Source organism: Actinomycetota bacterium, from assembly GCA_030776625.1.
Lineage (GTDB): Bacteria > Actinomycetota > CADDZG01 > CADDZG01 > WHSQ01 > MB1-2.
Window position 1 is genome coordinate 56049 of record JALYHL010000001.1, and the last position, 57043, is coordinate 113091.

59 protein-coding genes and 1 tRNA gene (2 of these 60 only partly in view) are annotated in these 57043 nt (G+C 65.6%); 12 read left to right on the forward strand and 48 right to left on the reverse strand.

Annotated elements, in window-relative coordinates; all coding sequences use genetic code 11:
- Positions 1-15, reverse strand: the start of a protein-coding gene (locus tag M3N53_00300; protein MDP9066773.1) for a flavodoxin family protein. Its footprint begins 723 nt before the window's first position; 15 of the gene's 738 nt are visible here — the first part of the coding sequence; its start codon is at positions 13-15; the stop codon falls past the left edge of the window.
- 72 nt (positions 16-87) lie between these two features.
- Positions 88-555: a hypothetical protein gene (locus M3N53_00305; protein ID MDP9066774.1), complete on the reverse strand. Its 468-nt coding sequence runs from the start codon at positions 553-555 to the stop codon at positions 88-90.
- 343 nt (positions 556-898) lie between these two features.
- Between M3N53_00305 and M3N53_00310 the strand changes: the two genes are divergently transcribed.
- Complete coding sequence (locus M3N53_00310) at positions 899-2491, forward strand: hypothetical protein (protein ID MDP9066775.1); 1593 nt, start codon at positions 899-901, stop codon at positions 2489-2491.
- Positions 2492-2835: 344 nt separating this feature from the next.
- Here M3N53_00310 and M3N53_00315 read toward each other — a convergent pair whose 3' ends face one another.
- Positions 2836-4869: a hypothetical protein gene (locus M3N53_00315; GenBank protein ID MDP9066776.1), complete on the reverse strand. Its 2034-nt coding sequence runs from the start codon at positions 4867-4869 to the stop codon at positions 2836-2838.
- Positions 4870-5127: 258 nt separating this feature from the next.
- Between M3N53_00315 and M3N53_00320 the strand changes: the two genes are divergently transcribed.
- A complete protein-coding gene (locus tag M3N53_00320; GenBank protein MDP9066777.1) occupies positions 5128-5706 on the forward strand; it encodes an HD domain-containing protein in 579 nt (192 codons plus the stop codon).
- 168 nt (positions 5707-5874) lie between these two features.
- On the opposite strand, the gene M3N53_00325 is transcribed toward M3N53_00320, so the two are convergent.
- Positions 5875-6291, reverse strand: a complete 417-nt coding sequence (locus M3N53_00325; protein MDP9066778.1) for an SCP2 sterol-binding domain-containing protein — start codon at positions 6289-6291, stop codon at positions 5875-5877.
- A 575-nt stretch (positions 6292-6866) separates the two neighbouring features.
- Between M3N53_00325 and M3N53_00330 the strand changes: the two genes are divergently transcribed.
- A complete protein-coding gene (locus tag M3N53_00330; GenBank protein ID MDP9066779.1) occupies positions 6867-7577 on the forward strand; it encodes an HAD family hydrolase in 711 nt (236 codons plus the stop codon).
- 59 nt (positions 7578-7636) lie between these two features.
- Here M3N53_00330 and M3N53_00335 read toward each other — a convergent pair whose 3' ends face one another.
- Positions 7637-7810, reverse strand: coding sequence for a single-stranded DNA-binding protein (locus tag M3N53_00335; protein ID MDP9066780.1), 174 nt, complete (start codon positions 7808-7810; stop codon positions 7637-7639).
- A gap of 211 nt (positions 7811-8021) precedes the next feature.
- Here M3N53_00335 and M3N53_00340 point away from each other — a divergent pair, with 211 nt between their 5' ends.
- Complete coding sequence (locus M3N53_00340; protein MDP9066781.1) at positions 8022-9206, forward strand: hypothetical protein; 1185 nt, start codon at positions 8022-8024, stop codon at positions 9204-9206.
- A gap of 346 nt (positions 9207-9552) precedes the next feature.
- Here M3N53_00340 and M3N53_00345 read toward each other — a convergent pair whose 3' ends face one another.
- From M3N53_00345 to M3N53_00370, 6 genes are all read right to left on the reverse strand, one after another.
- Positions 9553-10776 (reverse strand): hypothetical protein, encoded by a 1224-nt coding sequence (locus M3N53_00345; protein ID MDP9066782.1) that lies wholly within the window; start codon positions 10774-10776, stop codon positions 9553-9555.
- Positions 10777-11208: 432 nt separating this feature from the next.
- Entirely contained in the window at positions 11209-11553 is a 345-nt protein-coding gene (locus tag M3N53_00350) for a hypothetical protein (protein ID MDP9066783.1), read from the reverse strand.
- Positions 11540-12223: a hypothetical protein gene (locus tag M3N53_00355; protein MDP9066784.1), complete on the reverse strand. Its 684-nt coding sequence runs from the start codon at positions 12221-12223 to the stop codon at positions 11540-11542. The genes M3N53_00350 and M3N53_00355 overlap by 14 nt, the downstream gene beginning before the upstream one ends.
- A 19-nt stretch (positions 12224-12242) precedes the next feature.
- Positions 12243-12584 carry a hypothetical protein gene (locus tag M3N53_00360; GenBank protein ID MDP9066785.1) on the reverse strand — a complete coding sequence of 114 codons (342 nt, stop codon included), beginning with the start codon at positions 12582-12584 and terminating at the stop codon, positions 12243-12245.
- Positions 12585-12637: 53 nt separating this feature from the next.
- Positions 12638-12976, reverse strand: a complete 339-nt coding sequence (locus M3N53_00365; GenBank protein MDP9066786.1) for a hypothetical protein — start codon at positions 12974-12976, stop codon at positions 12638-12640.
- A complete protein-coding gene (locus M3N53_00370) occupies positions 12969-13298 on the reverse strand; it encodes a hypothetical protein (GenBank protein MDP9066787.1) in 330 nt (109 codons plus the stop codon). The genes M3N53_00365 and M3N53_00370 overlap by 8 nt, the downstream gene beginning before the upstream one ends.
- 288 nt (positions 13299-13586) lie before the next feature.
- Between M3N53_00370 and M3N53_00375 the strand changes: the two genes are divergently transcribed.
- Entirely contained in the window at positions 13587-14594 is a 1008-nt protein-coding gene (locus M3N53_00375) for an ATP-binding protein (protein MDP9066788.1), read from the forward strand.
- Positions 14591-15643 carry a hypothetical protein gene (locus M3N53_00380; protein MDP9066789.1) on the forward strand — a complete coding sequence of 351 codons (1053 nt, stop codon included), beginning with the start codon at positions 14591-14593 and terminating at the stop codon, positions 15641-15643. Before M3N53_00375 ends, M3N53_00380 begins: the two co-directional genes overlap by 4 nt.
- Positions 15644-16164: 521 nt before the next feature.
- On the opposite strand, the gene M3N53_00385 is transcribed toward M3N53_00380, so the two are convergent.
- The 3 genes from M3N53_00385 to M3N53_00395 all read right to left on the reverse strand — a co-directional run bounded on the left by M3N53_00385 (position 16165) and on the right by M3N53_00395 (position 17528).
- Positions 16165-16239: transfer RNA gene (locus M3N53_00385), tRNA-Gly, on the reverse strand.
- Positions 16240-16276: 37 nt separating this feature from the next.
- Positions 16277-17062: a hypothetical protein gene (locus M3N53_00390; GenBank protein ID MDP9066790.1), complete on the reverse strand. Its 786-nt coding sequence runs from the start codon at positions 17060-17062 to the stop codon at positions 16277-16279.
- Positions 17052-17528, reverse strand: a complete 477-nt coding sequence (locus M3N53_00395) for a hypothetical protein (protein MDP9066791.1) — start codon at positions 17526-17528, stop codon at positions 17052-17054. The genes M3N53_00390 and M3N53_00395 overlap by 11 nt, the downstream gene beginning before the upstream one ends.
- Positions 17529-17603: 75 nt before the next feature.
- On the opposite strand from M3N53_00395, the gene M3N53_00400 reads away from it, so the two are divergent.
- Positions 17604-18086 carry a hypothetical protein gene (locus M3N53_00400; GenBank protein MDP9066792.1) on the forward strand — a complete coding sequence of 161 codons (483 nt, stop codon included), beginning with the start codon at positions 17604-17606 and terminating at the stop codon, positions 18084-18086.
- Here M3N53_00400 and M3N53_00405 read toward each other — a convergent pair.
- The 7 genes from M3N53_00405 to M3N53_00435 form a co-directional block, all read right to left on the reverse strand.
- A complete protein-coding gene (locus M3N53_00405; GenBank protein ID MDP9066793.1) occupies positions 18053-18850 on the reverse strand; it encodes a hypothetical protein in 798 nt (265 codons plus the stop codon). The genes M3N53_00400 and M3N53_00405 overlap by 34 nt on opposite strands.
- The gene (locus tag M3N53_00410) at positions 18847-19164 is read right to left on the reverse strand and encodes a hypothetical protein (protein ID MDP9066794.1); all 318 of its coding nucleotides are present in this window, start codon (positions 19162-19164) and stop codon (positions 18847-18849) included. Before M3N53_00410 ends, M3N53_00405 begins: the two co-directional genes overlap by 4 nt.
- Before the next feature lie 32 nt (positions 19165-19196).
- Positions 19197-19628 (reverse strand): dUTP diphosphatase, encoded by a 432-nt coding sequence (gene dut, locus M3N53_00415; GenBank protein ID MDP9066795.1) that lies wholly within the window; start codon positions 19626-19628, stop codon positions 19197-19199.
- Positions 19625-20101: a transcriptional regulator NrdR gene (gene nrdR / locus M3N53_00420; GenBank protein ID MDP9066796.1), complete on the reverse strand. Its 477-nt coding sequence runs from the start codon at positions 20099-20101 to the stop codon at positions 19625-19627. Before nrdR ends, dut begins: the two co-directional genes overlap by 4 nt.
- Before the next feature lie 20 nt (positions 20102-20121).
- Complete coding sequence (locus M3N53_00425; GenBank protein ID MDP9066797.1) at positions 20122-20883, reverse strand: hypothetical protein; 762 nt, start codon at positions 20881-20883, stop codon at positions 20122-20124.
- 228 nt (positions 20884-21111) lie between these two features.
- Complete coding sequence (locus M3N53_00430; GenBank protein MDP9066798.1) at positions 21112-23877, reverse strand: vitamin B12-dependent ribonucleotide reductase; 2766 nt, start codon at positions 23875-23877, stop codon at positions 21112-21114.
- A gap of 206 nt (positions 23878-24083) precedes the next feature.
- Entirely contained in the window at positions 24084-24458 is a 375-nt protein-coding gene (locus M3N53_00435; protein MDP9066799.1) for a LysM peptidoglycan-binding domain-containing protein, read from the reverse strand.
- A gap of 222 nt (positions 24459-24680) precedes the next feature.
- On the opposite strand from M3N53_00435, the gene lexA reads away from it, so the two are divergent.
- Positions 24681-25319 (forward strand): transcriptional repressor LexA, encoded by a 639-nt coding sequence (lexA, locus tag M3N53_00440; GenBank protein ID MDP9066800.1) that lies wholly within the window; start codon positions 24681-24683, stop codon positions 25317-25319.
- Positions 25320-25342: 23 nt separating this feature from the next.
- On the opposite strand, the gene M3N53_00445 is transcribed toward lexA, so the two are convergent.
- From M3N53_00445 to hflX, 3 genes are read right to left on the reverse strand one after another with little or no spacing between them, the layout of a single operon-like run.
- Positions 25343-25921, reverse strand: coding sequence for a 2'-5' RNA ligase family protein (locus M3N53_00445; protein ID MDP9066801.1), 579 nt, complete (start codon positions 25919-25921; stop codon positions 25343-25345).
- Positions 25918-26427, reverse strand: a complete 510-nt coding sequence (locus M3N53_00450; protein ID MDP9066802.1) for a GNAT family N-acetyltransferase — start codon at positions 26425-26427, stop codon at positions 25918-25920. Before M3N53_00450 ends, M3N53_00445 begins: the two co-directional genes overlap by 4 nt.
- 11 nt (positions 26428-26438) lie before the next feature.
- Positions 26439-27653 carry a GTPase HflX gene (gene hflX / locus M3N53_00455; GenBank protein MDP9066803.1) on the reverse strand — a complete coding sequence of 405 codons (1215 nt, stop codon included), beginning with the start codon at positions 27651-27653 and terminating at the stop codon, positions 26439-26441.
- Between hflX and M3N53_00460 the strand changes: the two genes are divergently transcribed.
- Positions 27565-27756 (forward strand): hypothetical protein, encoded by a 192-nt coding sequence (locus M3N53_00460; protein ID MDP9066804.1) that lies wholly within the window; start codon positions 27565-27567, stop codon positions 27754-27756. The two genes, hflX and M3N53_00460, sit on opposite strands and share 89 nt — an antisense overlap.
- Here M3N53_00460 and M3N53_00465 read toward each other — a convergent pair.
- The 5 genes from M3N53_00465 to miaB are packed head-to-tail and all read right to left on the reverse strand — an operon-like array spanning position 27749 to position 32849.
- On the reverse strand, positions 27749-28909 hold the full coding sequence (locus tag M3N53_00465) for an LL-diaminopimelate aminotransferase (GenBank protein ID MDP9066805.1): 1161 nt from the start codon (positions 28907-28909) through the stop codon (positions 27749-27751). The genes M3N53_00460 and M3N53_00465 overlap by 8 nt on opposite strands.
- On the reverse strand, positions 28906-29760 hold the full coding sequence (gene dapF, locus M3N53_00470; GenBank protein ID MDP9066806.1) for a diaminopimelate epimerase: 855 nt from the start codon (positions 29758-29760) through the stop codon (positions 28906-28908). Before dapF ends, M3N53_00465 begins: the two co-directional genes overlap by 4 nt.
- A 5-nt stretch (positions 29761-29765) precedes the next feature.
- Positions 29766-30725: a tRNA (adenosine(37)-N6)-dimethylallyltransferase MiaA gene (gene miaA / locus M3N53_00475; GenBank protein MDP9066807.1), complete on the reverse strand. Its 960-nt coding sequence runs from the start codon at positions 30723-30725 to the stop codon at positions 29766-29768.
- Complete coding sequence (locus tag M3N53_00480; protein ID MDP9066808.1) at positions 30674-31408, reverse strand: hypothetical protein; 735 nt, start codon at positions 31406-31408, stop codon at positions 30674-30676. Before M3N53_00480 ends, miaA begins: the two co-directional genes overlap by 52 nt.
- Before the next feature lie 43 nt (positions 31409-31451).
- Positions 31452-32849 (reverse strand): tRNA (N6-isopentenyl adenosine(37)-C2)-methylthiotransferase MiaB, encoded by a 1398-nt coding sequence (gene miaB / locus M3N53_00485; GenBank protein MDP9066809.1) that lies wholly within the window; start codon positions 32847-32849, stop codon positions 31452-31454.
- Positions 32850-32968: 119 nt separating this feature from the next.
- Here miaB and M3N53_00490 point away from each other — a divergent pair, with 119 nt between their 5' ends.
- Positions 32969-33541 (forward strand): hypothetical protein, encoded by a 573-nt coding sequence (locus M3N53_00490; GenBank protein MDP9066810.1) that lies wholly within the window; start codon positions 32969-32971, stop codon positions 33539-33541.
- 77 nt (positions 33542-33618) lie between these two features.
- Here M3N53_00490 and M3N53_00495 read toward each other — a convergent pair whose 3' ends face one another.
- Both M3N53_00495 and M3N53_00500 read right to left on the reverse strand, forming a co-directional pair.
- Entirely contained in the window at positions 33619-35223 is a 1605-nt protein-coding gene (locus M3N53_00495; GenBank protein MDP9066811.1) for a DUF2339 domain-containing protein, read from the reverse strand.
- Complete coding sequence (locus M3N53_00500; protein MDP9066812.1) at positions 35220-36818, reverse strand: acyltransferase family protein; 1599 nt, start codon at positions 36816-36818, stop codon at positions 35220-35222. Before M3N53_00500 ends, M3N53_00495 begins: the two co-directional genes overlap by 4 nt.
- 164 nt (positions 36819-36982) lie before the next feature.
- On the opposite strand from M3N53_00500, the gene M3N53_00505 reads away from it, so the two are divergent.
- Both M3N53_00505 and M3N53_00510 read left to right on the forward strand, forming a co-directional pair.
- On the forward strand, positions 36983-38230 hold the full coding sequence (locus M3N53_00505; GenBank protein MDP9066813.1) for a hypothetical protein: 1248 nt from the start codon (positions 36983-36985) through the stop codon (positions 38228-38230).
- Positions 38227-38892 (forward strand): response regulator transcription factor, encoded by a 666-nt coding sequence (locus tag M3N53_00510; protein MDP9066814.1) that lies wholly within the window; start codon positions 38227-38229, stop codon positions 38890-38892. The genes M3N53_00505 and M3N53_00510 overlap by 4 nt, the downstream gene beginning before the upstream one ends.
- 60 nt (positions 38893-38952) lie before the next feature.
- Here M3N53_00510 and rny read toward each other — a convergent pair whose 3' ends face one another.
- The 17 genes from rny to M3N53_00595 all read right to left on the reverse strand — a co-directional run.
- Positions 38953-40485: a ribonuclease Y gene (rny, locus tag M3N53_00515; GenBank protein ID MDP9066815.1), complete on the reverse strand. Its 1533-nt coding sequence runs from the start codon at positions 40483-40485 to the stop codon at positions 38953-38955.
- A gap of 307 nt (positions 40486-40792) precedes the next feature.
- Positions 40793-41305, reverse strand: a complete 513-nt coding sequence (locus M3N53_00520; GenBank protein ID MDP9066816.1) for a recombination regulator RecX — start codon at positions 41303-41305, stop codon at positions 40793-40795.
- 5 nt (positions 41306-41310) lie between these two features.
- Complete coding sequence (recA, locus tag M3N53_00525; GenBank protein ID MDP9066817.1) at positions 41311-42366, reverse strand: recombinase RecA; 1056 nt, start codon at positions 42364-42366, stop codon at positions 41311-41313.
- Between the two features lie 202 nt (positions 42367-42568).
- On the reverse strand, positions 42569-43114 hold the full coding sequence (locus M3N53_00530) for a GNAT family N-acetyltransferase (GenBank protein ID MDP9066818.1): 546 nt from the start codon (positions 43112-43114) through the stop codon (positions 42569-42571).
- Positions 43115-43210: 96 nt separating this feature from the next.
- Positions 43211-44206: a hypothetical protein gene (locus M3N53_00535; GenBank protein ID MDP9066819.1), complete on the reverse strand. Its 996-nt coding sequence runs from the start codon at positions 44204-44206 to the stop codon at positions 43211-43213.
- Positions 44207-44328: 122 nt separating this feature from the next.
- Complete coding sequence (gene thpR / locus M3N53_00540; protein ID MDP9066820.1) at positions 44329-44898, reverse strand: RNA 2',3'-cyclic phosphodiesterase; 570 nt, start codon at positions 44896-44898, stop codon at positions 44329-44331.
- On the reverse strand, positions 44895-46127 hold the full coding sequence (locus M3N53_00545; GenBank protein MDP9066821.1) for a competence/damage-inducible protein A: 1233 nt from the start codon (positions 46125-46127) through the stop codon (positions 44895-44897). The genes thpR and M3N53_00545 overlap by 4 nt, the downstream gene beginning before the upstream one ends.
- Positions 46117-46650 (reverse strand): CDP-diacylglycerol--glycerol-3-phosphate 3-phosphatidyltransferase, encoded by a 534-nt coding sequence (pgsA, locus tag M3N53_00550; protein MDP9066822.1) that lies wholly within the window; start codon positions 46648-46650, stop codon positions 46117-46119. The genes M3N53_00545 and pgsA overlap by 11 nt, the downstream gene beginning before the upstream one ends.
- Before the next feature lie 10 nt (positions 46651-46660).
- A complete protein-coding gene (rimO, locus tag M3N53_00555) occupies positions 46661-48028 on the reverse strand; it encodes a 30S ribosomal protein S12 methylthiotransferase RimO (GenBank protein ID MDP9066823.1) in 1368 nt (455 codons plus the stop codon).
- Between the two features lie 10 nt (positions 48029-48038).
- Positions 48039-48800: a DUF4115 domain-containing protein gene (locus M3N53_00560; GenBank protein MDP9066824.1), complete on the reverse strand. Its 762-nt coding sequence runs from the start codon at positions 48798-48800 to the stop codon at positions 48039-48041.
- 75 nt (positions 48801-48875) lie between these two features.
- Positions 48876-51161 (reverse strand): DNA translocase FtsK, encoded by a 2286-nt coding sequence (locus M3N53_00565; GenBank protein ID MDP9066825.1) that lies wholly within the window; start codon positions 51159-51161, stop codon positions 48876-48878.
- Positions 51162-51260: 99 nt separating this feature from the next.
- Positions 51261-52823, reverse strand: coding sequence for a sulfatase-like hydrolase/transferase (locus tag M3N53_00570; GenBank protein MDP9066826.1), 1563 nt, complete (start codon positions 52821-52823; stop codon positions 51261-51263).
- A 38-nt stretch (positions 52824-52861) separates the two neighbouring features.
- Positions 52862-54526: a ribonuclease J gene (locus M3N53_00575; protein MDP9066827.1), complete on the reverse strand. Its 1665-nt coding sequence runs from the start codon at positions 54524-54526 to the stop codon at positions 52862-52864.
- A complete protein-coding gene (gene dapA, locus M3N53_00580; protein ID MDP9066828.1) occupies positions 54523-55428 on the reverse strand; it encodes a 4-hydroxy-tetrahydrodipicolinate synthase in 906 nt (301 codons plus the stop codon). The genes M3N53_00575 and dapA overlap by 4 nt, the downstream gene beginning before the upstream one ends.
- 111 nt (positions 55429-55539) lie before the next feature.
- Complete coding sequence (locus M3N53_00585; protein MDP9066829.1) at positions 55540-56025, reverse strand: hypothetical protein; 486 nt, start codon at positions 56023-56025, stop codon at positions 55540-55542.
- Positions 56022-56759, reverse strand: coding sequence for a 4-hydroxy-tetrahydrodipicolinate reductase (dapB, locus tag M3N53_00590; GenBank protein MDP9066830.1), 738 nt, complete (start codon positions 56757-56759; stop codon positions 56022-56024). Before dapB ends, M3N53_00585 begins: the two co-directional genes overlap by 4 nt.
- Before the next feature lie 6 nt (positions 56760-56765).
- A protein-coding gene (locus tag M3N53_00595) for an insulinase family protein (GenBank protein ID MDP9066831.1) crosses the window boundary here: on the reverse strand, positions 56766-57043 show its final stretch. The gene runs 1102 nt beyond the window's last position; only the last 278 of its 1380 coding nucleotides appear in the window; the start codon falls outside the window, past its right edge — the gene reads right to left on this strand; its stop codon occupies positions 56766-56768.

Consider the following 57043-nt stretch of genomic DNA (forward strand, 5'->3'; position numbering starts at 1 on the left):
CTCATCATTGGTCATGACTCATGGCCTCCTGTCCTGCCCGCGGAGGCGGCCTCCGCGTGAGACTCCCTTCCTAAGCGACGCGGCCGTTTATCTTTCGGGCGCCTGGCGGGGGTGAACATGCGAGCGGCGTGCTCTCTTCTCAGCCATCTCTTTCCCGGCAACGAGATGCTCGCGTACGAGCCTGTTGAAGATCGGTCGCACGATCAGAACCGTTCGAAGCCATCCCGTGAGTCCTCGAGCGCCCGCGATACGACCGGCATATCTCATCAGCGTGACATCCGCCGCCCGCGCCTCGAAGACGATCTCCTCCTCGACCTGATCCAGCGGCCCCTCCACCCACCGATAGCCGATCCTCACCGGCGGCTCCAGCGACACAGCTTCGATCGTCTTGATCTGTTTGCCGCGCCAGTGGGTCTCGAACTCAACGAGCTTGCCCTCAGGGCTGTCACCGATCTTTTTGCCGGCGCTAGAAACCACCTCGAACACGAGTTCCCTCGGAGCCGCAACCATGACCTCTTGCGACTTGAGTCCTACGCCACGGAACGATCGCTTCACGGGCGGGGGGCTTTGTCGTCAGGTCGGCTCGGCGTGGACGAGATCATGTCTCTAGTTTCAGACACCGGAACCCTCTCGGTCGCCACCCGGATGAGGTGTCATCCCGTCTAGGGGAAAGAGCTCAACCGCCCAGGAGCGAGTTGGTTCGCGCTGAGTTGAAGAAATGCCCCCCGTGATCAGGGGGTTTCGCGGCTGGGTATCAGGTGTTCTTCACGCAAGGCCTCAACTTCGTGCCGGCTGTAGGTCGAATCGGGCATTCGTAGTGCGCGCTTTCTGACAGACGCATCGTCCGGCGCTCGTCAGCATCTACCTGTCCGGCTTGGGCGATAAGAGGAGATCTGTCATGAAAGCGACATCCCTGGGGCGCATCGTTACGATCGGCGCGATCGCGTTCTGCCTGATGAGTGCCGGCACCCCCGCGGCAACCGCGGGCAACGACCTGCCCGGAACCGACGTGCTGGGGACGAACGTCAAACGGCTGATGAAGCCGAACCCGCAGGAGCCCGTCCTGCCCGACGATCCCTTCGTCGCGCTGAGCGATGCCGTGGACGACTTCTCGCGCGTCCTGGGCGTGCGCCAGGACCCTGCCGCGAAGGCGCCGATCGACGTGTTGCCGCGCGACGTGGCCGGGCGGCTGGCGATCCTGACCAGGAAGGCGCATCGCTGTCACAGGAAGAGCCAAGGCCTGGTGGCAGAACTCGGGGGCATAGAAGGCCTCGGTCAAGCCACCCTCGAGGATGGTTCGGGTCCCGATCCGACCCTCCTGACGACGAGCTCGATGCGCGACTGCGCCGCCGATCTGCAAGATGCCGCCGTCGAGACCGCGACGTTCCTCACATCTCTTCTTCCGGGGCAGCTTCAGGAACTCGATCTGTGGCCTGTCCTGCGCGTGTCGGGGACCGATTCGGCGAACCTCTATGAGCAGGACTACGCGCTGATCGTCGATGTCGCCGGGGACGACTTCTACGCCAACAATGCCGGGGGCAACCTGATGGACGTCCGGCGCGCGCCGGTCGGCTGGATGGGCACTGCCGAGGGAGCAGATGGCGGCACGATCTCTTCGGGCCCCGCGGTCGGCTGTCAATGGATCCCGGACCTCGCAGCGAGGAACTGCGTCGTCTCCTCCTCTCTGCTCATCGATGTCTCCGGCAACGACACCTACGGGTTCAAAGAGAGTCCGGACCCGTTCGTCGACGGAACGTGCACGACCGATCCGGTGGTGCGGCGTATCGTTACGCAGGGAGCGGGGCTTGCGGGGGTCGGCGCGTTGATTGAGCTTTCGGGCGACGATACGTACACGGCAAAAACCGTCAGCCAAGGCTCCGGTCATGTGGGCGGGGTCGGGGTTCTGCTCGATGCATCGGGCGACGACCGCTACGAGGCCATCCGCAACAGCCAGGGGTTCGCTCTGATAACGGGCGTAGGCGTGCTGAACGACGCCGGCGGCAACGACGGCTACTTCTGGTACGTCCCCGCTCCTTCGAGCACCACGGCGGATGCGTCGAACGAAGAGGATGGGTCCGGCGGAGTAAGAGACGACCGCGGCAAGTGCGACAGCCTGCCGCGCATGCTGCAGGGAACGGCGCTTATAGCCGGGATCGGCATCTTCATGGACGCTGCGGGTGCGGACATCTACGACGCCCCGAGCCCCGCGATCCAGATGTTCATACGCGCTGACGAGGACAAAGATGGTGAAGCCGAGAATCGGCCGGTCGCGCTGAACCACGGCTCGCTCGGCTTCGGCTCGGGCGGTGGACTCGGGTTCTTCTTCGACAGCGCTGGCATGGATGGCTATCCCGACTGGGGGGACGCGGCGAACGACGGTGTCGTGCAACGGGCGAACGACCTCGTTCTGAACCTCGGAGACGAACAGCCTTACGTTGATGAGAACTCGCCGTCAACGGGGCAGTTCCGCGACGAGAACTCCCCGAGCTAGCTACGGGAAGCGGCCGGCGGCGGCGCATCCGAAACCAACCTTTCCCTCCCATACAAGGAGCGGAACAGGAGCGGAGAGAGGAGTTCGAACCAGGGAGCGCGGCTACGCTCCCGGCATGCAAACGCAGCTCGGCGAGGACGACTACATCAAGGCGAACGGCGATGTACGAAGCTGCGCGCTCGCCCACCGGCCCCGGCGCGTCGCCGAAGCCGCAAAAGTCAGCAGCACGAGAGAGAGAGGGAGGAGCCGTTTTGCTCCTCCCTCTCTCTGCCTGTCGTCACTCGGGCTTAGACGCCGCCCATCTCGTAGCTAGAGGATCGGGGTTTACTCCGCCCCCGTTCCCTTTACCGCATGGATCCGATCGGCTTCGTCTGCCCCGCCGGCGAGTGGGTTTGGATGTTCCCACCGTCGAGGGTGCCGCACCCGTACAGCGCACCGCTGCAGACCGGCGGGAGGGATACGACGCGGATCTCGAAGTAGTCGATCCCCTGGCCTTGCTGGCCGCCACCGCCGGGCTCCCCGCGGTCCTGAGCGATGAACTTCGCCTGGACGTTCTCCAGAACGGTCCCGTCGCCCAGCTTGAGGTCGCCCGTACCCTCGCCGACGAAGGTATCGAACTCGCTCCCCGGGTTCTCGGAATCGACGAGCGGATCGTTCCGGCAGAAGGCTCGGGTCAACACTTCGAGGTCGTACCTCACGAGCTGACCGTTCCCCTCACCGTCTTGGTCAGTGACATGCCAGCGGGCGGTCAGGTTGTAGCTGCCCGTCGGCTTGTCGCCGATGTCGCACGGCGAGTGGAGCGTGAAGTGCAACGTGTCGCCCGGCTCGACCTCGTCCTCGGGTGGGTATCTCTTGTCGAGCTCGGTGTACCACCCTCCGGCGGTGATGAAGCCGTCAGCCTCATCGTCGTCGTTGGGGTCGTAGGTGCCGTCGTCACCGACACAGCCGGAATCCCCAGCGTCAGTCGAGCCGTCCGGCTCGTTGTCTACGCCGTCGGAGCACTCGGGGTTGTCGTTGTCCTCTTCGTTGTCATCGTTGCGGTTCTCACAACCCGGGTCGTCCGGCCAGTCCGCGCGATCGTCACCGTCGTCGTCGTCGCCGTTCGAGCACTCAGGCGCCTCGTCACCGCCGTCTGCTTCGTTGTCGTCCCACGGCGACTCACAGCCGGGGTCGTTGTTGTAGTCGATGACGCCGTCCCCATCATTGTCGACCTCGTCCGAGCATTCTGGCGCGTCACCATCCCCAGGAGATCCGTTGTCGCCGTTGTCCCTCTCATCGTCGTCGTCTGGGTTTTGGCAGCCGGGGTCGTTCGGGTAGTCGCTCCGGCCGTCGCCGTCGTTGTCGACGCCGTCACGGCACTCGGGCACGTCACCGCCGCCGTCGTCGTCGGCCTCATCGTCGTCGTTGGGGTTGTCGCACCCGGGGTCGGCCGGATGGTCGATCTTGCCGTCGCCGTCGTTGTCGACGCCGTCACGGCACTCGGGAGCCTCGCCACCGCCGCCCCCGTCGTCGGTCTCGTTGTCGTCGTTGGGGTTGTCGCACCCGGGGTCGGCCGGGTGGTCGATCTTGCCGTCGCCGTCGTTGTCGATGCCGTCACTGCACTCGGGCAGCTCGCCACCACCACCGCCGCCGCCGGGCGTCGTGTCCTGACACGGATCGCCGTGGAAGTCGACGATCGCCTCCGCGATGATCACGTCACCAGCCGGTGTCTCGAGGTGCAGAGCACGCCGCGTCAGCTTGTTCGGCTCCGGGGTCTCCTCGTTCAGGGTCAGCTTGACCCCTCCCTGGTCGACCACAACCCTGTTCGTGTCGTGGATGCCCAGGGGGGCGTTCGGAACTACCTCGGTGCCGCCAACCCTGGCGGAGACGACCCTCGAGCTGCTCGTCATCTGCTCATTGGGGCAGGTCACCGCGGCCTGGGACGTCAGCACGTCGACATCGAGCGTCCCGATCACGGGGACGTTCTGGAGGCGAACCTGGGCTACCCCACTGGCCGCTTCGGCACGACGCGCAGCAGGTTCACCATCCGGTTGCGTCTTTGTCTCGGCAAAGAGCACGCGCAGGGTTCCTAGGTTCCCGACCGGGATCTGGAACGCCTCGCCGTTGAAGGGGGCTTCGTTTGGCAGGAGTGGGACGACCTGGTTAAGTCCCCCCGTCTCCGTCCTACACGCCGCGCCCGCGTCGTTCTCCTCGTTCGCGACGATCAACTCTTGGTTCAGCGGTTCCACCGGGAAGTCCTCGGTACGGAGAACGCTTGCACGACAGGTAAAGCTGTCGTCGGGTGGAGGCGGTTCCGTCTGTGCAGACGCAGGTAGTGCCGGGAGCAGCCCGGCTACCAGTGCCGCCACCCCTAGGAAGATCGATAACCTCTTTGTCATACGACTCCTTTCCGACCAACTCCCAGCGGCGCGCCGGCGTATTCCAGCGCCCGGTCGAGCTACTTCTCTACTTACGACTCGGACTCCTCCTGGGACCGTGACTTTTCGCGTTGGGTGTATTTACCAGTGTCTAACTGACGTCGCTCGACGCGCGGCGGCCGCCCGGTAACGCCTCCCCACCCGGCACGTTCGGAGCCCGGCTTCAGCCGGGGTTCGGCGCGGGGGAACGGCCGGCGAAGTAGCAGCTACCTTGTCACGGTGGCATTTGGCGATGACGTGGCTAGAAGTCGCGCGGAACGAGCGGCGCTCGTCTTCCTACGACAAGCGGCCGAAGAAACAGACGGCGCGATGGAACGTCATGCGATGCGCGTGTTTCTCATCGGAGAACGGATGGCGAAGGAACGGGAACTCGTATTTGACCGAGAGATCGCGCTCTGCGCGAGCCTGCTCCATGACGTCGGCATCTTCGACACGGGGTCGCGTTCCCTGCGTTACATCAACGACGGGAGGGAAGTAGCGCACAACGTGCTTGGGAGGGTCCTCGACGAAGCGCGGTTGGCAGAGTGCCTGGAGGCGATTGCCAGACACCATCACGTCCGATCGCAGTGGGACCGCGGCGTTGAAATCGAGCTTCTTCGTCGTGCCGACATGCTCGACGGGTTTCCTGTACTCGTGCGGACGACCCTTGAGCACGGCTGGTTGCGGGATCTGTTCCGCCGCCTGCCTCGAGGCGGGATGTACAGGCAGTTCCTGCCTCCGCGACGGCTAGTACGGGTTCTGCCCTTCGTCCTGCTGTCGCTGGTGAACGCGGTGCGTTTCGCGGTTCGTCCGGCCTAAATGGATTCCGGCGATAGCGCCCGTTTCGCGACCGCAGAGGTAGCCAAATCCACCGCAGAAGGTTGGGTTCATCGTCGGACGGTCCTTCGACTGCGCCTTCGGGCGAGGAAAAGCAGAGCGCGTAAGCGCGAGCCGCGAGAAGACAGCCTGTCGTAGGTGCTGCGCGAGTCAGGTTTCCTGCCCGAAGAACGCAGCTAGTCCCCCGACGAACATCTGTGCCAAGTCAGTATCGCCTTCAACTCTTACGCGGCGCTGGATATCCGTTTGAGCCAGCCCCCGCGAAAACAGATGCGCAGCTGTATCGAGGTCGAACGCGACGGTCGCGTTCGGTTGTTCAGGCGCGCCATCGTGCAGCACCCATCCGCCGTCTTTGCGTTGGAGGGTCCAGGAAGCGGTCGCGGTCGCGTCCGCGATCGTGAAAGCGACCGTGGTGGCTTCCTCTGCCGCGACCCCCGCCCAGCCTCGGGGGGAACCCACGGAATGTGGTCGCCAGCGCGGGAGTAACGAATCGTTCGTCGGTGAGTCCGGGTCTCCCAACAGCCCGGCTGATTTGGAGATGATGGATCCATCGCTCGAGGTACTCACGGGCTGCTAGTAGCCAATAGGGCTGGGGTTCAGTCAGCGATATCCAGTGAATGGTCTCGCCGAGCTCGTTGGGGTCGATCGATGTGTACCAGTGGTGCGTCCAGTCGCCCGTTATCCGCAGTAGGTCGACCACCAGGTCTCGACTAAAGAAGCTCGCAGTTTCGACCCAGGCTTCATTGAAGCGATCCAATGAAGCCATGAAGCCGTCCCAGCCGGGACCGGTTAATTCCACGACCACACCGGGTTCCGCGTCATCGCGCTGACGCGACAGGAGCGATAGGTCGTCCCCGAGTAGGTGCAACGCAATTCCTTTGACGCTCCAAGCCGGACACTCCGTTGGGAGAGCCCATTCCTCAGGCGAGAGTCCAGCAAGGAGAGCTAGCAACTCCGCGCGTTCGTCACGGAGAGGCCCAGTAGCGCCGACTTGGGCGGCAGGCTGCATTGTCATTCGCGAGACGGTACTGCAGTGCGAATACCGACTACGTTCGACCCGGCCCCTCCGCCGCAGTGGCCGGGAAACCCTCTACCTTCTGCGCACTCTTTCTTGCTGCAACCTGTCCTCATAGGATCAAGTGATGAATCGAAAGCGTTTCGACGCGGTTCTTTTCGACGTCGGAGGCGTACTACAGCTGATCGATTACGAGCGCGTTGAAGCTGCCCTGAGTCCATCGACAGCGAAGCTGCATCGAGAAATCGTTTACGCAGCTCACTACATCGCCCTGGCTGAACTTGAGCAGAGAAGTGATGCCGAGGAGAAACCCGTCGAATACGGAGACTATCTCGACGCCTACGTGCGAGCTCTTGGTGTCCCTGGCGCGGACCACGCTGAGGTGGTGACAAGGCTTACGGATCAGCTGTCCGATGGTGAAGGCTGGAACGATGTGGTGCCAGGAGCAGTGAAGGTATTGCGCGACCTCCACGACCTCGGTATGCGGTTGGGGATAGTTTCGAATACGCCCCTAGGCGGAGTAGCGAGACGTCTCAGCGCTGCAGGACTCTGTCAAAAAGGAACCGGTACCGGCGCTTGCGTAGACGTGATCATCGATTCCCACGACGCCGGGGTGACGAAACCACATCCGGCGATTTTTGAAGCAGCGATAAGAGAATTGGGCGTCGCTTCCGACTCCATTGCGTTCGTCGGCGACAGCCTAATCGCAGATGTTAGAGGCAGCAGCGCGGCAGGCATGCAACCAATTCATTACGACCCTCATTCCTTGTGCATATTCCGCGATCACCTCCACGCAACGTCGCTGTCCGAGATCCCCGCCTTGATCGGCGCGGCGTAATCCCATCAACGAGAAGACCCCTCCGGTAGCGGCCGGAGGGGTCTAGGCAAACCCACTGATTACGCGCTCTGCTTTTCGTCAGGCGAAGTCGCTTTGTTGACTTCGGCCGAGTGGAACTGAAGATCCGGTCCCACATGGGTGACCTGGATCTCGATGGTCTGACGCTTGTTGCCGTCGTTGTCGCGCCAGCTGCGCTGGACGAGCTTGCCGGCCACGAAGACCTGCATGCCCACGGGCACCGGCTTCGGGGGTGGGATTGACTGGGTCGACTGCTCATGAAGCACGACCGAGGTGTTCTCATTTATCGAGCAGCCGGAAACAGCACAGGGGACGGTAATCGTGGAAGGGCGTGACAAAAGAGACGTGCCGCCAGATCCTGGCCCTATCGAGGGACCCATCTCGCCGCCGGACGTCCCGCTCAAGGATGCCAGGAGGCGGCGGCGGATGAGGATCGCAGGTGGTCTCCTGGCCGTGCTCGTCATCGCAACGGCAGGTATCGCCTCGTTGCCGCGGACTACCAAAGCCCCTCTTCCTTCGCAGCAACAGTTGCACGAACAAGGCTTCGCGGTATGGCCGGAGGACACGGTGGAGGAAGGACTAGAGGCATGTGCCGACGCAGAACCGTGGCGGTTGGACGCAGACGAGACCGCAGGCCGGTACGCGACTGATGTACTTAGCTATTCACAACCCCGCCCGGACGCCTCGGGTCGGACGGCCTCGAGCGTTCAGTACGCGATCACGAGTCCGGAAGTAGAGCTCGGTTCGGTCATTCATCTACGGAAATACGACCGCTGCTGGTTCGTGGTCTCGGTGGAGCCGCGGGAGAGCGGCTTCCTCCCGAGCCTTCTCTTCGCTCACGATGAGGGTGGTGGAACCCAGCTCGTGATCGGGGGCATCGGGGCTGGCGAAACGCAGGTCGGCTACGGAGAATGGGAGACGCGAGTCGATGCCTCCGAGCAGCAAATGGTAGATCTTCCAGAGCTCGCTCCGGATGCGACAGGTCACATCGCTCGCCTCTTCACCTCAAGGGGCGTCAGCGACATAGATGCATCTCCTCTCGGATTCGTACCTCAACCCGCAACCACAGAGGTGAAACCAGTCGCCGCAAGGGGATTGGCTCGCCTAGATGACATCTGCGAGCCTGGCGAGAGCTTCCGCAATCCTCGAGCTGCACTTGCCGACCTCTACGAATGGAGGTTCGGCAAGCCCATATCGTTCCGATACGGCGAATACAAGTTCAGAGGCGACGATGAGATCGAACGGGTGCGAGGCGACCAATGGCTCCTGCGTGTTGACGACGCTGAACTGAGCGCAACGGTGCCCGAGTTGAAAGACGGATGCTGGCGCGTGACAACAGTGACCGACCCTTCCGGGGACCTCCTCAACAGTCTCAAAGTGGCAGAAGATTCGTTCACGTTCGACGTCCGCTGGGGCGACGCCACGCACGCCAATATCGTCCTTGGGACCGATCGCGGCGGCGACTCGTGGACCGTGGAGCGGCTGGAGCGGCCGATGACGGTCAGCGGACTCGACTCTGCGCCCATGGACGAACCGTTGTATGTCGCCGTCGTACTTGGGAAAGGACGACAGATCGTGGCCGCGCAGTACGGCTGGTATCAGGCGCGCTAGGAATGTCTAGCGCCGGGGGCCGGAGGCACGCGCCGGAGCCCGGCCGAAGCCGGGCTTCGAACGTGCCGGGTAGAAGGAGGGGCTACGCAGCGGCTGCCGCAGGGGGCCGGCGAACGCTGCGGTGGAGTTGGCTACCTCTGCGGTAGCGAACTGAAGATCCGGTCCTACGTGGGTGACCTGGATCTCGACGCTCTGACCGCTTGGCTCTTTCCACGGCTTCCCGACGGCTCATGCCTAAGAGCACTGCGGGATTGGTGCGGGATTCTCGCCGGAGAAAGTTGGACGACAACACCCAACTGGATGGGCGCTAAACGATGGTCTCGGTGATGGTGGGGTGCGTCGGTCGTTAGGTAGCCGCTGCGTCCTCGGGCAATCTCTGAGAGCTCGACGATCTACCCAGCTTCGCAGCCACAGTGACCGCAGCGGGCGTCACTATCCACAAGAAGTAGTTGCGATTCAGCGTCTTGCCCCCCAGCAGGAAGATGGCGAGCATCAGCATGATGACCATCGCTAAGCGTCCCGTGTCGGACGAGTCGCCTCTCTGCAGCATCAACAGAGGCAGCGCTACTGCGACTAGCAGACTGACCTGTACCGCCGCATCAGCCCATCCGGGGGGAAGCGCCGCCAGTGGGCTCGTCTCGTGTATTGGTCGGGCAAGGTTGAACATCACGAGGTTCGCGAAGATCTCGCGCGGCGCTGTGATCAGGTGCGGGACATGCAGCCCTACAGCGGTGACCGCGATGACAGCGATCATCCGCAGCGGCCGCCGGGCAGCGGCAAGGAGAGCGACCGCAAGCAGGAGGCCCGGGAGCAGCTTCGTCGCGATGCTGAGGCCAACCAAAACGCCTGCAGGAACCTCTCGTTCCCGTGCGGCCAACGCGAGGCCGGCCACACCGAAGGCTACCGGCACGAGATCGGTGACGCCGGCGACGAAAAGCTCTACGTCAAGGAAGCGCGGTGCTAACACCAGTGCTGCGGCCGCGCCGGCGCCTACGGCACCCGTGGCGCTGTGCGCCCAGGCCGCGGCTATCAGTGCCACGGAAAGCAGTGCCAGCCAGTTCACAAGGAATAGTCCCCCGGTTCCCAAGCCGCGAACCGCAGGAAAGAACGTCCAGATCATCGCGGGGCCGTACTTATAGCCGCCGAAGAAACGGGAACCGGAGCCGTCGGGGTCCACGGATCGCCCGAGCGGGTCCAACAGCTCGCGATAGGGATTACGCCCGTCGGCCTGTGCATCGACCGCCGCAATCGTGGTTGCCCCTACGTCGATCGTCGGTTGCCGCTGTTCGCGGATGGCGTTGGAGAGCCCTGCCGTTCGTAGCGCGAACAGAGCGATAGCCACAGCAGCGAAGACGACGACCATCGTCTTCCCGCTATGCGCCAGACGGGCTCTCACTGACGCAAGGCCGATACAACCAACCAACAGGACGACAGCCCGTTCCCATGACTGGTTGAATCCAGCCAGAGCAACAACGTCGAAGAACAAGGCGAAAGCCGCCGCCACGTAGACCGCGGTAGCCCCGTTGCTGAGGCTCTCGAGAACCGTCGGCCGAGACAACGGCGATGTCATTGGGCGCGAGTCTGTCCCATCGTGGCGGTCCGGCGGTTAGCGCACCCTCGACTCACCAGTACCCGACGACGGCGAGCGGCGCCACAGCCGGAAGAGGATCTGCGGGAAAGCCATTTCGCCAAAGCTCGACCGGCCTCGAAAAGAACAAAACCCCCTGTGACCAGGGGGTTTTCGTTTGAGCGGGCGACCAGATTCGAACTGGCGACCCTCACCTTGGCAAAGTGCCACCGATGTTCGCGTGACCTGGGCCTTCATCCGCTTTTCGCTGGTCAGAGGCCATTTCGAGCCGCAAGCATTGCATCCTTCTGCTGCCACTTGTGGATCGCTTATGGCCCGGATATGGCCCGAAAATCTCCCGTCCCGCGGTTCGGTCGAGACATCACTCGCATGCCAAGGGTTCCTGACTATTCCGGGACGCCACATGATCTCTGCCTAGGTGGCGTCCCCCCGCGTAACAAACCATCGGAGGACCGCACCCTGGTCGTGCTCTGCTATGACTGCGGTGCCGGTCCCCGTTTTTGTGTCCTTCAAGAAGCCAGCGTCAAGCATCTCCTTCACGAACTTCTGTGTCACGCGGAGGTTGCCCCCGGTCTCTTTGACGATGTCCGGCGCGGCCCTTTGCCCATCCACCAGACCCCACAAAGCGACTCGTTGCGGGGTCTTGAGGATCTCCTCTTCGAACGCTCGCCGTAGGTCGCGTTCTTGCGTAGCAGTGAGCAGGGCCAGTCGCCTGTCGATCGAAGTGAGCAGACGCACTACATCCTCATCCTCGGGCATTGCCTCTCCTTCTCTCGTTACGACGAGCCTTGCTCGGTGGATCAACCTCAAACTGAACGACGACCACTGGGACCCGTAGGCCCTCGAGCTCGCGAACCTCGGCAACCTCCTGGGTGTGATCGCCTACGATCTTCGGAAGTGGGTCCCGTTCACCAAAAACGACGAACACGGCCTGCTTCGGTTGGGCGGTGTGGATGTAGCGGCCCAGTTCAACGAGGCCGTCGTCGTAGACGCTCTGCGATGTCCAGACCTTCGTTTCTATGATCGCGTCCTCGGGCGGCGGCAGCAGGATGTCCGTCTTGCCGCGTCCCGTGCGCGCTTCGGCATATCCGCGGCGAAGGTAGATAAGCAGATCGTTTCGCAGTCCCTCTTCATTGCCCATCGTCCTCCCGCCGTGCTCGCTACTGAGGTTCGAAATCGCAAAACCTCGAAAGCCGAGGATCTCGTCGAGCAGCGAGCCTGGCTCGTGCAGCAGTCGCGCCCGCGAGACGACCTGGTTCGCATACCCGCGCGGGGGCAGCTGCAGCTTCAGATCTCTAAAGGCAGCCTCGACGTCGAGTGAGGTCAGGTCCGCAAGGCGGCTTGTCATCAGCTTGCGGGCGACCGCAACCTGACTGGCCGCAGAAAGGCGTCCGCCGTAGTCCCGCTCTGCTGTCCAGAGAACCTCCAATACATCCTTAACCCGTTCATCAGAGGTCATCGACGCCGTGTTTCTTCAGAGTCTTCTTGATCGTCTTCGGTAGGCCTCGATCGGAGTACGCATCTTCGTCGCGAAGGATGTACCTGTTCTTCGGTGCCCGACGAACGAAGCCGAGATCGACGAGCATGTTCAGGGTTTCGGACACGCGCGGCTGTTCCGCCTGAGGAAGACCTCTTTCCTTTAGTGCGGCCGCAATCTGCGTCTGGTTCATGCCGAGCTCAATCCCCCGGTAAATGAGGGCATTGCGCGGGTTGTCGGCGAAGGTGTCTTGGATACGCTTCTTGACCGCGGGGTCGTTCACGCCCGACAGCACCGAGACTTCTTGCTTCACGCTCCTAAGGTCGTCCTCCATCCGCTGTAGGCGCGCCTGGGTGTACTCGTCCGTCACGAACTCTTGGTCTTCCTCTCTCTTCGTACTCTGGCAGGTGCAGCCTCGATTCCGAGTTCGGAGAGTGTGAAGGTGGCCTTCGGCGGGGTCGCGCCTGGATCGGCGATCCCCTGCGCTTCCCACTCCTTGACCCACTTGCGGATCTCGTTGTGGTTGACGCCCGTCTCCCTCTCCAGGGGCGTGACGCCCTTCGTCCCATCCATCGCCGCGTAGAGCCGCTTCTTTGGATCGGACTCCAGGAGCCGCTCGACGCGCTCGCGGGCAGACGGCAGCGCCGCCTCCCGCGTCCACCGCGCGATCTCCCGAAGAAGCTTCAACTGTTCGTCGTCAGGCATCGATCTTCACCTCGACCGTTCTCTTGGGACGTTCGCCTTCGACCGCGTTCAGCTCACGTAAGGACTTGAAAAACCGGCTTGTATTGCCGGAGTCGATCCCCGCTGATTTCCCGATCTCGGCCTGCGTGTGTGAGCCGTCAGCGAGCTTCCACGCCTTCTTCCTCTTGTCGGTCGAGAGAAGAGCCTTGAGGGTCTTCAGGCGCTGATCCTCCCGCTCCGCCTCTCGCCTCTCATATTCATCCCGGTAGGCGTCGGTGACCGGCAGCAGCAGATCGCGAATCTCCCTCAGCAGGGCCACCATCTCGGTGGTTGGTTCTGGCATCAAGTGCCTCCTCTTGCGGGTAACTGGCTCGGATCAACATTAAGGACGTGGTGTGACAACTTCCCGCAGGCGAAAGACAGCCGGCCTACAGGGAACCTGACCAAGCGGTTGGGCGAGCTGCGAACTGACCAGCCCTACTGCTGTCACATCCCTGTAACTACGTGCTTGTGATTGACTTCTCCGCTGCTAGAGAGAATCCTTTTCGGGAATTCTTGAACCAGCGGGAAAGAGCGTTCTGGTGGGTCAGGAAGCTGATTCTAACTAAACTAACTGTTAATATCGTAAGGCATGTCACCAGACCTGAGCAGCCGGCCCCTTCTGGATACACGTCCGGATGCTTCGCTGTTCATCGACCGGGAAGCCGAAGTCGACCTCGTCCTTCGGATCAACCGAACTCGCCTTAACGCGATCGTCTTTGGTGAGAGAGGGATTGGAAAGACGTCATTCTTGAGGCGGATCCAATACCGCCTCCGTCAGGGAAAGGTGCCCACCATCTTCGTCGACGGCTCTCTGCCGGAGGATGCCCTCGACATCCTTGAGCTTGTTCGATACCAGGTCGCTGGCACCAGAACAAGGTCACGTTCAATCCTGCCGCAGCACCTGTTGCCCGAAGAGATATCGAGCGAGCCCGAACAGCTCCTCAGATCCGTTCGCATCCTCTCTCAGGCGTTAGACGACGGCTTGCACCGAACGGTGCTCCTCGACAATCCTTCGCCGATCGATGCACACACCCTCTTCGGCCGTCTAAGAGACGAACTGTGGCGGCTCCCATTGAATTGGGTTGTGACAGCGGACGACGACAGGCGCTGGCAGTACCTTCAGCCTCCGGCGGATGCCTTCTTCGAACACGTTGTGGATCTCGATCCCCTATCGGGACAGGCAGCAAAGGCTTTACTAGAGAAGCGGATGGACAAATCGGAGCTGAAGATGATGGATGTTCCGAAGACGATCGAGCTGGCCAAGGGCAATCCCAGGCAGCTCATCACCCTCGCAAGAGCCTCGCTCGAGGCAGACGCCACCACGAGCGCCATCGAGGAGCGTCGTGCCGAGCTGCAACGTCGTCTGGCAGGGTTGGGCCGCGCCGCGACCATGCTCGTATCCGAACTCGAGGCTTTGGGTCCGGTCAGCGCGTCCGATGAGCGGTTGCTTAAGCGACTGGGTTGGACGAGGCCACGGGCAGTTCAAGTCCTCAAGCAGCTCGAGGAGGAAGGGATCGTGACCTCGTCAGACGAGTCTTCGGAGTCGTCCGGACGCCCCCGAAAGGTCTACAACGTCGTACAGAAGGTGCTCGGGTGATTTCGAACGCCGTTGCTGAGCTCCAGGAATCGCATGCCTTCGACCCCGCTCCCCGCCGGTTCGATCTCGGCGTCTATCACGTTCCGTTCGACTCGATCACGAAATCCGAGCAGACCGAAGCGGTGTTGGCGAGGTCAGTTCGCGTCCCTGAGCGGGTGGGTCTGGTCGGGGCTAGCGGAAGCGGCAAGTCGAGCGTCATCGCCCACGTACTAGGTCCCATGGAGGAAGATATCGCTCCGATTCGGATCCCGGTCGCGGCGGAGAACCCTGAGACGATCGTTTCGCCGGAGGCGTTCGCTCGTCACGTGGTTCGTACGGTGTCCAACTACGCCCGCGACGCCGCTCTTATGACCGAGGACGATCGGCGAAGGATCCTCGAAAAAGCGAACGAGAGCGAACTGTTCGGAGGCGACGCGAGGAAGGGCCGAGTGGCGCTCACTCCAGGGTGGATGGCGGGGAAAGCAGAGTTGAGCGCAGAGCTCTCCTCCGCGTCGGCTGCCATCACGGCGCCGCGGTCGGGTTCTGAGATCATCGAACAGGCTGGCCGCGTGATCGATGTGGTTTCATCCGCCCACCTGATCCCGATCATCGTGATCGATGACAGCGATTCGTGGCTCAATGTCGTTGGCCTTGAGGACCGGACACACCTTGTAAATGGATTCTTCGGGCCGGTTACCAGGATGCTCGCCGAGGAGCTCAATGCCGCCGTCGTACTCGCGGTTCACGAGACGTACCTATCGTTGGACGGCTTCCGCCAGGCCGAAGGTTTCATCGAGACAACCGTTCATATCCCGGCGGTTCCCAATGAAGCTGCGCTTCGGGCCATCGTCGGCAAGAGGGTGACCGTACACATCGATTCATCGGTTGAGGATGTCATCTCCGACGACGCTATGCGCAAAGTGTTCAAGCACTACACCGGGACCGCGAGCGGGAACCTGCGCAAGACCTTGCTCGTGTGCCATACGGCCCTTCAAGCCGCGTACGGTGACGGCGCAGACATCATCAGTTCCGGCCACGTCGACACGGCTCTCGCCGAGCTTTCTCCGTGATCGGCTTCGCGGGCGGGCTCAGATGATCATCCCAAGCAGAAGGGTGGGCCTCCCGAGCTTCTGGTCATACCTCTCAAGATCGAGGAGCTACTTCAGCGAACATTTGTCCTTGAGATACGCGACGACCTTCTCGGCGTCTTGGGAATCTAAGGAGAAAGCGTCTCGCATTGACTCGTCCGCGGCCCCGTTCAGCCCCATCTCCTCCAACGTCAGCCTCTTCCCCCAAGAGCGAAAAGCTCCACGAAGTCCTTCCGGAGGCAGCCGGCACTGCCGCCGTTCGAGGCCGTGCACGAATGCAGATCGGAGCAGACGGCGGTGACAGCGAGCATCACTATTTCGCGGTGATGGCTGACCCTCCTGCTAGCCGCTGCGAGAGATGCTCAGGCGTGAAATCGAGAAAATCGATCGCGGGCCTGCTGGATCTAATGAGGCCAGAAGTGAGGCTCATATGGCCCGATATGGCCCGAGCCGGGGACTGAGGTGTCACGCGGATCTCGACACCCCCTCTGACCTGGGGGTTTTGGAGCGGGCGACCAGATTCGAACTGGCGACCCTCACCTTGGCAAGGTGATGCTCTACCACTGAGCCACGCCCGCAACGGCAGCCATTATAGGCGGCGGCGTTCTTCGCACCCTAGGTGCTCAACGGCTCGGAGACCTCTTCTGGCCGCGGAACGAGCGCCGTCAACAGACGCCACACCTGCGAAGACGTGACCGGGCGCAGCTGGACCCGGCGGTACCGCCGAGCACCTCTCGGGACGTGGGCGACAAAGAAGAGGCCAGCCTCCGAGTCGAGCACCTCCATCGACCTCGCGCGCGGCGCCTCCTCGAACGAGTTCCACCACACGCCGAGGCGCCACCTCGCATTGACGCCCGTGGACAGCGTCGCCAGCACCTCGAGCCATGCCGGCAGCGGCTCATCGCGCGGGTCGATCAGCACCTCGAGTTGGGAGACGCTGAAAGCTTCGCCGGGAGCCACAAGTGCCTCTAGCAATCCGTGATCGACCTCGAGTGGGTCCGTCACCTTGGGTCTCGCCCGCGGCGCAAGCTGCAACATCCTCGCCAGTTGTGCGGCCAGCAGAGAGCGCGACAGGAAGGCGGTCTCGAAAACTGGGGCATCGACCGCCGGTCCGGATAGAAGAAGGGCGAACCTTGCGTCGATCCACCCTTCACAGTGCACGTTGCGACCAGGCGCGGCGCGATCGAGGTTCAGCCGCACCAGAGGACGCGACGCTGTCGAGGCGATCGCTGCCAGGGTCGGGTGCAACCCATCCCGTTGCACTAATCCTGCTCTGGAGAGACGGTCGAGGGCATCGGGAGAAAGCTCGGCCCCGGAATGCAGTGCACACATGTCCGCGAGCGCGCCGCGCGTGAGCTTGAGGCTTCCGGCAGCAGGATCGAAGACCGCGTCACTCGACATGTTCGTGCAACCTCAGAGAGCGGACTATGCCCGAGAAGACATCGGCGAACGCGTCGTAGTCATCGCTCTCCGATCCTGCGGTGATCGTCCAGACGTGCTCCGGCGTCAAGAACAGCCACTGCTCGCTCGTCAGGCCATAGATGCCTTGGCGGTAGCTGAACAACAACCGGCGCGCCGGTGAGCCCGCTACGACGGTGGCGTCCGCGTCCACCAGGGTGACATCGGTCAGCACCCGCAGCACCTCCCTCGCGGCCCGCTTCGCCAGGTCATCTAGGTCGGATCGCATGTCGTTGACGTGACGGACGAGGTTGAGATTCGGAACGAACCCATCGCCGTCGCTGGGGGGCGCAATGGAGAGGAGCAGCCCGCTCATACCTCGCTGGACCTGCCAGTCCGCCGGCCACTCCAGGCTGAAACCACGCCGCCCGTCGTGGTGCCGGTTCCAAGTCGACTCCAACTCCATCATTCGCGGACCGCCCGTGCTCGTGCGATCTGCTCGATGTACCGTCGACCTTCACTCGAAGGAAAGGTCTCGCCATTCATGCTGTTCGACCTGCGACGGCTGTCCGAGAGGCAACGCCGGATGGTGACGTTGAGCGCCGGTGTCCTGCTGATCGTGGGGATCATCTGGTTGATGCTGCAGGTGGTCGAAGACGTCGAGCAAGAGGCTCGCGTCGCCCTCTGGCGGAGGTTCATCGTCGCGGGCGTCCTGACGGCCGCCGCAACGAGCGTGTTCGTGTGGCGAAAGCTCGCGACTCCGAGGTCTGGGAATCGACGTTTCGATCAGCATCGTTACTTTTGGCTTTTCCTCGGTCTCGGCGCGATCTTTCGACGCCAGCTCCTGGACTCGCCCGCAGCGATGAGTCTCGTTGCAGGAGCATCCATCGGCTACTTCGGAGGCACGATGTTCGTCTACGTCTACGACCTGCTGACCAACAACCTGGCCCAAGGACGGTCGTGGCAGTATCCCGACGACCCCGGTCAGCGGCTCTATCCATCCTCGAATACCTCGTCGCCGAGATAGTCACCGGCGGCCCCGCCAGCGAGACCTCCTCCGATCACGCAACCGAGGATGCCGATGCCGGTCGGCGACGTGAACAGCATGCAGAGCCCCGTGCCCAGCGCCCCGCCCGCTGCGGATATCCCGGCGCGCGAGCCGGCCTCCTTCCAACCTTCGTCCCAATGCTCGACCACATCCAGCGCCAGGCCCGCAACCAGGGTGAGCTTCCCAAGGGCTTTCACGGGAATCTCGTCCGCATACTCGTCGACGTAACGAACCAGGTTCTTTCCGAAGACGTCGTCCGCCTTAGGACCTAGCCGCTCGATCTCTTCGTCGACCTCGTGGATCGAGTCGTGCATCCCGTCGAGCAGCGCGATCGCCCACTGCTCGCTTGCGAGAATCTGCTCGTCTGTCACCGGCGGAAGAGTCGACGTGGGTGTCGCGAGCTCCGCACCAGGAAGGGTGGTGGGCGAATAGTGCAGGCCCGGGATCAGCCAGGCGACCGCGTCCCCGCCACCGAGCTCCGCCCAGGTGGCTCTGGCGAACAAAGTGCCGGCCTCCTGGATCAGCTCCACGGCCAGGTCCTGCAACTCCGCGTTCACATGGCGTGCAACCTCCGTCACGGCTGCCGCCACGGAAGCCGGCATCGACGGCATAGACCGCGCCGCGAGCTGCCGCCCCGTCGTCGACAGAACCACGGCAGCTCCTCGCATCCTGGTTGCGACCTGTTGGAGATCCTCGGGATCGAGGAGGATGCGCCCGCCACTCCCCTCAGCTAACGGCGTCAAGGTTCCTGCTCTTGCGCCCTCAGCTGCGCGAGGTGGAGCTCGTGGATCTGCTCGCGAGCGGCGGCCGCGCTGCGCTTGAGCATGTGCGCGGCCTCCTGCAGCCGGGCCGCGCTTCTCTCCGCCTGCCGCCGGCGAGCGTGGGTGCGGTCTCGCAAGTCGCGCGCGGCCGGACCTTCGAACGTCATCGCGTCCACCTGGCGCGAGAGCGACGCAGCGATGCCGGCAATCGACTCCGCGCGCAGCAGGAACTCGGCCGCAAGAGCCTCCATCGCCGCCGGATCGCCGACGCTGGAGTAGTCCACCTGAACGCCCACCGGCCAACTATCCCGCAAAGACGGCGGTGGTGTCAGCGGCCGGTGCTGCCGAAACCTCCTTCGCCTCGGACGGACGGGGGGAGCTCGTCGACGACCTCCAACTCGGCCGACTCGACCTTCTGGAACACGATCTGCGCGATCTTCTCGCCGCGGTCCACGTTGATGAGTGCCGTGACGTTGAGATTGATCGCGATCACCTTGATCTCGCCGCGATAGCCGGAGTCGATCAGCCCGGGAGCGTTGGCGACACCGAGCCCTTCATTCAGGGCGCGGCCCGAGCGCGGTTGGACGAAACCTGCGTATCCCTCAGGCAGCGCGAGCGCGATGCCCGTGGGGATAGCTGCGCGCTCGCCTGGCTTCAACGTGACGCTCTCCGCCGCGATCAAGTCCATGCCGGCGTCGCCGATCCGGGCGTAGGCGGGCAGCGCCAGCTCCGGGTCCAGCCGTTTGACCAGCACCCTCACGCGTGCTCGCCCTTCGGAGGGGACTTCTTCGCCAGGAGGCCGAGCTCGCGCTCGAAGTCGTTCAGCTCCTGGAAGTCCTTGTAGACCGAGGCGAACCGCAGATAGGCAACGTCGTCGAGGTGACGCAGGCGTTCAAGGATCTCGCGCCCGATCTCGGCCGACGGCACGGGGCGTCGCCCGTCCAGCCTCATGGCCTCTTCGACGTCGTCCACGACGGCCGACATCTCGGCCTCGGAGACGGGACGGTTCTTGCACGCCCTGCGGATGCCCTCGGTGACCTTCTCGCGGAGGAACGGCTCTTCGACGCCATTCCGCTTGAGGACCAGCAGCGGGACCTCTTCGGGGCGCTCGAAGGTGGTGTACCGGCGACCGCATCCGAGACACTCACGTCGTCGACGAATCGCCCGTCCCTCTTCCGCGGTGCGCGAATCGACGACCTTGTCTTCTTCTGTGCTGCAATAGGGGCAACGCATCTAGAGCGCCCGAGCCCGCGCTAGCGTCCGACCTTCTCCACGTAGGACGACCAGGGACACCACCGGTCACCCAGCCACTCGCTCCGGTGCTCCTGTACGTAGTACGGGCTCGCGTCGCAGACCTCGATGAACGCTTCACCGAGCACGATCGAACCGGGCCCCATCGTGAAGTTCCATTCGGGTTTGTCGCCGCGCTTCTCAGTGGCCGGCGTCAGTAGGTTGTAGCGCTTGCCCCGCCGCACGATCCCCGAGACGATCTGCTTGTCCTCGGGGGCCGCGGCAGCCTGCTCACGCATCTGGGTCACCTCGGCGGGCGTGTTCACATAAACGATGAACTTCGTGTCCGGCCGGCTCGTAAAGCCGAGCGTGAAGAACTCTCCGATCTCGAAGGGAGCCGCGAAGTCGCCGGCTGAGGTGCTCGCGATGCCGATATATCTGCCGGGACCGACCGGCTCGCCGTACTGGACGCTCTGGCACTGCCCATAGCAACTGCCGCCGTTCTGCTCCCAGCGCCACACGCGATCGTCGCCCGGAGCAAGCACCAGCTCCTCGTCCGGCCACGTGTAAACCGATTCCGTTTGTCCGTCACGGCGGTCTTCGATCGTCCACGGGTTCTCCATGGTGATGGTCTCGCCGGTTCCGTTGTGAAGCGTCAGCGTGACGATCTTTCCTTCTCGGTAGCGCGCGAAGTCGGTATCGAAGGTCACCTCGCCTCCCGGGAAGGCGGCCGCAGGGGCAGCTATCGAGGCGATGAGCGTGATGCAGAGCGCGAGCTTCTTCATGAGCTGAATCTTAGGCCGTCTAGACGGCTTCGGCCCCACCTTCGCGCAACTTGCGCAGCTGATCCCTCAGCTCCTGCATGTGGGAGTGGTAGCTGTCGAGGTCGATGGGCTCTTCCTTCTTCTGCACGACGGGTGGCTCCGACCCGCAAAGGGGACAGCGGGTGGGACCGAGCCGAAGCTCAGCCCCACACTCGCTGCACATCTCTGACTTCCGACGAGCCATGATCGTTACGAGCACCCACTGGTGGAGCCGCAGGACGGACATGCGAAGCACGAGCCGGCCGGGTTCATCTGCACTCCGCAGGTGCCGCAGAACGGAAGCGACCCGACGTTGGCGCCCGCGACCGGCGCCAGGACCACGACCCCCTCGGCCTCGTGATGTTTGCCGTTCCCGTTTCCGTCGCCGTTGGTCGGCTCGGCGACCACGTTCGGGTCGAGCTTGGCCTCGATCTCTGCTTGCCGCTCGCCGGCGGTCCTGATCCCCAGCGCGTGACGCTCCTCCGCCGACAAGTACTGCAGAGCGAGCCTCCGGAACACGTAGTCCAGGATCGAGGTGGCGATCCGGAACTCGGGGTCGTCGGTCATCCCCGAGGGCTCGAACCGGGTGTTGGTGAACTGCTTGACGTAGGCAGAGAGCGGGACGCCGTACTGCAGCCCCATCGAGATCGAGATAGCGAACGCGTCCATGATCCCGGCGAGCGTGGAGCCTTGCTTCGCGACCCTGAGGAAGATCTCGCCCACGCTGCCGTCGTCGAACTCGCCGGCGGTGCAGTACCCCTCGGTGTCGGCCACCCGGAACTTGAAGGTGACGGAACGACGGACCTTGGGGAGCCTCCGACGCACCGGCTCGGGCAGATCGGTGGCCAGCACCCCCGCCTTCTGGGCGTCTTCCTTCTTGGCCGTGGACAACGGCTGTCCGACCTTGCAGCCGTCGCGGTAGATCGCGATCGCCTTCAACCCGAGGCGCCACCCCTCGACGTAAGCCTGCTCGACGTCTTCGACGGTGACGTCCTCAGGAAGGTTCACGGTCTTGCTGATCGCGCCCGAGATGAACGGCTGCACCGCGGCCATCATCTTGATGTGGCCCATGTAGTGGATGGAACGCTCTCCCATCGCGGTGTCGAACACCGTCATGTGCTCTTCCTTCAGATGCGGCGCTCCCACTACGTGCGAGTTCTCGTCGATATAAGCGACGATCTCGGCGATGTGGGTCTGGTCGTAACCGAGCTTCGTCAGCGCCCGCGGCACCGTCTGGTTGACGATGGACATGGTTCCGCCGCCAACGAGTTTCTTCATCTTCTTCAGGGCGAGGTCGGGCTCGATCCCGGTGGTGTCGCAATCCATCAAGAGCCCGATCGTTCCGGTCGGCGCCAAAACGGTCGCCTGCGCGTTGCGGTAGCCGTGCTGCCGCCCGAGCTCGAGGGCGTTGTCCCACACCCCTTTCGCAGCATCGGTGAGCTCGGCGGGCGCCAGCGACTCCGGGATCTCGTACGCCGCATCGCGGTGCTTGGCCATCACCCGCAGCATGGGCTTCTCGTTCTTCGCGTACTCCTCGAACGCACCCACGCGCTCCGCGATCTTGGCCGACGTGGCGTAGCAATGCCCCGTCATGATCGCCATCAACGCTCCGGCCCAGGCCCGTCCGGCATCCGAGTCGTAGGCGAGCCCCTGCGACATCAGCAGAGCGCCTAGGTTGGCGAAGCCCTGCCCGAGCTGTCGCATCTTGAGCGAGTTCTCGCGGATCTTCTCGGTCGGGTAGCTCGCGAATCCGACGGATATCTCCTGCGCGAGGAACATCACCTCGACCGCGTGCAGGTACGCGTCTACGTCGAATACGTCGTTCTCGTCGACGAACTTCATCAGATTCAGCGAAGCGAGATTGCAAGCGCTGTTGTCGACGTGCATGTACTCCGAACAAGGATTAGAGGCGTTGATGCGAGCGGTGTTCGGGCAGGTGTGCCAGTCGTTGATGATCGTGTCGTACTGCATCCCGGGATCCGCGCAATCCCATGCCGCCTGAGCGATGTCGCGAAGCAACTCCTTGGCGTTCAGGGTCTCGACACGTCCGCGCTCGGTGCGCGGCGTGAGGTGCCAATCCCGGCCCTCCAGCGCGGCCTGCATGAATTCGTCGGTCACGCGCACTGAGTTGTTCGCGTTCTGGTACTGGATCGAGTGGGTGTCCTTCCCGTCGAGATCGACGTCGAAGCCGGCCTCGCGCAGAGCCCGGGTCTTCTTCTCCTCGAGCGCCTTGCACCAGATGAAGTCCTTGATGTCTGGATGGTCGACGTCGAGCACGACCATCTTCGCGGCGCGCCGTGTGGCGCCACCGGACTTGATAGTTCCGGCCGAGGCGTCCGCGCCGCGCATGAAGGAGACGGGGCCCGAGGCGGTGCCGCCGGACTTCAGGTACTCCTTGGAGGAGCGGATCTTCGAGAGGTTGATCCCGGCGCCGGAGCCGTGCTTGAAGATCGTTCCCTCTTCGACGTACCAGTTGAGGATCGAAGACATCTCGTCGTCGACCGAGAGGATGAAGCAGGCGGCGACCTGTTCCTCCCCTGGGTCGCGCCACCCGACGTTGAACCAGACCGGAGAGTTGAAAGCCGCCTTCTGGGTCACCAGGAGGTGCGTGAGCTCGTCCTTGAAGATCTGCGCCTCGTGCTCATCCGCGAAGTAGCCCCGCTCGACGCCTTCCTCGTGGTAGCGGTTCACGACCCGGTCGATCATCTGTTTCACCGACCGCTCGCGCTGCGGGGTGCCGAGCGAGCCGCGGAAGTACTTCTGAGCCGCGATGTTCGTGGCGTTCTGCGACCACGCTTTCGGAACCTCGATCCCCCTCTGTTCGAAGGCAACCTCGCCGGTCCGGTAGTTCTGGATGACCGCGTCGCGCAGCTCCCACTCGATCTCGTCATAGGGGTGCACCCCCTCGGTCGTGAAGACCCGCTTGATCGAGAGCTCTGCGTCGGATCCGACTGCGGAACGCGTCACTTGCGGCACTCAGTGGCCCCCTTCTCCCAGACGCCCGCTGCCAGCAGACGCCACGCCATTATCCCATTCCCCCAGGCGCCGGAACACCAGATATAGAGCTGGACTGAGTGGCCGGCACAAGATGTGGTGGAGTTGCACGGATGAAATTACGCCTGTGTAGGGAGGGGGTCAACGGTTTGCCGGAACAATCTTGCTTACTTTCGCGAGCGGCCGGGTTAGCGTGGAAGCTTCAGACGCATACCGGTCTGCAGCCCGCCCTCCAGGTCGTTCAGCTCCTCCACCGCGTCCACGTAAACCCGCAGGTCCATGCCCTCAGGCGCGTACGCCTCGGCCACGGACCACAAGGTGTCGCCGGCGTGGATCGTGATCGCCTTGGGCGCGCCGGGGTCGGAGGCCGGAGCAGAGCCGCTGGGTCCCGTGGCGAGGAGAAACAGAGCGACGAGCGCGAGGGCCGTCGCCACCAGGACCGTGCGGCGACGTCGCACCTGCATCCGGCGGCGCCGGGCCAGCCGGGCCTGTAGGAGGCGGTTGGGGAACCGCAGGATCACGGCATCCCGCTCTGCCACCAGGTCTTCTCTGCGGATCGCCATGTCGGCCTCCCGGATCGGTCTGTCGTCGTTATCCGCACGCTAGCCAGGGGGTGAGACAAGTTTCGGACCGCCCCTGACACGAACGTGCGTTCGCTACTGTAGTCGAACGTACGTTCGTGTGCAATAGGGTGAATCGAACAGATGTTCTTGCTTTCGAGCGCGAGCTGGGCTACCTTGGTCGAACGCACGTTCGCCGTTAGACCCCGTCGAAAGGATCGGCTCATGGTGGAAGGCCTCACGGACCGCCAGCGCGAGACGCTCAGATACATCGCGGAGACCGTGGCGGACCGCGGCTATCCCCCGTCGGTCCGGGAGGCATGCGACGCGCTCGGCCTCGCCTCCAGCTCGACGGTTCACTCCCACCTGAAGGCGCTGCAGCGCAAGGGCTACATCAAGGTGGACCCCACGAAGCCGCGCGCGATCGAGGTCCTGTTCGACCCCGAGACCGGGCTCGCCGCAGAGCGTCGCCCGGTGCGCTCGGTGCCACTGCTCGGGCGGATCGCTGCGGGAACACCCATCCTGGCCGACGAGCAGGTAGACGAGATCTACCCGATGCCGGCGGACCTGGTGGGAGACGGCAACGTCTTCATGCTCGAGGTCCACGGCGACTCGATGATCGACGCCGGCATCATGGACGGCGACTTCGTGGTCGTCCGCCAGCAGCCGACCGCCCGCTCCGGCGAGATCGTGGCGGCGATGGTCCCCAGCGACTACGGGGACGCCGAAGCGACCGTCAAAACGATCCGACACCGCGGAGCCGCTGTCTTCCTGGAGCCGGCGAACCCGAACCTCCAGCCGTTCGAGGCGCCGATGGGGACCGAGATACTCGGCAAGGTGGTTGCGACCTTCCGCAAGTACTGACCCGACACCCTTGGCGGCGCGTCTCAGAAGTTACGCGCGGAGCCTCCCGCGAACCTGTAGGTCCCCAGAACCGCCTGAGGCTGGTCGCCGCGACCGCGGATGATCGCCAGCGAGTCCACCGCCAGATCCCACGTCAGATCGCGTTCGTTCAGTAATTGGATCGCGGCACCCACGGTGCGCGAGGAGACATCTCCTTGCGCCAGCGTGACGTGAGGGATCCAGGCGGCCGGGTGGTACTCGGGAAGCGGCTTGTCGGTCGCCACGGCTCCGGCGCTCCACAGTGCGACCTGAAGGCGCGTTAGCTCCGGGCTCCGCACCACGGGGATGTAGACGACGGGCGCGGCTCCCGGAAAGACTCCGACCCCCGCTGTGTGCACGCGCAGCGGCCGCGCGGCCGACGCGATCTTCTCGACCACGTCCGCCAACAGCGCGAGGTCATAGTCGCGAGCGGACTGGAAGCTGAAGTGCGGGACCGGTGAGATCGCGGCGGCCTGGGTCAGTCCCAGCTCCCGCTCGAGCAGGTCCCACAACTCCGACACCTTGGCGGCGTGGACCTCGTCCAAGGGGGCCGCGATCGCGGCCATCGAACGTTTCTTGGTCACAGTCGGGCGATCATGTAGATCTCGTCGCGCGTGTCATCGGGCGCCAACCGGATCACCTCCGGGAACCGCGCCATGATGCGATAGCCGTGGCGTTCGTAGAAGCCCTCGGTGCCCGTTCCTCCGCGCACGGTCAGATGAAGCTGCTCGAGTCCTAGCTCGCGCGCCACGCGTGCGACCTCGTCCAGCAACCGCCCGCCGAGACCCCGACCCTGCAAGGCCGGGTGCACCTGAAGCCTCTTCACGGTCGCCCAGTGACGGAACAACGGCCCCGGGCGGAACGTGAGGAACGCGAACCCGACGACGCGATCACCGATGCGCGCCAGCACCATGTGGTCGCGACCGGATCGGATGCGCCCGAGGGCGTCGTCGATCACAGGCTGCAGGTCCGCTCGCGTCGCCGTCGGTGCGCCTCCTACCGCTCCACCTGCCTTCGTCACGTCGAGCCACACCTCCGACAGCTCCCCGACCAGCTCATCCGTGAGAGGAGGGTCGAGTGCGAAGGTCACCTCCTGGACGCTCACCCCGGAGCGACGGGCTCCGACGAAACGAACCCCTGGAGGTCGGCCAAGGACTGGCGTGAGATACGCGCAACCATGTGTGTCCCCTCGCCGTCGTAGGACTCGTCCAACACCTCGCCCTGTTCGTGGACGCGCGCAACGAGGTCACCTCGATCGAAGGGGATCGAGAGCTTCACCTCGACGCGGAGCCGCGAGAGCTGCTCGGAGAGCTGCTGCAAAAGGCCGTCCAGGCCGACGCCCTCGGCGGCGGCGGTCAGCGCGGCCTCGGGGTAGCGGCCGCGTAGCTTGTCCAACTCGACCTCGGATAGGAGGTCCACCTTGTTGAGAACCATCAGCGTGGGCTTGTCCGTCGCCCCGATCTCGTTCAACACCACGGTGACCGCCGCGAGCTGCCGCTCGGGGTCCTTGCTCGCGTCCACGACGTGCATCAGCAAGCTTGCCTCCCGGACCTCCTCGAGCGTGGAGCGGAACGCCTCGACCAGCTCGTGAGGGAGCTTCCGTACGAAGCCGACGGTGTCGGTCAGCAACACCGACGATCCTTGCGGCAGGTCCAGCTTGCGCGTCGTCGGGTCGAGCGTGGAGAACAACCGGTCCTCGACGAGAACACCGGCGTCCGTGAGGGCTCGCAACAAGGTCGACTTACCCGCGTTCGTGTAACCCACCAGCGCCACCACGGGCGCGTTCGTCCTGGCGCGCCGCTGGCGCTTGACCCCGCGGGTGCGTTCCAGGTCCTTCAGGTCCTTCTTCACGCGCTGGATGCGCCGCAGGATCGCCCGTCGCTCGGCCTCCAGAGCGGTCTCGCCCGGCCCCCTCGTCCCGATGCCTCCACCGAGGCGGGAGAGCACCTCGCCCCAGCCGCGCAGGCGCGGGAGCCGGTAGTTCAACTGCGCCAGCTCGACCTGCAGCTTTCCCTCGGCGGAGCGCGCATGCTGGGCGAAGATGTCGAGGATCAAAGCGGTGCGATCGATGATCTTCAAGCCGCGCTCGGCGAGCGGGTTCACCCCCGCGATCTCTTCGAGGTTCCTTCCCTGAGCCGGCGTCAGCTCGTCGTCGAAGATCAGCATGTCGGCATCGAGCGCCGCCGCGGTCTCGACCACCTCGCGCACCTTTCCCTTGCCGAGATAGGTGGCGCGATCGGGAGTGTCCCGGCGCTGGACCGTCCGGTCGACGGCGTCGGCGCCGGCGGTGTCGGCCAGGGCCTCCAGCTCGTCCAGCGACCACTCCGCCTCGTCCGGATCCGCGCTGGCGAAGATCGCGCCGACGAGGATGGCGCGCTCGCGCCCGGGCCGCGTCGTCGACGGCGGCCGGGTCAGCTGACGATCTTCCTGAGTCGCTCGACGCCTTCTTGGAGACGGTCGTCGGGGATCGTCAGTGAGAACCGGATGTAGCCCTCGCCGGTGGGCCCGTAGCCGGTACCCGGGGCGACGACGATGTCGGCCTCGTCCAGCAGGTAGGTCGTGAACGACTCGGACGTGTGTTCCTCCGGCACCGGAGCCCACACGTAGATCGACCCCTTCGGCGGTTCGACCACGATGTCCATGGACTTCAGCCCGTCGCACAGGAGGTCGCGGCGCCGGCGGTAGGTCTCGACGTTCTCCTTCAGGGCATCTTGCGGGCCGTCGAGGGCCGCGATGCCTGCACGCTGAACCGCGTCGAAGATCCCCGAGTCGACGTTGGTCTTCAGACGCTTCATCGCCTCGATCGCCTGCGGCGTCCCCGCCACCCAGCCGATGCGCCACCCGGTCATGTTGTAGGTCTTCGAAAGCGAGTGGAACTCGATCGCGCAGTCCATCGCGCCGTCTGCCTGCAGGACGCTCGGCGCCACGTAGTCGTCGTAGGTGATCTCGGTGTACGCCGCGTCGTGCGCGAGCAACAGATCGTTGCTCTTGCAGAAGGCGACGGCCTCTTCGAAGAACTCGAGATCCGCGACGGCAGAGGTGGGATTGGACGGGTAGTTGAGCCACAGCACGCGCGCTCGCGCGACGACCTCAGGGGCCAGGGCCGCGAGGTCGGGCTTGAAGTCGTTGCGCTCGAGCAACGGCATCAGGACCGCCTCACCCCCGGCCAGGATCGTGCCGGTCTCGTAGACCGGATAGCCGGGATCCGGGACCAGAGCGATGTCACCGGGATCGATGAACGCGTACGGGAGGTGGAAGATCCCCTCCTTCGACCCGACGAGCGGGAGGACCTCGTCGTCGCGGTGCAGCGTGACGCCGAAGCGGCGGTCGTACCAGGACGCGATGGCTTGTCTGAACTCGGGCATCCCGGTGTAGGAGGGGTACCGGTGCGTCGCCGGGTCCTCGACGGCCGCGTTCAGCGCCTCGACGACGTGGGGTGGGGTCGGAAGATCGGGGTCGCCGACGCCGAAGGAGATGATGTCCGCGCCCCGGGCTCTCGCCTCGGCGACCTTGCGGTCGATCTCCGCGAACAGATACGGGGGCAGTTTCTCGATCCTCTTGGCGGTCTTCAGCTTCTCCCTCCCATCAACTGATCGACGTCGACCTCGCCCACGAAAGACCGCAGCGCGGGCCCCGTCATGTACACCGGAGCCTCGTCGACGAGCGAGCCGGTCCACTCGACCTCCAGCTCACCGCCCGGCAGCGACACCGTGATCCTGTCTCCGCCTCCGGCGACGAGCTTCGCCGCCACAGCCACGGCGCAGGCCCCCGTCCCGCAGGCAAGCGTCTCTCCTGCCCCCCGCTCCCATACCCGCATCTCGACTCGTTCGGGTGCGTCGACCCGTGCGAACTCGACGTTGGTGCCGTTCGGAAACATGGGGTGACGTTCGATAGTGGAGCCCAAGGGCTTCGGGTCGCCCGGCTCCTCGTCAACGAAGATCACCGCGTGCGGGTTCCCCATCGACAGACATGTGGCCTCGATGACCGTCGTCTCGAGCTCGATCTTGGCGTGCAGCGCGTCGTCGCCGCTCCACTCCACCGGCACCTCGTCGGGCACGAAGATCGGCGGTCCCATGTCGACCCGCACCCGATCGCGACCGACGAACGAGACGATCTTGATCCCAGCGCGAGTGCCGATCCGGAGCGTATCCGCCGACGTCATCTGCTCGTCCCGAGCGAAGGCCGCAAGACAGCGGATCCCGTTGCCGCACATCTCTCCGATGGAACCGTCCGAGTTGACGTAGTCCATGAAGAAGTCGATGTCGGCGTCGCCGGGGCCGACGCGGATGACGCCGTCTCCCCCGATGCCGAAGCGGCGGTCGCAGAGGGTGACGACCATCTCCGGCGTCAGGCTCAACCGGTCGTCGAGGTCGGACACCATGACGAAGTCGTTGCCGATGCCGTGGTACTTGCAGAAGCGCATGACCTCTACGGTACCGCCCCCTCGGCGCTGAAGAAGGACGTGAGTGCATCGAGCAGGCCCTTGTCGGAGGCGTCGAACCAGATGAGGCGCGGGTCCGCGCGGAACCACGAGAGCTGACGGCGCGCGAAGCGTTTGGTCGCCCGGATGATGTCGGCGCGCACCTCGTCCGGGCCCGCGCCGGGGGCAGCATCGAGGATCTGTTTGTAGCCCAGCGCCTGTCGGGCAGTGGGGCCGAGCCCGCGAGCCGCGACCGCAATCGCCTCCTCGACGAGCCCTCGTTCCAACATCTCGTCCACCCGTCTCTCTATGCGTTCGTAGAGGAGGTGGCGCGGAAGCTCCAGCCCCGCGATCCGCAGGTCGTAGCGGCTCTCGTAGCGACCCCACGCGGTGTTCGCGGAGAACGGGCGGTCGGTTAGCTCGATCACCTCGAGGGCGCGGACGATCCGGCGCATGTTGCCGGGCTCTATACGCGCGGCGGCCACCGGATCGAGCCTCTGGAGCTCCCCGTACAGCGCCTCGGCCCCCTGCTCCTCGGCTCTGGATTCGAGAGAACCGCGAACTTCCGGTGACCGGGGAGGGAACTCGAGGTCGTCCACGACCGCGCGGAGATAAAGGCCCGATCCACCCACCAGCAACGGCACGCGTCCGCCTGCGTGGATCTCCTCGATCGCGGAGCGGCCCACCTGCTGGAACTCGGCAACGGTTAGGTCGTGGTCGGGGTCGCGGATATCCAGCAAATGGTGGCGGACCCGCGCGCGCATCTCCGGCGTCGCCTTGTCGGTGCCGACATCCATGCCCCTGTAGACCTGCATCGAGTCGATCGAGACGATCTCGGCCCGCGTTCGTTCGGCCAGGGCGACCGCCGTCGAGCTCTTTCCCACCGCGGTCGGCCCGACCAGCGCCCACACGCGCATCAGGCGGGCACGCGGAGCGATGCGACGAGGTAGCCGACGCCGAACGGCCACGCGTGGGCGTGGATCGTCGCGCCACTTCCCGCGAACAGATGCGACAGCACGAGCAGCGGGCCGAGCCCGCAGCTCCCGAAGTCGGCCGCGAGGACGCGGGCGGCTTCATCTAGAGTGGCGACATCCGACTCGAGCGCGGCGGCCAAGCAGCGTTCGGCTTCGACGGCGCGGGGCAGCTCGGTGAGCGGTCCGCTCGCAGTGACGCCCCCGCCCGTGTTGACGCTCGCGACGACCGACACGGTCCCCGGCAGATCGACGAGCGCGGCCGCGAGAGAACGCGCTTCGTCTTCGATCTCTGCCGCCCCGGCGGCGAGACCGATCCCGACCACGCCGCGCGGCAGGGGGCCGAGCAGCAGGGGCACGACGACGCCGTGGTCGAGCGGCTGGTCCGACAAGGGCCTCCCCCACCGCCGCGCGATCGATCTTGCAAGCTCGTCGTCGACCTCGGGCGTCACGGAAGCGCCGCGAACCCCGAATCCCGCGAGGTCGCCGCTCCTACTGATGTAAACACCGCTGCGCGTAGCGTGGGGGGAGATAACCACGACCGTCCCCGCCAGCTCGGAAGCGACAGCGCGCGCCGCGCCGCGAACGTCCTCAACCCCGCCCGCAACGGCACCACCCGCGACATCCTCGAGCAGTAGCGGGGCGTGAGGAAGGATCGCGCCGATCCGCGCGCGCCCCATGGCTAACGCAGGCGAACGCGCGCGGTTGTGCGCGAAGCGGGGCTCAACAGGCGCTGCAACCGGCTCCGGCCGTGACCAGCGGCAAGCTGAGCGGCCGCGTCCTCGGCGCCCGCCGCGGCGACGCCTCGACGAGCCTCCCCTCGAGGTGATGCGGGTGAGCGCCGACGATCTGCACCCGGCACATCGACCCCTCACGAAGATCCGAACCCTCGAAGTGCACGAGCTTGTTCGAGCGCGTCCTACCCGTCAGCTTCGACGCGTCCTTCTTCGATACGCCTTCCACGATCAGCTCCTCGAGCTTCCCCACCGTCGCGAGGTTGCGCTCGTACGAGATGCGCTCCTGAAGATCGACCAGGCGGTCGTAACGCTCCTGGACCACCTCCTTCGGAAGGTGTCCGTCCATCTCCGCAGCCTCGGTCATCGGCCGCGGCGAGTATTGGAACGTGTAGGCGCCGTCGTAGCGAACCGCCGCGACCAGCGAGAGCGTCTCTTGGAAGTCCTCCTCGGTCTCGCCGGGGAAGGCGACGATGATGTCGGTCGTGATCGCGATGTCTGGCACCGCGCCGCGGATCATCCGGATCTTGTCCATGTACCGGTCTCGGGTGTACGCCCTCTTCATCCTCTTGAGCACACGATCCGACCCCGCCTGCACCGGCAGATGGATGTGCTCGCACACCACGCGGCACTCCGCCATCGCGGCCACCGAATCGGCGCGGAAGTCCTTCGGGTGCGGGCTGGTGAAGCGAACGCGCTCCAACCCATCCACCCCATCGAGCGCACGGAGGAGCTTCGAGAACATCGGCGTGCCGTCGAGGTCTCGCCCGTACGAGTTCACGTTCTGGCCCAGAAGGGTGACCTCGACGACGCCGTCGGCCACCAGAGCTTCCACCTCGGCGACGATGTCGCCCATCCGGCGCGAGACCTCCACCCCGCGCACCGCCGGGACGATGCAGAAGGTGCACGAGTTGTTGCAGCCGATCGAGATCGAGACCCAGGCGTGCCACGGAGAGTTTCGTCGCGCCGGAAGCGCGGACGGAAAGGTCTCCGTCTGTTCGAGGATCTCGAACGCCGGCCCCTCGAGGGACTCGTTCAGGAGCCGCGGCAGGCTGCCGAGGTTATGCGTCCCGAGCACGACGTCCACGTACGGAGCCCGCTGCTGGATGATCGTCTTGTCCTTCTGCGCGAGGCAGCCACCGACGACGATACGCATGTCCGGGCGCCGGTCCTTGATCGCCTTGACGTGACCGAGGTTGCCGTACAGCCGCGTGTCGGCCTTCTCGCGGATGCAACAGGTGTTGAACAGCACGACGTCGGCCTCGTCCGGCGCGTGGGCCTTGACGTAGCCCTCGGCCTCCAGCATCCCGGCCATCCGTTCCGAGTCGTGCTCGTTCATCTGGCACCCGTAGGTGGTGATGAAGTAGGTACGTCCTTCGCCGTGCATGAGCGCGAGAGTATCCGCCGCTGGAGCCGAAAAACCGCGCGCACCCAGGCAACCGTTGACGCCAGCGGAGCGTTGACATCGCGTCGAGCGGGCGAAACGAACGGAGGTGCGAAGTGCAGATGCGACGACAAAAGGCCCTGGGAGTGGTTCTCGCAGCACTCGTTTCAGTGTCCGGCACCACCGCGTCGGCGGCGCCCGCCGTCGGCGACCGTGACGACAGCCCGGGCGGGCTCGACATCGCCGAGGTTCAAGGGAAGCGGTACAGGAACCCCGGTGGCAGCAGGTGGCTGTCGCACAAGGTCACCACCTACGAGGCCTTCGAAGCGTCGGACCTCGGTTACCGAGAGGGCCGGCGGTACGGGAGGATCTCGCTGTCGCTGGATGTGGACCGCGACGCGATCGCGGACCACTTCATCATCGTGTCCTACGCGGGTGGCCGGCTACGGGCGGAGTTGTTGGACGACGAGAGCAAGACCCGCCGGGTCCGGCTCACACGACCCAACGATCACTCGGTGAAGGTCAGCTTCCGCCGGCGCCTGATCGACTGGAGACGCGGCTACTACTGGTCGGCATCTTCCTCCTACGCCGGACGCACCGGCGGATGCACCTTCGACAGCGGTGGCTGCTACGACTACGCGCCGGACCCGGGCGCGTGGGTATGGCTGGGGCGAGGCCAGCACCCCCGCGACTGACCGCCGCGCGCCGCCGCCTCTCGCGCCTGCGCCCGCCGCGGATTCGGGCGGGCGCAGTGCGCGGCGCGTCGCGAGAGCTAGGTCTCGGTGCCGGCGATGATGTCTCTGAAGCGGTTGTAGAGGAACGAGCAGGCGATCATCAGCACGCCCAGCCCCACGAACGCCATCGTCCGCTGGAGCGTCTCTAGCTGCCACAGGTCGACCGTCACCATCTTGATCAGCGTCAGGGCGAAGGTAGCGAGGCCGAGGTAACGTGCCCACCGCTGCCGGAGCCACACCCCCACCGCTATCAGACCTGCGGAGTATCCGGCCCACAGCCCCGACAACACGAACTGCGTCGTCGGATAGGTCGTCATTGCGAACTCGGGCGACCGGTGGATCGCCGCCCGCGCCTCGGCCGACAGCCACGCGAGCGTCAGCAGGTTCGCGAGCACGAGCAGGCCGCGCACCACCCACACCCGTAGCTCCTCGTGCATAGCTCCCTTGGCAGCCACCCAGGCGCTGGCGTAGAGGACGACGATCTGCAAAGCGATCGACGCGCCCGCCGGCGTGAAGAACAGTCGCTCCGGCGCGTAGTCCGACAGCACGTCAACCGTGCCGACCACGCCGGCGAGGACCAGCGCTCCCGCCGCGAGGCGGGCACCGACATGATCGACCGCGCCGGCAACGTAAAGCAGGACCGCGCCTTCTATAGCCCAGATCAGGTGAACGGTCGGCCCGTCGACCATCAACGGCGCGGCGAGCGTGACGAAGCCGACGGCAAGCGCGCCCAAGACCCCGGAGAGGACCGGTCGCGTCCGAGCATCCGCGTATGCGAGGCCTGCCATAGCTGCATAGCCGGCTCCGGTCGCGAGCGAGAACAGCCCGACCGCCACCGGCCCCGAGTCCTCGAGGAAGTAGATGCCTGCGGCCAGGAACAGGAACGCCACCGACACCACCAGCCCTGCGTCGACCGGACCGATCGTCTGGCGGTCGCGCAGGACCTGGACGAACGGGATCACCGAGAAGAGCACCCACAGGACGGTCGTGAAGCCCAGGCCCTCGATCGCTCCCGAGACGTCGTTCGCGACGAGCATCACGATGAGCACGGTTCCGGCCAGGGCGAGCTTGTTCAAGCTGGGCCACGAACGGTGGAACGCGAGGCCGACCACGGCGAGGTCGACACCGACCACGTACGACATCGCGCCGGTGGGGTCATCGGCTGCGAGGAAGAACGGGTTCATGAACGCGCCGAGGGTTGCGAGTATCGCCAGCGGCAGCGAGTCGTATCCCAGCGCGAGCCACGCGCTCAGCAGCGCGACCCCGCTCAGCAGTGTCAGGGCGAGAGCCGGCGAGATGAGGTCGAACCGGAACTGCGCGGCGAGCACGGACAGGTACAGGATCGCGACGCCCCCGCCGCTGATCGCGTGGGCGAAGTTGAACCACTGCCGCGACCTTGCCCAGTGGCCCAGCCCTACGAGGGCGAAGCCGGTCAACGCCCCAAGAGCCACGCGCGCGGCCGGTCCGATCAAACCCTGGTCGACCGCGTAGCGATAGCCGAACGCGGCGCCGATCAGCAGCGCCAGGACACCTATGCGAGCGAACCAGGTGCCGACCACGCTGTCTTCGATGCTCGGCCCGAACAGCGGGAGTGCGGGTACATCTGCGGCCGAACCATTCGGCCGTTCCTTGGCTTCGTTCATCGAACGCTCCTTTCTTCTTCCTTACGTGCAGGACGGACACGACGTGCAGGACGGTCACGACGTGCAGGACGTGCAGGACGTGCAGGACGTGCAGGACGGTCGGGGACGAAGAGGCTGAGAGCGAGACCCGACAAGAGATGCAGGGCCACGTTGCCGGGCGTGACCGGAACGATCTCCAACAGCCGCGGCGCCATCGGGACCGACTCCAGAACCGCGAGGCCGACGAGCGCAGCGCTGCAACAAGCGACGGTCGCGCGGGATCCCGAGCGCATCAGGCCAACCCCGATCACCAGGTGGAACGCGCTGAGCAACGGATTGGCTTCGAACAATCCAAGGTTCGTGCCGGTGGGGCCGACCATCCCGGCGAAACCTCCCTGCGCGAACCCGGCCATCCCGAGCACGAGCAGCGCAACCCCGACGACGGTCGCGGCCGGGGGCGGAGGGTCGCTGTGCAGGGAGGCGGTGTCCCGCGGGCGTTCGTAGCGGGAGAACAGCATGACCAGGGGAACGAGGAAGGCGGTCAGCACAGCGAGCCACAGCGGTCTGCTGATCCACCACGCCGCGGTGCCGCCCTCGTACTGCGGGAAGCCGAGCGGGTAGGCCACGACGACCGCTAGCAACAGTGCGGTGAGGTGCCACAGGAACACCGTCATGATCACGCCGTTCGCCGCGATCACGCCGGACCACGGGCGTTGCCCCTGCAACCAGACCGTCACCTTGTCCCGGGCGAGCATCGCGAGCGAGACGAGCCACACCGTGAGAGCGATCAGACAGACGCTGGGTGGGTCGTTGTTGGAGATCCCGTCTCCCGTCACACCCACCATGCTGCGCGAGTAGACGGAGATGTTCGTCAGGACGACGAGCACGCTGAGCGCAGCCGCCGCGCAGGTGACGAGGGAGCGTCGCGACAGCTTCGTCAGGGTTCCATCGGCGTAGAAGAAACCGAGCTGGTGGGCGAACAGCCAGACGAACGCGAAGTTGAGGTAACCCAGCAGCTCGAGGCCGGCGCCGATGCGCAGGACATCGACGCTGACGGTCCCGACGACCATCGCAGCGGGAACGCGGGTCCCGAACCGCTCGTGCAAGGACAGCATGAACGGTCCGAGAGCGACGACCAGCATGTAGACGGCCAGGAACCAAACCGGCTTCGCTATCAGCGCGGTCGCATGGGCGACGGCAGGACCTAGCGCGAAGACACGCTCGAGCACGAGGGCCACAACGAGCCACGTCGAGATGAACACCAGCGTCGGTCGCATGAGGCGGTCCACGCGGGAGCGGATGAACTCCCTCCTGCTCTGTCCCTTGAGGTACGCGGCGCGGATCGAGACGAGGTTCGAGAACCCCCCGACGAAGAAGAAGATGGGCATGACCTGAAGCACCCAGGTGAGGATCCAGATGCCCGGGATCACCTCCAGTGCGTTCGCTCCGGAGACGCGGCCATCGGTGAAGTACACGATCGCCATCAGCCAGTGACCGAGGACGACGACGGCGATGCTGAGAGCACGCAGGAAGTCGACGTACCTGTCCCGCGAGGAAGGGGTGGCTGCCGCCATATCGGCCACGGAAGCGCGGGCGGGGTTCGCTGCAACTGCCATCGGATTCTCCTTTCGAGGTGTGAATTTCATTGTCGAAAGGAGGCGGAGAACGCGGTAGACGAGAGATCGCCCAGATCGGGTTCCGGACGTGCTCATCTTCGTCTGGGTACTTTCGGCAACGCCGGCGCCGTCACCACGGTGCGTTGGCATGCGAACCTGGAGAGATGTCGAGACGCGATGGCACGGACGCGACCGAGGTGGTCGAGGTTCTGGGGGCCGAGGCGGACGCGGATCGCTATCGGCGCACGCTCGCCGGCGGCATCCTCGTCTTCCGCTGGGTGTGGCTGGCGTGGATGATCACCCTCGCCATCTCGTCATCCGAGGACTTCAGGCTGCCGGCCGTCGCATGGGCGTCGATCGGTGCGGCCGCGGCTTGGACGACGTGGCTGACCGCGACCAGACACAGGTGGACCTCGCCCGCGCTGTGGTTCGACCTGATCTTGTGCGCATGGCTGGTGCTGGCGTCTGGCCTGGTTGTCGAGGAGGAGGCGGTGATCTCCGGCCGGCCGTTCTTCGCGACCGGCTACCCGCTCAGCGCGGCCCTGTTCTGGGGCGCCTCCCGTGACGTGCGTGGCGGCCTGCTCGCCGGAGGCATCCTGGGGGCGGCCCACATCGCGTCCCGTCCCTTGAACGCCGTACCTATCGATGAGCTAGACGCGCAGCAGATCCAGAACATGCTCGGCGCCGTTCTGAACTACATCGTCGCCGGCGTTGCCATAGGGATCGTGTCGCGCGTCTTGGTGCGGTCGGCGGAAGCGGTGGCCGCGGCCTCAGAGAAGCTGATCCGGGAGCGAGAGCGCGCAGCTCGTCTCGCCGAGCGCGAGAAGCTGGCGCGCCACATCCACGACTCGGTCCTGCAGGCACTGGCGTTCGTGCACAAGAGGGGACGCGAGCTCGCGGAGCGAGAGCCGGTGTCGCCGGACGAGGTCGCGCAGCTCGCGCAGGTGGCGGCGCGACAGGAGGTCGAGCTGCGAGCCTTGATCCTGCGGGAGCCCCAGGACGCGCCGTCGGGAAGAGCCTCCCTGAGAGAGCTGCTGGAGGAGGTCGCCCGGGAGGTCTCGGACCTGGAGGTGGCGGTGAGCTCGGTCGGCCCGGTGTGGCTGGAGGCGGCGTCCGCCGCAGAGACCGCCGCCGCGATCCGTCAGGCTCTGGAGAACGTGGCGCGGCATGCTTCGACGGAGACAGCGACCGTGTTCGCGGAGCGCGATGAAGGCGAGGTCGTGGTGACGGTGCGAGACGACGGGATCGGATTCGTTTACGACGAGGATCGCCTGCGACGCGAGCGAAAGGCGGGGATGCTGAAGAGCATGAAAGGCAGGGCCGAGGAGCTCGGGGGCCGGATGACCGTGACGACCGCGCCCGGTGAGGGTACGGAGATCGAGTTCCGGATCCCCGAAGAGCAGCCGTCGTGACGGAGGGCATCAGGGTGGTTCTGGTCGACGATCACCCCGTGTGGCGAGACGGAGTGCGAGCGGACCTCGAGGCCTCCGGCGCCGCGGAGGTCGTGGGTGAGGCCTCGGATGGAGGCGAAGGGATCGAGGTGGCTCTGAGCTCGATGCCCGACCTGGTCCTGATGGACCTTCAGCTCCCGACGGTCTCGGGAGTCGAGGCGACGAGACGCATCGTGGCCGACGCTCCCCACGTCAAGGTCCTGGTGCTGTCGGCCTCGGCCGAGGAGGAAGACGTCCTGGAGGCGGTGAAGGCCGGAGCGGCCGGCTACGTCTTGAAGAGCTCCACGTCCACCGAGCTCGTGGAGGCGGTGCGTCGCATCCACTCGGGAGAACCTGTCTTCACGCCGTCGCTCGCGGGCCTGGTGCTCGCCGAGTTCCGACGGGTCGCGTCTGGCGACGCCGCCGCGGGCGCGGGTGCACCAGAGCTCACTCCGCGGGAGAACGACGTCCTGAAGCTGGTGGCGAAGGGCTACACCTACAGGGAGATCGGCGAGAAGCTCTTCATCTCGACCAAGACGGTGCAGAACCACGTCCAAAACATCCTGACGAAGCTGCAGCTCCGGAAACGCTACGAGCTCATGAGGTACGCGATCCAGAAAGGGCTCGACCGCGGCCCCGAGTGAGCGACCGCGGTTTACGTCGGCCACTACCGGGGGAGAGCCGGGTCCGACAGCTGAGAACCTTTACTTGGCGTAGGCCGACGACCTCGTCTCGCGGATCACCGTGATGCGGATCTGGCCCGGGTACTGCAGCTCCTCTTCGATCTTCTTGGCCACGTCGCGTGCGATCACCTCGGCCCGCAGGTCGTCGACGTCGCCCGGCTTCACCATGACGCGCACCTCGCGACCCGCCTGCATCGCGTAGACCTTGTCGACGCCATCGAACTCCATCGCGATCTCCTCGAGCCGCTGGAGACGCTTCACGTAGGTCTCGATCGACTCGCGCCGCGCGCCGGGACGAGCCCCGGAGATGGCATCGGCGGTCTGGGTGATGACCGCCTCGATCGTTCGCTGCTCGACCTCGCCGTGGTGTGCCTCGATCGCGTGGCACACCGCCGGCGACTCCTTGAGTCGTCGCGCGATCTCGGCACCGATGAGAGCGTGAGAACCCTCCACCTCGTGGGTGACCGCCTTGCCGATGTCGTGCAGCAAGGTGCAGCGCTTCGCAAGGTGAACGTCCGTGCCGAGCTCGGCCGCGATCATCCCGGCGATGTGGGCCGCTTCCACGACATGTCGCAGCACGTTCTGGCCGTACGAGGTACGGAACTTCAGTCGGCCCAGGACCCGCACGAGCTCCGGGTGCATGTCGGTGATGCCGGTCTCGAGGACGGCCCATTCGCCGCCCTCGCGGATCTCACGCTCGACCTCCGCCTGGGACTTCTCGTGGATGTCTTCGATCCGAGCCGGCTGGATGCGCCCGTCGCCGATCAGCTTCTCGAGCGTGAGGCGGGCCATCTCGCGGCGGATCGGGTCAAAGCACGACAGCACCACGGCCTCGGGGGTGTCGTCGATGATGAGGTTCGTCCCCGTCGCCGACTCGAACGCCCGGATGTTGCGACCTTCTCGCCCGATGATGCGGCCCTTCATGTCGTCGTTCGGCAGCGTGATCGTCGTCACGGTCGACTCCGTGGTGAGATCTGAGGCGATCCGCTGCATCGCGATGGCGATGATCTTGCGGGCACGCTTGTCTGCCTCCTCACGCGCCTGCGCCTCGATGTCGCGGACGATAACCATCGCGTCCCGCTTGGCCTCGTCTTCGACCTGCTCCATCAACGCCTGCTTCGCGTCGTTCGCCGTCATCCCGGCGACGCGCTCCAGCTCGGCTCGCGCCCGCTCGGCGACCCGATCCAGCTCTTGCCGAGCCTTCTGGAGCTCGGCCTCCCTAGCCTCCATCGCCTGTTCCTTACGGTCCAGGGAATTCACCCGCGCGTCCAGAGCCGACTCGCGCTGGCTGATGCGGTCCTCTTTCTTCTCGATCTCCGCACGACGAGCCTTGAGGTCGGCTTCCGCTTCCGAACGCAGCCGGAAAGCCTCGTCACGTGCCTCGACCAGCGCCTCGCGTTTGGCGGCCTCCGCCTCGCGCTGAGCTTCCTGGACGAGCGTCTTGGCACGGTTCTCGGCGGAGGAAACTTCCTTCTCCGCCATGGACTTCCGGACGACGTACCCAACCCCACTGCCCGCGAGAAGACCGAGGATGAGACCAATGACGATCTCCATCTCTCGCTCCTTTCCCGGCTCCACTGACCCGGCGCGGCGAAGAGCCGGGCCGGCCCCGGTACGACGAGGAACGAGTTGGTACGGCTATCGCAGCCGCTAGATCGAGATGCGCCTCCTCCTCGGCATGCTCTGCAGCGGCATGCGAGGGCGCGTGTTGTTCGGTCTAGATGTGGGCAACGACGTTGTCAGGATTCGCTCGCTTTAGCTCGTGCGTACCGTTTGAGGTGCTTGTTTAGGTGTTTCTCTCTGGCTCCTATGGTACGCCCGGCGAGGGCACATAGCCACTTCTTTCGCGACCTACCGGAGGTCAGTCCCACCCCTCCGGCGGAAGGACCGCCTTCGTCCCCGCCTCCGCCGCCTCGAGAGAGAAGCCCTTCCGGAGCAGCATCTGCTGGAGCTTGAAAGCCTGCTCGGGGAGCGGCCGGGCCGCCACCTTTCGCACCCACCGGGACGCCGCCTCCCGGGCGAGAGCCTCCTCGTCCAGGCAAGCGCGCGCCAGGGCGTCCTCGGCCACCTCTCGAGGCACCCCCTTCGCCGACAGCTCCGCCTTCAGGGCGCGGGGGCCGAGGTTCTTAGAAAGCGCCCGCTGGCGAACCCACTCGTGGGCGAACTCCAGATCGTTGAGGAGGCCGAGCTCGGACAGGCGGGTGGTGGTCTGCTCGACCACGGCTCCGTCGAACCCCGCCTGCCGCAGACGGTCCCGGATCTCGTCGACCGTTCTGGCGCGCACCGAAAGGAGCCTGCCCGCGCGTTCCATCGCCTCCTTCAGCTCGTCGGCGAACGTATCGTCGACGAGGAAGAGGTTCGGCTCGGAAGCCATCTGACTCAGGCGGTCTCGGCGTCCGGTGCGGCCAGGTCGGCGTCGTCCCGTCCGATCAGGCCCAGCTTCTCTTTGATCTTGAGCTCGATCTCCGTCGCGATATCGGGGTTCTCGGCGAGGAAGGTCTTGGCGTTCTCTCGCCCCTGTCCCAACTGATCGTCGCCGTAGATGAACCAGGCTCCGGACTTGCGCACGATGCCCTCGTCGATCGCGACATCCAGGAGGCTTCCCTCCTTCGAGATCCCGAAGCCGTACTGGATGTCGAACTCGGCCTTCTTGAACGGTGCGCTGACCTTGTTCTTGACGATCTTGACCCGCACGCGCGAGCCGACGACCTCGCCACCGTCCTTCAAAGAGTCGATCCGACGCACATCCATGCGGACCGAGGAGTAGAACTTCAGCGCGCGGCCGCCGGAGGTGGTCTCGGGCGAGCCGAACATCACGCCGATCTTTTCGCGGATCTGGTTGATGAAGACGAGGATCGTGTTGGAGCGGTTCACGTTTCCGGCGAGCTTGCGCAGCGCCTGGCTCATCAGACGCGCTTGAAGACCGACGTGGCTGTCGCCCATCTCTCCCTCGATCTCCGCCCGTGGCACCAGCGCCGCAACCGAGTCGATGACGATGACGGACATCGCACCCGACCGCACGAGCGTGTCGGCGATCTCGAGGGCTTGCTCGCCCGTGTCGGGCTGCGAGCAGAGAAGGTTGTCTATGTCCACACCCAGAGCCTTGGCGTAGGCCGGGTCCAACGCGTGCTCCGCGTCGATGAAAGCGACCAATCCGCCGGCTTTCTGGGCCTCCGCGATCACGTGCAGGGACACCGTCGTCTTTCCGCTCCCCTCGGGTCCGTAGATCTCGACGATCCGGCCCCGCGGGATGCCGCCGACGCCGAGAGCGAGATCGAGAGCCAGCGAGCCGGTGGAGACGACCTCGATGTCTCGCAGCGGCCCGTCTTCACCCAACCGCATGATCGAGCCCTTGCCGTGCTGCTTCTCGATCTGAGCAAGAGCCGCGTCGAGCGCCGAGTCGCGGCCCTTGAGGTCTCGGCTCGTGTCGCTCACACCGCTTCGGTCCCTGATAGCCACCTGCGTCCTCCTTAGCTCAGCCCACCGACTGGGGCTCGGTTTCGGTTGGGACCACCGTATGCAGAGGGTGTGACAGTAATCGAACGTACGTTCGAACCTGCGGATTTAGCCGCAAGTTACAGAGCCGTACTTACCGGCTTGTAAGCATAAGCTCGTGCGGGCCGGGAAGCCACCGCGGCTACAGCGCCGGCCTCTCCTCCGCCAAGAGCCCGTAGATGTAGAGATCGAGGTAGCCGCGCTCTGACCAGCTCGCCTCGCGGAGCAGACCCTCGCGGGCAAAGCCCAGCTTCTCGGCGATCCGGATGCTGCCAGCGTTGTCGACCGCCGCGCGGAGCTCGATCCGGTGCAGACCGATCTCGTCGAACCCGAAGTCGGACACCGCCCGAGCGGCCTCCGTCATGAGGCCCCGACCGGACAGATCGGAACGCAACCAGTAGCCGATCTCCGCCAGAGCAAACAGCGACTGGTAGCCGCTCAGCGAGATAGTTCCCGCGGCTTCGCCATCATGGACGATCACGAAGGTCCACTCCGAGACCTCCTCCCACCGACGCGCCATCATCTGGGTGAAGACACGGCTGTTCTCCAGCGAGGCGCTGGGGGCCCAGGCCATGAAGCGGCGGAGCTCCGGGAGGGAGCGCTCGATGGCGTTCCAGAGGCCTTCGGCGTGCTCGGGCGTTACCGCCTCCAGGCGAAGCCGCGGAGTGTGCAGGACGCGCGCCAGCATCGGGCGATGCTACGTGGCCGGCGGGATGGATATCCCGGGACGACCAGAGGGGGCCGGATATCCGGCCCCCTCTGGTCCTCTAGGTGAGGTGGTTCGTTACGACTCGCTGCGGCGGATCTTGGTGGCGACCAGCCCGGCGAGGATCAGCCCGAAGGCCGCCGCCAGGAAGACCAGCACGTCGCCTCCGGTGAAGGGCAGAACCGCTCCGCCCTGCGCTGCGACCGCAGGCTGCACCGCTGCAGCAACCGCAGGTGCCTTGCTGAGACGGACACCCAGCACCTCGGCCGGCGTCGCCGGGTTGACCTCGAGGCAGTTGCCGCTGGCGTCCATCACGGTGCCGGCGGGGCAAGCAGGGTTCACCTCGACGTTCGGTCCGACGACCGGGGGCGTGTTGCACTCCTGGATCCCGGGCATCGTAGCGTCTGCGTCACAGGGCTTGCCCGGTGTGATCACGACGATGCCCTTGACCTTGTCGCACTTGCCGTTGGCCGGCATCTGCGAGCCGTCGGGGCAGGTCTTCGTGATCGTGTTGGGCTTGGTGCGATCCGGGCCGCCACAGAGGCCCTCGTTGTCGTCTTCGAAGTCGTCGTCGTTGCCACAGCCGTTGTTGCCGTCCTGATCGGCCTCGTCCACGCCGCCGGAGCCGTTCGGCTTGTCGGGGCCACCGTTGGAGCGGTCGGGGCCGCGGCCGTCGTCGTCGGGGTCGGACTCGGCGTTGCCCTGGTTACCCGATCCACCTTCCTCGACCGAACGGTCCCTGCCCGAGGGGTGCTCGTTGTCGCCGTCGTCCTCGACGTTGTTGGGTGTGCGGCCGTCATTGGTGTCGTTGTCCTCGGTGTACTGGGTGTCGGAATCCGAGTCGGCGTCACCGTCGTGATCTGACTCGGTTTCCGAAGAGCCGCCGTTGCCCTTGCTTCCGCCGCCGCTGCCGCCCGGGCCGCGGTCCTCAGAGGCGTTCTCCGACGCCGTCTGCTCACTGCCGCCGCCCTGCTCGTGCTCGGGGTCGTGGTGGGCGAGCGCAGGCGACGCCACCATCAGACACAGCGCGAAGATGGCGGCGAACACTCCGTAAAGCGAGAATTTCTTGGACATCTGCTTCCTCCTATCGTTGATCACTCTCTGTGGTCGTGTGACTACATTTCGCCGGGCGAGTGAAGACTCCTCCCAATCTGAGGAAAAAACCGGAAAACTTTTAGCGGCTTGCTGTTGACCCGCTACGGAGCGGTACGAAGGAGGCGGAACCGCTCCAGTCGCTCGTAGGTGGCGCCCCGGGGCGACAGGTGGCTGCGCCACAGGTCGAACGCGCTGAGCGTGAACTCGCCCGGCGCGGGGGCAACGGAGGGGAGCGGGTCCAGGCGCTGCGGTGTCTTGAACCGGGCGAGGGTCAGGTGGGCGGTGAAGCGGCGAGTCTCCGATGCGAACCCCAGTGGCCCTAGCGCCGAATCCAACGCCCCTGCCAACGACCCGAGCACCGCCGCGGGGTCCTCGATCCCAACCCACAGGACACGGGCCCGCCGGGAGCTTGGGAAGGCGCCGAGGCCTGAGAGCACCAAAGCCGCCGGCGAGTGCGCGGCCGCGACCTCCGCGCACGCCGCCGTCAGTTCGTCGAGAAGCTCGGGCGCGGTCGAGCCCAGAAACTTCAATGTCACGTGCTGGTTGGGGCGTGGTGTCCAGCGGGCGCCGGGCCACAAAGCGCGCAGCGGCTCGACCTGTTCCTCGACCCACGCCAGCTGTTCTTCGGGAACAGGAGCGGCGAGGAACAGCCGCAGGTTCGACGAGGTCACTGCTCCTGGAGCAGACGGCGGCCCAGGTCGAGAGCCGAGGTGACCGCGAACGCCCGGATGTGATCGCGGTCGCCGTACGCCTGGACGTGGCGCACCTCGGTCCGACCGCCGAAGGTGGCGGCGACAAAGAGGGTTCCAACGGGCTTGCCCTCTTGCTCCGAGGGACCTGCCACGCCGGTCGCGGCCAAACCCAGGTCTGCCCCGAAGCGCTGCGCCGCTCCCTGCGCCAACGCGGCCGCGGCTTCTTCGCTGACCGCGCCGGGACCGGCCAAGATCGCCTCCGGGACACCTGCCAGATCGCGCTTCGCCTCGTTCGAGTAACAGACGACCGAACCCAGGAAGTAGTCCCCCGCTCCGGACGTGGCCATCAGCTCGGCGCCCAGCCATCCGCCGGTGAGCGACTCGGCGCCGGCAACCGTAGCTCCCCGTTCCCGCAGCATCACCCCGATCGCTTCGCCGAGAGAGGCTGCGTCCGGCGGCAGAGCGTGCACGCCGAGGCGGGCACGGATGTCGTCTTCGACCGGCCGCATCAGCCCAACCGCGGTGGAATCATCGGCGGCCTTCGCAGTAAGCCTCACTCGGACCGCTCCCGACGCGGCGCGGTAGGCGATCGTCGGGTTCGTCTGTGAGTCCACCAGATCCGCGATCAACTCGTGCGTGCGCGACTCGCCGAGCCCGACGACGATGACCTCCCTGGTGGCGATCGTCCCGCTCCCAGCACGCTCGGTGAGCTCCGGTAGGACCGTCTTCGTGAGCATCGCCTTCATCTCCCACGGGACGCCCGGCAGGGCGAACAGCAAGGATCGGTCGTGCTCGACCCGGAAGCCGGGAGCGGTCCCCTCGGGCTCGATCGGGGCAGCCCCTTCCGGCAGGTCCGCCTGCCTCAGGTTGGCCTCGGGCATATCGCGGCCAAGCTTCTGGAAGATCGACTCGACGAGCGAGACCAGACGAAGGTCGCGAACCAGAGGTCTTCCGGTCACCTCGGCAACGGCCTCTCGGGTGATGTCGTCAGGAGTTGGGCCCAGGCCGCCGGTCACGATCACCACGTCCGACCGTCCCAGCGCCGTGCGCAAGGTGTCGCAGATCCGGCCGTGGTTGTCGCCGACCACGACGTGGAAGTAGACGTCGACACCGATCCGCGCCAGCGCGTCGGAGATGTACTGCGCGTTCGTGTTCGCGATCTGCCCGAGAAGCAGCTCGGTGCCGATGCCGACGATCTCAGCGTTCAACTGCGACCTCTCGCCGCGGGCGACGGGCGAAGTACTCGGCCCCCGACAGCACCGTGGCGACGAGCGTGGCGCCCAGCCATACCCAGTGCACCACCGAGATCTCGCCCCACGGAAGCAGCCACCACGACACCATGCAGATCTGCAGAAGGGTCTTGACCTTCGCGAAGCGGCTCGCGGGCAAGGTGCCCCCTGCCTTCACGATCCGCGTGCGGAGCAGCTGGATCGTCACCTCTCTCGCGGCGATGACCGATGCGGCCCACAACGGGAACCCCCGGGTGGCGACGAGAGCCACAAGGGCCGCGCCCACCAGTAGCTTGTCGGCCAACGGATCGAGGAACTCTCCCGTCCGGGTCACGATCGACGACCTCCGCGCGAGGTAGCCATCCAGGAGGTCGGACAGCGACGCGACCAGGAACACGACGAACGCCGCCAGGGCTCCCCCACGGGATCGGCTGTAAGCGACCACCAAGAACAGAGGGACCAACGCGATCCGGGCGATCGTGATCGCGTTGGGCAGGTTCACGCCCGAGAGATTACGCCGGGTGCTGCTTCCCCACGTGCTCGCCGATGAGGTCAGCACCATCCGTCGCGACGATGGACACGTCGATGTAGTCGCCGACCTGCAGCGGTGTATCGGAGTGGAAGCGGATCTCGCCGTCGACCTCGGGTGCCTCGCGGTGAGACCGTCCGCTCCATGTGTGCGAGCCGACCTCGAGGCGTTCCGCGAGAACACGGAGCGTGGTTCCGACGAAGGATCCGGCGCGCCGCTCCATCGCGCGATCCGCAGCGACAGCCACACGTTCCGTCCGGTGCCTCGCGACCGCCTCCGGCACCGTGTCGGTCATGTCGAAGCCGCGCGTGCCGACCTCGGGCGAGTAAGTAAAGGTGCCGACCCAGTCGAGCCCGGCGTCCTCGACGAACGACTCCACCTGATCGGCATCCTCCTCGGTCTCCCCGGGGAATCCCAGGATGAAAGTCGCGCGGACGGCGGCCGAGGGGTCCTGCGACCTGATCCGGTCGATCATCTTTTCGAAGCGGGCCCGGCCCCCCCACCGGCCCATCCCGCGCAAGACCGCGGGAGCCACGTGCTGCAAGGAGAGATCGAAGTAAGAGACCACCTTCTCCAAACCGAGCATCGTGTCGATCAACTCGTCGGTCACCCCCTGCGGGTGCAGGTACATGAGCCGCAACCTCTCGAGCCCGTCGATCCCGTGCAGTCGCGCCAGCAGGGAGACCAGATCGCCGTCTGCGGCGTCGCGACCCCACATGACCGAGTCCTGGCTCACGAGCGAGAGCTCGCTGATCCCCTGCGCGGCCAGATGCCTCGCCTCCGCCTCGATGACATCGAACGAACGGGAGCGGAACTTCCCGCGCATCAGCGGGATCGCGCAGAAGGTGCAGCCCCGGTCACATCCCTCGGCGATCTTCAGATAAGCCCACGGAGCCCGGCCGAACCGGATCCGCGGGTTCGCCTCGAGGGTGGCATCCCACCAGGCGGGGTCGAAGCGGGTGCCGGGGTCTCCGTAGACCTTGCGATCGAGCGACCCTTCGGCGGCGCGCGCGACGATCTCCGCTATGCGGGGGTAAGCGGCGAAATCGACGAGGGCATCGACCTCGGGCAGTGATTCCTCCAGCTCGCCCGCGGAGCGCGCCACGAGGCAGCCCGTCACCACGAGCGCCTTCAGATCACCCGAGCGCTTGAGGTCGCCGAGATCGAGGATCTCCTCGACGGTCTCGCGCCGCGCCGGATCGATGAAACCGCACGTGTTGACCAGCACGACATCCGCGCCGTCGACCTGTTCCGAGACGTCGTGACCGGCCGCGGCCAGCATCCCCCCAAGCCCCTCGGAATCGATCGCGTTCTTCGCGCACCCGAGGGTGACAACCCCGATCCGCGACATCAGCGACCCCTCACAACAGCGACTCGACGTCGTCCGGGAACGTCAGGTTGACGGGCTCGGCCCCCCCGGGTGACCCGATGCTCTGTCCGTTCAGAACAAGTTCGACGGCGCCCGGATAACCGAGCCGGATGAAGAGCTCGTCCCGGGCGGTGAACGTCATCGAGTCCCCGGCCGCGATCGTCTGCGTGGTCGGCGGTCCGCCATCCGCCGCCACCAAGGTCCAGCACGGCTCGCGCGCGACCACGCGCAGCTTGATCCCGTCGTCGAACACCACGGCCTCACTATCGCTACCGCTATCCGTAGGTGACGGCGTCGCCTCGACGGAGGGAGAGGGCGTGGCACCCGTTCGCGCGCCGACGCGCGAACGATCGGGCTCCTCACCCGCGACAAGACCGACCACGCCCAGCATGACCAAGCAAGTCGCCGCGATGACAGCCGCCACCGTCCAACTGCTTGCTAGGCGCCGGCGAGGTGGGGGGCTGTGGGTCCCGTGACGTTCGAGCGCCGCTATCTGCGACGTGTCGACGCGGCCGCCATAGAGCCGGTCGAACTCCTCCAGCAACGGGTCGGGCGCGACGCGCAGGAATCGGGCGTAGGTCTTCAAGAACCCACGCACGTAGGCAGGTGCAAGGAAGTCGAGATCGTCAGACTCGATCCGCATGAGGTACTCGCGCCGGATGCGCGTCTCCTCGGCGGCTCTGTCGATGCTGACTCGGCGTATCCGTCGTGCGGAGCTGAGGTAGCTCCCGATCGTTGCAGGGGGTTCGGTCACGGTTGTCCGATGCTCGTTGGCGCGTGGGGAAGTCTCGGTGTCTTCCATTATAGGAAGCGCTGTGCCCGCGAAAGCTCAGACCGGGCGCGCCTCCAGCTCCTCGGCAGTCATGAGAACGTCGCGCGGCTTCGATCCCTGCGACGGCCCCACGACGCCCCGTTGCTCCAGCAGGTCCATCAGCCGCCCCGCGCGCGCGAAGCCGACCTGGAGTTTGCGCTGCAACATCGAGGTCGATCCGAGCTGCGACCGAACCACCAGCTCGAGCGCTTCTTGGAGCAACTCGTCGTCACCTCCGCCACCCGCACCGGTCGCGCCCGCGCTTCCAGGCTCGTCGGCCGTGACTCCTTCGAGGTAGTGCGGCTCTCCCTGACGCCGCGCATGACCGACGACGGCCGCGACCTCCTTCTCGTTCACCCAAGAGCCCTGGATGCGTCGCGGCTTAGACGAGTTCGCGTGCAGGTAGAGCATGTCACCGTGTCCTATCAGCTTGTCGGCCCCTCCCTGGTCCAGGATCACCCGGGAGTCCTGTTGTGAGGCCACGGAGAAAGCCATGCGCGAGGGGATGTTGGCCTTGATCACACCCGTGACGACGTCCACGGAGGGTCGCTGGGTCGCGATGATCAGATGGATGCCGACCGCGCGGGCCATCTGCGCGATCCGGCAGATCGCGTTCTCGACGTCTCGCGGCGCCACCATCATGAGATCCGATAGCTCATCGACGACGACCAAGATGTAAGGGAGCTGTTCCGGATCGGCGTCGTCATCGGTCCGTTTCACGACCGTCCCCTGCGCGACGGCCTCGTTGTAGAACTCCAGGTTGCGCATCCCGGAATGCGCGAGCGTCTCGTAACGCATCTCCATCTCCTTGACAACCCAGTTGAGAGCCGAGGCAGCCTTCTTGGGCACGGTCACCACGGGCGTCAGCAGATGCGGAACGCCGGAGAAGTGCGTCAGCTCGACGCGCTTCGGGTCGATCAAGATCAGGCGGACCTGGTCAGGTCGCGCGCGCATCAGGACAGACGTGATCATCGAGTTCATGCACGAGGACTTGCCGGAGTTCGTCGCGCCCGCGAGCAGCACGTGGGGCATCTCCGTGATGTTCGCCAAGACGGTCTCGCCGGAGATGTCCTGGCCGAGCGCCACCGCCAGCGGATGCTTGTCGTTCTTCGCCTCCTTCGACGACAGGACGTCGCCCAGCGTCACCAGGTTGCGCGTCCGGTTCGGCACCTCGATGCCGATCGCGCTCTTGCCCGGGATGGGTGCCAGGAAACGCAGCTCACCGGATGCCAGCGCGTACTTGATCTCGTTCGACAGCGACAGGACGCGGTTGACCTTCACCCCCGCCCCCAACTCGATCTCGAACCGCGTCACCGTCGGCCCCGCGGTGTAACCGGTTACCGACGCATCCACCGAGAACTGCTCCAGCGTCTGCTCGAGCGTCGCGATGGTCTCCTCTATCGACCGGGCGGAGATCTCTTTGGCTCCGCCTCGTGACAGGAGCTCGAGAGGAGGCAGCTTGTAGGCGCGCGAGCTTCCGACCGGCATCGCGAGCTGCTGCGCGCGCTCGGGGGCGACGGTCGCGACGGGCTCCGCGTCCCCGTCGCCCGGGTCCTCTTCCTCGGCGTCGGCGAAATCGTCATCTTCGAAGACGGCTTCGGCGTCCGGGTCATCTTCGTCCTCGTCTTCCTCGTGGTCATCTATCCGATCCGCGAGCCCCTTCACGAATGCCCACGTCGCCGAGGCCGCGGTTGCAACCCATCCAGCCACCCTTCGTACCGGGGTCCTGGTGATGACCATCACGCCCACGCCCAGCAGCAGCACCATCAGCAGCGACGCCCCCCACACTCCGATGACATCGGAGACCGGGCGTGCTATCAGCGCACCGAAGATGCCGCCGATGTTCTGCAACCTCTCCAGAGGAGCCGAGATGCTGCGGTTGCGCTTGGCAAGATGGACCAGGCCGGCGAGCGCGAGCGTGCAGATCCCCATGCCGACGAAGACGCGGGCCGCGTGCTCGCGCAGGCGCGGCATGATGATGAGGGCAGCCAACACGATCATCAGGAGCGGCACGAAGAACACGACGCGCCCGACCATCAAGCGCGCCAGGTAGTCGATCGCGGTGCCCAGGGGTCCCGCCCCCTCGGCGTAGACCCCCAGGGCCGCGATCAGGCCGCCGAATGCGACGGCGCCGCCCCATGCCTCCGGCGGTGCGCTCCGCGCTCGCGTCGCTCCCCAGCGAGCCGCGCCGAGGACGCGCGATGGCTGCTTGCGCTTCGCGGGCCGTCGACGCGGCCTCTTCTGCGGCGCCCGCGCCTGGGGCCGGGTCGAGCGAGCCGTCCGAGCCGAAGCCGAGGAGCGCATTCTCTTCTTCGGGGGTGGTTTGCGGCGCGCGCGGGTACCCATCAGGCCACAACTGTAACAATACGCCACAGGAATAACAGCCTTTGGCGGGAGATCGCCTCAGCCCGGCGTTAGCGACAGCCTGGTCAGCGCCCCATCCGGCTCTATGCGCAAGACGTCCACAGTGTGAGGCGGGCGCCGCAGCACCCAAGGTGGGACCATCGCGTAGAAGCGCCGCTCCCCGTCGTCACCGACGTAGGACCGCGTCACCGCAGCAACGCGACCGTCCACCGCCAACGCGAGCAGCTCGGTCGCGGCCGCACCTCCACCGGAGAGCTGTCCCTTGACCAGCGCGGGGAGGAGGCGGTCGCGCGCCGACGCTTTCTCGAGATCGGCAAGGTCCACGACGGACGCCGTGGTGTCCGAATCGACGACGACCTCCTCGACGATCTGCCCCAAGAATCCCTCTGTTCCCGAGGGAGCCAGCGAGAAGAGGTCCTGCCACCGCTTCACCGACGAGAACTTCTCTAGCTTGCGCTCCAGAGCGCGCTCCAGATCGGCACCTCCCGGATCCAGCTCGACCGGTCCCATGCGACGGTTGCGCCCCCCGACCGGGTCGAAGAGGTCGATCCCGTCGAGATCGAGCTCTCCGCTGACGCGCAACGCCCGGGTGATCGTCGGAACGACGTCGATCAGCTCGACCGGATCGTCCACGACGTCCGGGTCCTGCTGATGCGGCATCTTCACGAACAGCGGGACGTGCGCGACGTCTCCCGCGGTGAGCGGGGTGGCGGCGCGCTTCGGAAACTCCGGCGTGAAGGCGATGCCGTGGTCTGCCAGCACAGCAACGACGGCTTCTTGAAACAGACCGTGCCGCTCGAGGCTGTCGACCACGGTCGCGAGGATCCGGTCCGCGAACACCGCCTGCAGCATGTGCCGGTGATGCGAGAGCCGCACGAGCCATTCGTCGTCGCGCCACTTCCGGCCGGGTCCCGGGGTTTCGATGTGCCCCGGGAGAGGCCGCGTGCCAGGGTACAGCTGACCTGTAGGCAGATACCTCCACGGGCTGTGCGGCATCACGAGATGGAGAACGCACAGGCACGGCCCGTCTACACGCTCCATCTCGTCCAGGAAGTAGACGAGCGAGTCGCCTCTGGGGGCGGCCCCGAAGACGTCCAGCGGCGGGGGAAGCGACGACTCCACCCGTGGCGTCGGCGTGCACACCTCGACGTGGCAAAGGGTCGGGAACGCCCGGGACGCCAGGATGTCGTGGGAGTCCCCCAGCAGCGTGAAGATGCTCTGGGGAACGGGGCCGCCCAGCAGCAAAGAAAGACGATCGGGGTCGAGGCCGGTCAGGATCGACGGCACCGCGTCGCTGGTTAGCGGCGCGAGCGTCGTCGCGTTCCGGAACCAGGTCGTCCTCGAGGCGAGCCGTGCGAAGCCCGGAAACATCTGGTCGTCGATCGCCCGCTCTTCGTCCAGCATCGACACGAGCGGAAGCTCGTCGAAGATGATGAGCACCACCGGCGTGGGATCTGCGGTCCGTTTCGCCGGGCCGGCCACGCTCTGCAGGTAGCCCCGGACGAAGGATTGAGACAGAGCGAGACCGACGAGCACTACGGCGGCGAGCCCGATCAAGAGGCTCCTACGTCGGCTCCCGCGGGTGGCATACACGGATCGCATGGTCGCAGCGTAGGGGGCTGTTACTAGACGTTGTCCCGCTACACCTCGATGACGATCGGCAGGAGCATCGGGCGACGTCGCGTGGACTGCCACACGAACTCGCCGAGGGCGCGCCGACAGGTCTTCTTCAGGACGGCCCAGTCGGTCGCTTGATCGTCCTCGAGCGCGTCGAGCGCGTCGGCCACGCGATCGGCGGCTTCATCGAGGAGGGCCCGCGATTCCTCTTCGAAGACGAACCCGCGACTGATGAGATCCGGCCCCGCGATGAGCTCACCCGCTTGTGCGTCGATCGTGATCACGCAAACGAGGATCCCGTCGCCCGCCAGCACGCGTCGATCCCGCAACACGACGGGCCCCACGTCCCCGACCCCGAGACCATCGACCAGCACCATCCCTGCACGCACCGGTTCGGCCCGCCGGACACGTCCCTCGATCAGCTCCAACACGTCTCCGTCCTGGACGATGTTGATCACTTCGGGCGCTACGCCCACGGCCTCCGCGATCTTCCGGTGCAGCGCGAGCTGACGGAACTCGCCGTGGACGGGTGTGAAATAGCGTGGCTTCACGATCGTCAGGAGCTCCGCCAGCTCCTCCGATGCGGCGTGGCCCGATACGTGGACGGGGCTCGTGCCGGCGTGGAACACGTCGGCGCCCGCCTTGTACAGCCCGTTGATCACCCTGTGGACGGCCGACTCGTTGCCCGGGATGGGACTGGCCGACAGGATGACGGTATCGGTGGATCCGATGTCGACGAACTTGTGCTCGCCGGACGCGATCAGCGACAGTGCCGAGAACGGCTCCCCCTGGGAGCCCGTGCAGACCACGACGACTTTCGAGGGGGGCAGGTGATCCACGTCGTCGATCTCGACAACGGTCGAGCGACCGACGCGGATGTGTCCCAGCTCCCGCCCCACCTCGACGTTGTTGACCATCGAACGACCGACGAAGGCAACATGGCGCTCGGTGGCCTCGGCCGCCTCGCAGACCTGTTGGATGCGGTGGAGGTTCGAGGCGAAGCAGGCCACGATGATGCGACCGCCCGCGCTCGAAAAGATGTCGCGCAGACCGTTTCCGACCAGCGACTCTGACGGAGTCCGGCCGGGTGTCTCGGCGTTCGTGGAGTCGGACAACAACAGGTCGACCCCTTCAGACCCGAGGTCGCGGAAGCCCTCGACGTCGGTGGCGCGGCCGTCGATGGGGGCTTCGTCCAGCTTGAAGTCGCCGGTGTAGAGGATCCTTCCGTCTACGGTATCGATGGCCACGGAGATCGCGTCGGGGATCGAGTGCGACACCGCTAGGAACCGGCATCGGAAGTCGCCGATCTCCCGCGTCCCAGGTGCCGCTATCTCGATCATGTGGGCTTCTTGGCCCGACTCGTCCAGTCGCTTGCGCGCCATGCCGAGGGTGAGAGCGGTGCCGTACACCGGGACGTCGATGCTTCGCAGGAACCACGACAGCGCGCCCACGTGATCCTCGTGCCCGTGCGTCAGCACCACTCCGACGCACTTCTCGGCCCGTTCCGCCACGTAGCTGAAGTCCGGGAGGACGAGATCGACCCCCAGCATCTCCTCACTCGGGAACGACAGGCCTGCATCGATCACCAGGATGTCGTTCGGTGTCTCGATCGCGATCATGTTGCGGCCGATCTCGCCCAGGCCGCCGAGGAAGATGACCCTCGTGGCCGCCCGACCTTCACCGCTCACAGGAGCCCCGCGCCCTCCAGGGAGGCTTTGATCGTGGCGGACTCCTGCGCCGTCGCCGGCACGAGCGGGAGACGCGGCTCGCCCACGTCGATCCCGATCATGTTCACCGCCGCCTTGACGGGGATCGGGCTGCTCGTGAGGCCCATGATGACCTGCATCAACGGCAACAGCTCGAGGTAGATCCGCTTCGCCTCGTCGACCTTGCCGTCGTTGAAGGCGGACACGATCTGCTTTATCTGGGGCCCGACCAGGTGCGAGCACACCGAGACGATCCCAACGGCTCCCGCGGCCAGATGCGGCATCAGCAGCGGATCGTCACCCGAGTAGATCTCGAAGTCGTGGCAGCCGGCCGCGTCCAGCTCGGCGCGCAGCTTCGCGGTCTCGCTCGCGTCCCCGACGGCTTCTTTGTCGGCGACGATGTTGTCGTGCTGCGCGAGCTCGACCATCGTCGGACGCTCGATCCGCTTCGAGGTCCGACCGGGGATGTCGTAGACCATGACCGGAACGGCAGAGGCGTCGGCGATCGCACGGAAGTGCGCCAGCAAGCCGCTCTGGGGCGGCTTCGAGTAATACGGCGTGACTGCGAGGCAGGCGTCAACCCCCAGCGCACCGGCCTCCTTCGTCAGCTCGACCGACTCCGCGGTGTTGTAGGTACCGGTTCCTGCGATCACGCTGGCGCGGGAACCGACCTCGTCGACAACCGCCTCGAACAGCGCCAGCTTCTCGTCATGCGACAGCGTCGGGGACTCACCCGTGGTCCCACAAACCACCAGGCCGTCGGAGCCGTGCTCGGTGAGATGCCGCGCCAGTCGTCGCGACGCCTCGATGTTCAGCGAACCGTCTGGGTGGAACGGCGTCACCATCGCGGTGATCACCTCTCCGAATCGCGCCGCCTGTGCCATCTACCTCACCTCCATGATCCTGTGACGCCTAACTATGGCATCCCACGCGGAAAATGCCGCCGTTCCTCGGGTGGTGGACCGAGTACCTGAATCAGAGGTCTGGTCAGCGCGTTACCGCACCTCGGTTTGGATGCGGGCGCCCGCGGCCCGGTCGATCTCTGCGCCGTCATAGACCTGGATCGAGTTGCCGAAGGTTCCTTCGGCATCCGGCGTCCGCAGATCGAACTCGATAGTGGTCGATGCTCCGGCCGCGACGCCGGGGAAGGTGAAGGTTGCGTCCGCCGCAGACTGGCCCGTGGGCTCGGGGCGGATCTCCTCGATGCCGGACAGGGTGAGGGTGCGGCGCGGTTCGACGATGGGCTCGGGGAGGCTCGGGTCGCCTACTCGGGCGAATGACACGACCAGCGTGCCGATGTCACCCGGTCCGGGATTCGAGACTTGGACGGCCGCCGTCACGACCTGACCCGGCTCCGCCGTCTCGGGGAAGCCCACGGTGACCCGTGGCTTGCCCTTCCCCGACTCGGTCAGGTTCGGGTCCGGCCCGGCGCACGCGGTCAGCGCGAGCGCTACCAGGAAGAGGCCCCAAGGCCTCTTCACGACCCCAGGTCCAGGAGGTGTTCGAGGCCCACCGTCAGGGGGCCGAGGGACGCGACGTTCTTTATCGCCAGCACGACCCCGGGCATGAACGAAGAGAGGTCGAGCGAGTCGTGCCGGATCGTCAACGTCTCACCCGCTCTGCCGAGGACCACCTCTTGGTGCGCCACCGAGCCCGGGATCCTCAGTGAGTGCACCCTCACCCCATCTACGTTCCCACCCCGGCTGCCCGGGAGAGTCTCCCGTTCCTCACGCGGCTGACGCCACGGCGCCGAGCGCGCCTCGTTCATCAGATCCGCGGTCCTGAGCGCCGTCCCCGAAGGGGAGTCGAGCTTGTTCTGGTGGTGCCGCTCGACGATCTCTGCCGAATCGAAGTGTGGTGCCGAAGCGGCCGCGAAACGCATCATCAACACGGCTCCGATCGCGAAGTTCGGCGCGACGAACACGTTCGCGCCACTCTCCTCGGCCGAGCCTCGGATCTCACGCAGGTCGTCCTGGCTCAGTCCGGTCGCGCCCACGACGACGTGAACGCCTTGAGCCACGCAGGCCCGGACGTTCTGCTTCACCGAGGCGGCGTTGGTGAACTCGACGGCAACGTCCGCCCCCGAACCCGCGACCGCGCCCACGTCATCAGCCCGACCGATACGCGCTACGAGCTGGAGGTCGGGATCGGCTTCGACCGCCCGGCATGTGGCCGAGCCCATCCTTCCCGGCGCGCCGATCACCGCGACCTTCATCAGGAGCTACGCCGCGTGCTGGTCGAAGGCACCTTCATCGAACGGACCCACGACCGTCGTCTGCCACTCGCCCGCTCCGAGGACCTCGGCAATCACCCGACGTATGTCGTCCATATCGAGCCGGTCGTACTTGCCGATCAGCTCCTCGATAGACAGGATCTCCCCTGTCGTCAGCTGCTGACGGCCGAGACGGTTCATGCGGCTCCCGGGATCCTCCGAGGAGAGCACCAACGAGCCTTTGACATGACCCTTAGCCCGCTCCAGCTCGGACTCGCTGATCCCGT

Bases quoted from the DNA above. Each gene is read 5' to 3' on its own strand.
- M3N53_00310 (MDP9066775.1), top strand. From the start codon at position 899: ATGAAAGCGACATCCCTGGGGCGCATCGTTACGATCGGCGCGATCGCG.
- M3N53_00315 (MDP9066776.1), bottom strand. From the start codon at position 4,869: ATGACAAAGAGGTTATCGATCTTCCTAGGGGTGGCGGCACTGGTAGCC.
- M3N53_00330 (MDP9066779.1), top strand. From the start codon at position 6,867: ATGAATCGAAAGCGTTTCGACGCGGTTCTTTTCGACGTCGGAGGCGTA.
- M3N53_00340 (MDP9066781.1), top strand. From the start codon at position 8,022: ATGAGGATCGCAGGTGGTCTCCTGGCCGTGCTCGTCATCGCAACGGCA.
- M3N53_00345 (MDP9066782.1), bottom strand. From the start codon at position 10,776: ATGACATCGCCGTTGTCTCGGCCGACGGTTCTCGAGAGCCTCAGCAAC.
- M3N53_00350 (MDP9066783.1), bottom strand. From the start codon at position 11,553: ATGCCCGAGGATGAGGATGTAGTGCGTCTGCTCACTTCGATCGACAGG.
- M3N53_00365 (MDP9066786.1), bottom strand. From the start codon at position 12,976: ATGCCTGACGACGAACAGTTGAAGCTTCTTCGGGAGATCGCGCGGTGG.
- M3N53_00370 (MDP9066787.1), bottom strand. From the start codon at position 13,298: ATGCCAGAACCAACCACCGAGATGGTGGCCCTGCTGAGGGAGATTCGC.
- M3N53_00375 (MDP9066788.1), top strand. From the start codon at position 13,587: ATGTCACCAGACCTGAGCAGCCGGCCCCTTCTGGATACACGTCCGGAT.
- M3N53_00390 (MDP9066790.1), bottom strand. From the start codon at position 17,062: ATGTCGAGTGACGCGGTCTTCGATCCTGCTGCCGGAAGCCTCAAGCTC.
- M3N53_00395 (MDP9066791.1), bottom strand. From the start codon at position 17,528: ATGATGGAGTTGGAGTCGACTTGGAACCGGCACCACGACGGGCGGCGT.
- M3N53_00400 (MDP9066792.1), top strand. From the start codon at position 17,604: ATGCTGTTCGACCTGCGACGGCTGTCCGAGAGGCAACGCCGGATGGTG.
- nrdR (MDP9066796.1), bottom strand. From the start codon at position 20,101: ATGCGTTGCCCCTATTGCAGCACAGAAGAAGACAAGGTCGTCGATTCG.
- M3N53_00425 (MDP9066797.1), bottom strand. From the start codon at position 20,883: ATGAAGAAGCTCGCGCTCTGCATCACGCTCATCGCCTCGATAGCTGCC.
- M3N53_00435 (MDP9066799.1), bottom strand. From the start codon at position 24,458: ATGGCGATCCGCAGAGAAGACCTGGTGGCAGAGCGGGATGCCGTGATC.
- lexA (MDP9066800.1), top strand. From the start codon at position 24,681: ATGGTGGAAGGCCTCACGGACCGCCAGCGCGAGACGCTCAGATACATC.
- dapF (MDP9066806.1), bottom strand. From the start codon at position 29,760: ATGCGCTTCTGCAAGTACCACGGCATCGGCAACGACTTCGTCATGGTG.
- M3N53_00480 (MDP9066808.1), bottom strand. From the start codon at position 31,408: ATGGGGCGCGCGCGGATCGGCGCGATCCTTCCTCACGCCCCGCTACTG.
- miaB (MDP9066809.1), bottom strand. From the start codon at position 32,849: ATGCACGGCGAAGGACGTACCTACTTCATCACCACCTACGGGTGCCAG.
- M3N53_00490 (MDP9066810.1), top strand. From the start codon at position 32,969: ATGCGACGACAAAAGGCCCTGGGAGTGGTTCTCGCAGCACTCGTTTCA.
- M3N53_00495 (MDP9066811.1), bottom strand. From the start codon at position 35,223: ATGAACGAAGCCAAGGAACGGCCGAATGGTTCGGCCGCAGATGTACCC.
- M3N53_00500 (MDP9066812.1), bottom strand. From the start codon at position 36,818: ATGGCAGTTGCAGCGAACCCCGCCCGCGCTTCCGTGGCCGATATGGCG.
- M3N53_00505 (MDP9066813.1), top strand. From the start codon at position 36,983: ATGTCGAGACGCGATGGCACGGACGCGACCGAGGTGGTCGAGGTTCTG.
- rny (MDP9066815.1), bottom strand. From the start codon at position 40,485: ATGGAGATCGTCATTGGTCTCATCCTCGGTCTTCTCGCGGGCAGTGGG.
- M3N53_00520 (MDP9066816.1), bottom strand. From the start codon at position 41,305: ATGGCTTCCGAGCCGAACCTCTTCCTCGTCGACGATACGTTCGCCGAC.
- M3N53_00530 (MDP9066818.1), bottom strand. From the start codon at position 43,114: ATGCTGGCGCGCGTCCTGCACACTCCGCGGCTTCGCCTGGAGGCGGTA.
- M3N53_00535 (MDP9066819.1), bottom strand. From the start codon at position 44,206: ATGTCCAAGAAATTCTCGCTTTACGGAGTGTTCGCCGCCATCTTCGCG.
- rimO (MDP9066823.1), bottom strand. From the start codon at position 48,028: ATGTCGCGGATCGGGGTTGTCACCCTCGGGTGCGCGAAGAACGCGATC.
- M3N53_00565 (MDP9066825.1), bottom strand. From the start codon at position 51,161: ATGCGCTCCTCGGCTTCGGCTCGGACGGCTCGCTCGACCCGGCCCCAG.
- M3N53_00570 (MDP9066826.1), bottom strand. From the start codon at position 52,823: ATGCGATCCGTGTATGCCACCCGCGGGAGCCGACGTAGGAGCCTCTTG.
- dapA (MDP9066828.1), bottom strand. From the start codon at position 55,428: ATGGCACAGGCGGCGCGATTCGGAGAGGTGATCACCGCGATGGTGACG.
- dapB (MDP9066830.1), bottom strand. From the start codon at position 56,759: ATGAAGGTCGCGGTGATCGGCGCGCCGGGAAGGATGGGCTCGGCCACA.